The organism is Lyngbya confervoides BDU141951, from assembly GCF_000817775.3.
GTDB classification, from domain to species: Bacteria; Cyanobacteriota; Cyanobacteriia; order Thermosynechococcales; family Thermosynechococcaceae; genus Lyngbya; species Lyngbya confervoides.
Genome location: NZ_JTHE03000038.1, coordinates 1 through 55,493 on the forward strand (window position 1 = coordinate 1; position 55,493 = coordinate 55,493).

58 protein-coding genes and 2 pseudogenes are annotated in these 55,493 nt (G+C 55.6%); 33 read left to right on the forward strand and 27 right to left on the reverse strand.

The genetic code is table 11. The annotated features are described in order from the left end of the window. The 9 genes and pseudogenes from QQ91_RS05785 to QQ91_RS05825 all read left to right on the forward strand — a co-directional run. A pseudogene (locus tag QQ91_RS05785) lies at nt 1-216 on the forward strand (photosystem II q(b) protein); the annotation flags it as partial. A gap of 484 nt (nt 217-700) precedes the next feature. Next, nucleotides 701-1,408: a hypothetical protein gene (locus QQ91_RS05790; protein WP_166280999.1), complete on the forward strand. Its 708-nt coding sequence runs from the start codon at nt 701-703 to the stop codon at nt 1,406-1,408. 489 nt (nt 1,409-1,897) lie between these two features. Beyond that, nucleotides 1,898-2,416: a C-phycocyanin subunit beta gene (cpcB, locus tag QQ91_RS05795; protein ID WP_166281001.1), complete on the forward strand. Its 519-nt coding sequence runs from the start codon at nt 1,898-1,900 to the stop codon at nt 2,414-2,416. A 96-nt stretch (nt 2,417-2,512) separates the two neighbouring features. Continuing rightward, nucleotides 2,513-3,001, forward strand: coding sequence for a C-phycocyanin subunit alpha (cpcA, locus tag QQ91_RS05800; protein ID WP_166281003.1), 489 nt, complete (start codon nt 2,513-2,515; stop codon nt 2,999-3,001). A gap of 157 nt (nt 3,002-3,158) precedes the next feature. Beyond that, on the forward strand, nt 3,159-3,974 hold the full coding sequence (cpcE, locus tag QQ91_RS05805) for a C-phycocyanin alpha-cysteine-84 phycocyanobilin lyase subunit CpcE (RefSeq protein ID WP_250833269.1): 816 nt from the start codon (nt 3,159-3,161) through the stop codon (nt 3,972-3,974). Nucleotides 3,975-4,045: 71 nt separating this feature from the next. Beyond that, nucleotides 4,046-4,915: a C-phycocyanin alpha-cysteine-84 phycocyanobilin lyase subunit CpcF gene (gene cpcF / locus QQ91_RS05810; protein WP_166281005.1), complete on the forward strand. Its 870-nt coding sequence runs from the start codon at nt 4,046-4,048 to the stop codon at nt 4,913-4,915. Then, entirely contained in the window at nt 4,894-6,531 is a 1,638-nt protein-coding gene (locus tag QQ91_RS21605) for a helix-turn-helix domain-containing protein (protein WP_166281007.1), read from the forward strand. Before cpcF ends, QQ91_RS21605 begins: the two co-directional genes overlap by 22 nt. 52 nt (nt 6,532-6,583) lie before the next feature. Beyond that, nucleotides 6,584-7,165: a phycobiliprotein lyase gene (locus QQ91_RS05820; RefSeq protein WP_166281109.1), complete on the forward strand. Its 582-nt coding sequence runs from the start codon at nt 6,584-6,586 to the stop codon at nt 7,163-7,165. A 156-nt stretch (nt 7,166-7,321) separates the two neighbouring features. Continuing rightward, complete coding sequence (locus QQ91_RS05825; protein ID WP_166281009.1) at nt 7,322-8,080, forward strand: phycobilisome rod-core linker polypeptide; 759 nt, start codon at nt 7,322-7,324, stop codon at nt 8,078-8,080. A 43-nt stretch (nt 8,081-8,123) separates the two neighbouring features. On the opposite strand, the gene QQ91_RS05830 is transcribed toward QQ91_RS05825, so the two are convergent. Then, entirely contained in the window at nt 8,124-8,408 is a 285-nt protein-coding gene (locus tag QQ91_RS05830) for a hypothetical protein (RefSeq protein WP_166281011.1), read from the reverse strand. Between the two features lie 114 nt (nt 8,409-8,522). Here QQ91_RS05830 and QQ91_RS05835 point away from each other — a divergent pair, with 114 nt between their 5' ends. From QQ91_RS05835 to QQ91_RS05845, 3 genes are all read left to right on the forward strand, one after another. Further along, nucleotides 8,523-8,957, forward strand: coding sequence for a hypothetical protein (locus QQ91_RS05835; RefSeq protein ID WP_166281013.1), 435 nt, complete (start codon nt 8,523-8,525; stop codon nt 8,955-8,957). A gap of 107 nt (nt 8,958-9,064) precedes the next feature. Continuing rightward, nucleotides 9,065-10,255 carry a PQQ-dependent sugar dehydrogenase gene (locus QQ91_RS05840; RefSeq protein WP_166281015.1) on the forward strand — a complete coding sequence of 397 codons (1,191 nt, stop codon included), beginning with the start codon at nt 9,065-9,067 and terminating at the stop codon, nt 10,253-10,255. 23 nt (nt 10,256-10,278) lie between these two features. Continuing rightward, nucleotides 10,279-10,851, forward strand: a complete 573-nt coding sequence (locus QQ91_RS05845; RefSeq protein WP_166281017.1) for a DUF2808 domain-containing protein — start codon at nt 10,279-10,281, stop codon at nt 10,849-10,851. 46 nt (nt 10,852-10,897) lie between these two features. Here QQ91_RS05845 and QQ91_RS05850 read toward each other — a convergent pair whose 3' ends face one another. Next, nucleotides 10,898-11,731: a metal ABC transporter permease gene (locus QQ91_RS05850; protein ID WP_166281019.1), complete on the reverse strand. Its 834-nt coding sequence runs from the start codon at nt 11,729-11,731 to the stop codon at nt 10,898-10,900. Nucleotides 11,732-11,779: 48 nt separating this feature from the next. After that, nucleotides 11,780-12,523 carry a metal ABC transporter ATP-binding protein gene (locus tag QQ91_RS05855; RefSeq protein WP_166281021.1) on the reverse strand — a complete coding sequence of 248 codons (744 nt, stop codon included), beginning with the start codon at nt 12,521-12,523 and terminating at the stop codon, nt 11,780-11,782. A 58-nt stretch (nt 12,524-12,581) separates the two neighbouring features. Between QQ91_RS05855 and QQ91_RS05860 the strand changes: the two genes are divergently transcribed. Then, nucleotides 12,582-13,709 (forward strand): metal ABC transporter substrate-binding protein, encoded by a 1,128-nt coding sequence (locus QQ91_RS05860; RefSeq protein ID WP_166281023.1) that lies wholly within the window; start codon nt 12,582-12,584, stop codon nt 13,707-13,709. 28 nt (nt 13,710-13,737) lie between these two features. Here the strand turns inward: QQ91_RS05860 and QQ91_RS05865 are convergent, their stop codons facing one another. The 3 genes from QQ91_RS05865 to QQ91_RS05875 all read right to left on the reverse strand — a co-directional run bounded on the left by QQ91_RS05865 (nt 13,738) and on the right by QQ91_RS05875 (nt 15,987). Then, nucleotides 13,738-14,313, reverse strand: coding sequence for a (2Fe-2S) ferredoxin domain-containing protein (locus QQ91_RS05865; RefSeq protein ID WP_166281025.1), 576 nt, complete (start codon nt 14,311-14,313; stop codon nt 13,738-13,740). Between the two features lie 85 nt (nt 14,314-14,398). Further along, a complete protein-coding gene (locus QQ91_RS05870; protein WP_166281027.1) occupies nt 14,399-14,641 on the reverse strand; it encodes a hypothetical protein in 243 nt (80 codons plus the stop codon). A 26-nt stretch (nt 14,642-14,667) separates the two neighbouring features. Next, a complete protein-coding gene (locus QQ91_RS05875) occupies nt 14,668-15,987 on the reverse strand; it encodes a pentapeptide repeat-containing protein (RefSeq protein ID WP_166281043.1) in 1,320 nt (439 codons plus the stop codon). Between the two features lie 110 nt (nt 15,988-16,097). Between QQ91_RS05875 and QQ91_RS05880 the strand changes: the two genes are divergently transcribed. The 6 genes from QQ91_RS05880 to QQ91_RS05905 all read left to right on the forward strand — a co-directional run bounded on the left by QQ91_RS05880 (nt 16,098) and on the right by QQ91_RS05905 (nt 22,678). Continuing rightward, nucleotides 16,098-17,015, forward strand: a complete 918-nt coding sequence (locus tag QQ91_RS05880) for an SWIM zinc finger family protein (protein WP_236096088.1) — start codon at nt 16,098-16,100, stop codon at nt 17,013-17,015. Between the two features lie 99 nt (nt 17,016-17,114). Then, nucleotides 17,115-18,707 carry an NCS2 family permease gene (locus tag QQ91_RS05885; protein WP_166281045.1) on the forward strand — a complete coding sequence of 531 codons (1,593 nt, stop codon included), beginning with the start codon at nt 17,115-17,117 and terminating at the stop codon, nt 18,705-18,707. 42 nt (nt 18,708-18,749) lie between these two features. After that, nucleotides 18,750-20,126, forward strand: a complete 1,377-nt coding sequence (murD, locus tag QQ91_RS05890) for a UDP-N-acetylmuramoyl-L-alanine--D-glutamate ligase (protein WP_166281047.1) — start codon at nt 18,750-18,752, stop codon at nt 20,124-20,126. Nucleotides 20,127-20,469: 343 nt separating this feature from the next. Continuing rightward, on the forward strand, nt 20,470-21,765 hold the full coding sequence (gene thrC / locus QQ91_RS05895; RefSeq protein ID WP_166281049.1) for a threonine synthase: 1,296 nt from the start codon (nt 20,470-20,472) through the stop codon (nt 21,763-21,765). A gap of 150 nt (nt 21,766-21,915) precedes the next feature. Next, nucleotides 21,916-22,191 (forward strand): MoaD/ThiS family protein, encoded by a 276-nt coding sequence (locus QQ91_RS05900; RefSeq protein WP_166281051.1) that lies wholly within the window; start codon nt 21,916-21,918, stop codon nt 22,189-22,191. Between the two features lie 37 nt (nt 22,192-22,228). Beyond that, nucleotides 22,229-22,678, forward strand: a complete 450-nt coding sequence (locus tag QQ91_RS05905) for a DUF2996 domain-containing protein (RefSeq protein WP_166281053.1) — start codon at nt 22,229-22,231, stop codon at nt 22,676-22,678. Between the two features lie 112 nt (nt 22,679-22,790). Here QQ91_RS05905 and QQ91_RS05910 read toward each other — a convergent pair whose 3' ends face one another. After that, entirely contained in the window at nt 22,791-23,159 is a 369-nt protein-coding gene (locus tag QQ91_RS05910; RefSeq protein ID WP_166281055.1) for a YccF domain-containing protein, read from the reverse strand. A 314-nt stretch (nt 23,160-23,473) separates the two neighbouring features. On the opposite strand from QQ91_RS05910, the gene QQ91_RS05915 reads away from it, so the two are divergent. The 3 genes from QQ91_RS05915 (at nt 23,474) to QQ91_RS05925 (ending at nt 25,740) form a co-directional block, all read left to right on the forward strand. Beyond that, on the forward strand, nt 23,474-23,926 hold the full coding sequence (locus tag QQ91_RS05915; protein WP_166281057.1) for a Fur family transcriptional regulator: 453 nt from the start codon (nt 23,474-23,476) through the stop codon (nt 23,924-23,926). A 220-nt stretch (nt 23,927-24,146) separates the two neighbouring features. Further along, a complete protein-coding gene (locus QQ91_RS05920; RefSeq protein WP_166281059.1) occupies nt 24,147-24,623 on the forward strand; it encodes an Hsp20/alpha crystallin family protein in 477 nt (158 codons plus the stop codon). 505 nt (nt 24,624-25,128) lie between these two features. After that, on the forward strand, nt 25,129-25,740 hold the full coding sequence (locus tag QQ91_RS05925) for a cyclic di-GMP-binding domain-containing protein, MshE-related (protein ID WP_166281061.1): 612 nt from the start codon (nt 25,129-25,131) through the stop codon (nt 25,738-25,740). A gap of 144 nt (nt 25,741-25,884) precedes the next feature. Here the strand turns inward: QQ91_RS05925 and aat are convergent, their stop codons facing one another. From aat to QQ91_RS05955, 6 genes are all read right to left on the reverse strand, one after another. Further along, on the reverse strand, nt 25,885-26,475 hold the full coding sequence (aat, locus tag QQ91_RS05930) for a leucyl/phenylalanyl-tRNA--protein transferase (protein ID WP_166281063.1): 591 nt from the start codon (nt 26,473-26,475) through the stop codon (nt 25,885-25,887). A 5-nt stretch (nt 26,476-26,480) separates the two neighbouring features. After that, complete coding sequence (locus tag QQ91_RS05935; protein WP_166281065.1) at nt 26,481-26,810, reverse strand: DUF952 domain-containing protein; 330 nt, start codon at nt 26,808-26,810, stop codon at nt 26,481-26,483. A 71-nt stretch (nt 26,811-26,881) separates the two neighbouring features. Beyond that, a complete protein-coding gene (locus QQ91_RS05940) occupies nt 26,882-28,162 on the reverse strand; it encodes an ABC transporter substrate-binding protein (RefSeq protein ID WP_166281067.1) in 1,281 nt (426 codons plus the stop codon). Between the two features lie 149 nt (nt 28,163-28,311). Next, on the reverse strand, nt 28,312-30,024 hold the full coding sequence (locus QQ91_RS05945) for a potassium channel family protein (protein WP_166281069.1): 1,713 nt from the start codon (nt 30,022-30,024) through the stop codon (nt 28,312-28,314). Between the two features lie 344 nt (nt 30,025-30,368). After that, nucleotides 30,369-32,573 (reverse strand): glutamine synthetase III family protein, encoded by a 2,205-nt coding sequence (locus QQ91_RS05950; RefSeq protein ID WP_250833270.1) that lies wholly within the window; start codon nt 32,571-32,573, stop codon nt 30,369-30,371. Between the two features lie 303 nt (nt 32,574-32,876). Next, entirely contained in the window at nt 32,877-33,395 is a 519-nt protein-coding gene (locus QQ91_RS05955) for a tetratricopeptide repeat protein (protein ID WP_166281073.1), read from the reverse strand. Between the two features lie 185 nt (nt 33,396-33,580). Between QQ91_RS05955 and QQ91_RS05960 the strand changes: the two genes are divergently transcribed. Beyond that, entirely contained in the window at nt 33,581-34,045 is a 465-nt protein-coding gene (locus tag QQ91_RS05960) for a YbhB/YbcL family Raf kinase inhibitor-like protein (RefSeq protein WP_166281075.1), read from the forward strand. 137 nt (nt 34,046-34,182) lie between these two features. Next, nucleotides 34,183-34,518, forward strand: a complete 336-nt coding sequence (locus tag QQ91_RS05965) for a hypothetical protein (RefSeq protein ID WP_166281077.1) — start codon at nt 34,183-34,185, stop codon at nt 34,516-34,518. Nucleotides 34,519-34,730: 212 nt separating this feature from the next. On the opposite strand, the gene QQ91_RS05970 is transcribed toward QQ91_RS05965, so the two are convergent. The 4 genes from QQ91_RS05970 to QQ91_RS05985 form a co-directional block, all read right to left on the reverse strand. After that, nucleotides 34,731-35,138, reverse strand: a complete 408-nt coding sequence (locus tag QQ91_RS05970) for an arsenate reductase/protein-tyrosine-phosphatase family protein (RefSeq protein WP_166281079.1) — start codon at nt 35,136-35,138, stop codon at nt 34,731-34,733. A gap of 30 nt (nt 35,139-35,168) precedes the next feature. Then, complete coding sequence (gene arsB, locus QQ91_RS05975) at nt 35,169-36,314, reverse strand: ACR3 family arsenite efflux transporter (protein ID WP_166281080.1); 1,146 nt, start codon at nt 36,312-36,314, stop codon at nt 35,169-35,171. Nucleotides 36,315-36,422: 108 nt separating this feature from the next. Continuing rightward, on the reverse strand, nt 36,423-36,818 hold the full coding sequence (locus tag QQ91_RS05980) for a heavy metal-responsive transcriptional regulator (RefSeq protein ID WP_166281081.1): 396 nt from the start codon (nt 36,816-36,818) through the stop codon (nt 36,423-36,425). Between the two features lie 193 nt (nt 36,819-37,011). Further along, a complete protein-coding gene (locus QQ91_RS05985; RefSeq protein WP_349306857.1) occupies nt 37,012-37,704 on the reverse strand; it encodes a formylglycine-generating enzyme family protein in 693 nt (230 codons plus the stop codon). A gap of 160 nt (nt 37,705-37,864) precedes the next feature. Here QQ91_RS05985 and QQ91_RS05990 point away from each other — a divergent pair, with 160 nt between their 5' ends. Continuing rightward, nucleotides 37,865-38,587, forward strand: coding sequence for a Uma2 family endonuclease (locus QQ91_RS05990; RefSeq protein ID WP_236096089.1), 723 nt, complete (start codon nt 37,865-37,867; stop codon nt 38,585-38,587). Here QQ91_RS05990 and QQ91_RS05995 read toward each other — a convergent pair. The 8 genes from QQ91_RS05995 to QQ91_RS06030 all read right to left on the reverse strand — a co-directional run bounded on the left by QQ91_RS05995 (nt 38,556) and on the right by QQ91_RS06030 (nt 45,402). Next, complete coding sequence (locus QQ91_RS05995) at nt 38,556-39,470, reverse strand: ABC transporter ATP-binding protein (RefSeq protein WP_166281084.1); 915 nt, start codon at nt 39,468-39,470, stop codon at nt 38,556-38,558. The two genes, QQ91_RS05990 and QQ91_RS05995, sit on opposite strands and share 32 nt — an antisense overlap. After that, nucleotides 39,467-40,117, reverse strand: coding sequence for a molybdate ABC transporter permease subunit (gene modB / locus QQ91_RS06000; RefSeq protein ID WP_250833271.1), 651 nt, complete (start codon nt 40,115-40,117; stop codon nt 39,467-39,469). The genes QQ91_RS05995 and modB overlap by 4 nt, the downstream gene beginning before the upstream one ends. A gap of 20 nt (nt 40,118-40,137) precedes the next feature. After that, on the reverse strand, nt 40,138-40,536 hold the full coding sequence (locus QQ91_RS06005; protein WP_166281086.1) for a TOBE domain-containing protein: 399 nt from the start codon (nt 40,534-40,536) through the stop codon (nt 40,138-40,140). Further along, a complete protein-coding gene (gene modA / locus QQ91_RS06010) occupies nt 40,533-41,303 on the reverse strand; it encodes a molybdate ABC transporter substrate-binding protein (RefSeq protein ID WP_166281087.1) in 771 nt (256 codons plus the stop codon). The genes QQ91_RS06005 and modA overlap by 4 nt, the downstream gene beginning before the upstream one ends. Nucleotides 41,304-41,310: 7 nt before the next feature. Then, a complete protein-coding gene (gene moaB, locus QQ91_RS06015) occupies nt 41,311-41,823 on the reverse strand; it encodes a molybdenum cofactor biosynthesis protein B (RefSeq protein WP_166281088.1) in 513 nt (170 codons plus the stop codon). Between the two features lie 8 nt (nt 41,824-41,831). Further along, complete coding sequence (cobW, locus tag QQ91_RS06020) at nt 41,832-42,866, reverse strand: cobalamin biosynthesis protein CobW (protein ID WP_166281090.1); 1,035 nt, start codon at nt 42,864-42,866, stop codon at nt 41,832-41,834. A gap of 141 nt (nt 42,867-43,007) precedes the next feature. After that, complete coding sequence (locus QQ91_RS06025) at nt 43,008-44,435, reverse strand: O-antigen ligase domain-containing protein (protein WP_166281091.1); 1,428 nt, start codon at nt 44,433-44,435, stop codon at nt 43,008-43,010. 4 nt (nt 44,436-44,439) lie between these two features. Next, nucleotides 44,440-45,402, reverse strand: coding sequence for a glycosyltransferase family 2 protein (locus QQ91_RS06030; protein ID WP_166281092.1), 963 nt, complete (start codon nt 45,400-45,402; stop codon nt 44,440-44,442). Nucleotides 45,403-45,736: 334 nt separating this feature from the next. Here QQ91_RS06030 and QQ91_RS06035 point away from each other — a divergent pair, with 334 nt between their 5' ends. Further along, the gene (locus QQ91_RS06035; RefSeq protein ID WP_166281093.1) at nt 45,737-47,065 is read left to right on the forward strand and encodes a four-carbon acid sugar kinase family protein; all 1,329 of its coding nucleotides are present in this window, start codon (nt 45,737-45,739) and stop codon (nt 47,063-47,065) included. A gap of 62 nt (nt 47,066-47,127) precedes the next feature. Here QQ91_RS06035 and QQ91_RS06040 read toward each other — a convergent pair whose 3' ends face one another. Next, nucleotides 47,128-47,574 (reverse strand): Fur family transcriptional regulator, encoded by a 447-nt coding sequence (locus QQ91_RS06040; protein WP_166281094.1) that lies wholly within the window; start codon nt 47,572-47,574, stop codon nt 47,128-47,130. A 225-nt stretch (nt 47,575-47,799) separates the two neighbouring features. Between QQ91_RS06040 and QQ91_RS06045 the strand changes: the two genes are divergently transcribed. The 3 genes from QQ91_RS06045 (at nt 47,800) to QQ91_RS06055 (ending at nt 50,325) form a co-directional block, all read left to right on the forward strand. Further along, a complete protein-coding gene (locus tag QQ91_RS06045; protein ID WP_166281095.1) occupies nt 47,800-48,372 on the forward strand; it encodes a peroxiredoxin in 573 nt (190 codons plus the stop codon). A gap of 119 nt (nt 48,373-48,491) precedes the next feature. Beyond that, the gene (gene dps, locus QQ91_RS06050; RefSeq protein ID WP_166281096.1) at nt 48,492-48,995 is read left to right on the forward strand and encodes a DNA starvation/stationary phase protection protein Dps; all 504 of its coding nucleotides are present in this window, start codon (nt 48,492-48,494) and stop codon (nt 48,993-48,995) included. A gap of 319 nt (nt 48,996-49,314) precedes the next feature. Next, complete coding sequence (locus QQ91_RS06055) at nt 49,315-50,325, forward strand: NAD(P)/FAD-dependent oxidoreductase (RefSeq protein WP_166281097.1); 1,011 nt, start codon at nt 49,315-49,317, stop codon at nt 50,323-50,325. A 69-nt stretch (nt 50,326-50,394) separates the two neighbouring features. Here QQ91_RS06055 and hemW read toward each other — a convergent pair whose 3' ends face one another. Next, nucleotides 50,395-51,606, reverse strand: a complete 1,212-nt coding sequence (hemW, locus tag QQ91_RS06060) for a radical SAM family heme chaperone HemW (protein ID WP_166281099.1) — start codon at nt 51,604-51,606, stop codon at nt 50,395-50,397. Nucleotides 51,607-51,702: 96 nt separating this feature from the next. Here hemW and QQ91_RS06065 point away from each other — a divergent pair, with 96 nt between their 5' ends. From QQ91_RS06065 to QQ91_RS06080, 4 genes and pseudogenes are all read left to right on the forward strand, one after another. Further along, nucleotides 51,703-52,725, forward strand: coding sequence for a lysylphosphatidylglycerol synthase transmembrane domain-containing protein (locus QQ91_RS06065; protein WP_166281101.1), 1,023 nt, complete (start codon nt 51,703-51,705; stop codon nt 52,723-52,725). 131 nt (nt 52,726-52,856) lie between these two features. Further along, nucleotides 52,857-54,107 carry an MDR family MFS transporter gene (locus QQ91_RS06070; RefSeq protein ID WP_166281103.1) on the forward strand — a complete coding sequence of 417 codons (1,251 nt, stop codon included), beginning with the start codon at nt 52,857-52,859 and terminating at the stop codon, nt 54,105-54,107. Between the two features lie 47 nt (nt 54,108-54,154). Further along, the gene (locus QQ91_RS06075; protein ID WP_166281105.1) at nt 54,155-55,042 is read left to right on the forward strand and encodes a GGDEF domain-containing protein; all 888 of its coding nucleotides are present in this window, start codon (nt 54,155-54,157) and stop codon (nt 55,040-55,042) included. A gap of 256 nt (nt 55,043-55,298) precedes the next feature. Continuing rightward, nucleotides 55,299-55,493 (forward strand): annotated as a pseudogene (locus QQ91_RS06080) (IS256 family transposase); the annotation flags it as partial.

Below are 55,493 nucleotides of genomic sequence, written 5' to 3' on the forward strand. Positions count from 1 at the left end.
ATCAGCACCATGGCGTTCAACCTGAACGGGTTCAACTTCAACCACTCCATCGTGGACAGCCAGGGCAATGTGATCAACACCTGGGCAGATGTACTGAACCGGGCGAACCTGGGATTCGAGGTCATGCACGAGCGCAATGCTCACAACTTCCCGCTTGACTTGGCGGCTGGCGAGTCTGCACCGGTTGCACTGACTGCTCCTGCCATCAACGGTTAATCGAGACTATAAACTCAGCTTTACTGGGTTAAAAAGGGTCGCCTTCCTTGAGGAGGCGACCCTTTTTTAATTGCCCTCAATCTCCTCAAAGGCCAGAATTTCCCACCCCCCCGGCCCTGCTTCCAAGGCTGTTCACACTCAAGTTCTGGCTAACCTCTAACCCGGAATTGCAAACGTCTTCGTGTGGCTTCATCTTCAATCGCGCACCGGGGCGACGGGGGCTCTCTTCCATAATGTCCTGACAAACATCCATCCATCCATCCATGGGCCTCTCTCAGGTACGTCCCATTTTTGGGACGACGCTATTGACACTAATACAGAAGCAAGCGATCGCCCGGCCACCACACCCCAAGCAAACTCTCTCTATTGATACTTTCACAACTCGGCGCAACGCCCTTAAAACAAAAGTAAAACAGTAAGCTGACTTGGGGATTGACGACATCCTCTCTCCCAGACTGCCATCATCGATTGATCATCTATTCCTATGGCAAATTCATCTTGGCCCAACCTTGATGCCCTGACATCCACCTGGATCCAGACCTGCAATGCTCTGCAATCGGCGGCTCAGTCTAGCAGCGAGGCCCTCCAGCAGCAGATTGAACCCTGGGCTGAAACCCTGGGGCAGGTTCTCGTTCCAATCGCTGATTTTCCAATCCTCAAGCCCCTTTCTAAAACCCCAGGTCTCGGCTGGATTGCCGCTGCTCTGGGTCAAGTGAATTTGGCCGCGATCGCCCAGGACATCGACAGCCTGCGCCAGCAAGCTCCCTTGGCCCCCCCGGAAACGATGGCCCAACAGATGATTCAAGAGACGGCCTTCCAGGCGGCTGGGATTGGATTGGCCACAAATTTTCTGCCCCCCTTAGCCATTACCCTGTTTGCCGTGGATATGGCCGCGATCGCGACGCTGCAAGCGGAGCTGATTTATCGGATCGCAGCGATCTATGACTACGATATTCAAGATAAAACTCGACGGGGTGAGATTCTCGCCCTCTACGCGGGCAGCGCAGGCGGCAGCACTCTGCTTAAGTCGGGTCTCTCGTTTCCAGAGGTTATTCCGGTGCTGGGGGCGGTGCTGGGCGCCTCTAGCGATGCGGCCATTGTCTGGAGCATCGGTCAAGCCGCAAACCAGTATTATCGGGCTAAGCGTCATCGGGACAATCGTCCAGAGATGCCCTCGGACAGGAAGCCTTAAGGATGGTTACGTGACGGCTAACACCGGGAACAAACGGGTTGGAGGCGTTCCGTGATGACTTGACCCCGATCGGTTTTGAGTTGATCTGGAACGCCAGCGGTAGACTCCTCCCCACCGATCTCGACAGTAACGTCTCCTTTGTTGCCGTTTATTAAGAAATACAAACTCCCTATAATTTTTAACAAACTCAGGTTCGGCCCCGTTGTATAAAGGGATCTTGAAAGGCAGGCATGGCATCTCGTGAGTTGAGCTTGAGCCTTCACCCTTCAAGATTTCCTGTTTCACCTCGCTTGAGGACCAGGGGTTCGAGATCTGGGGCGAGGTTCAAGGAGGGTGTCCTCGGGGTTTGCTGAATCCTGGGTCACCGGCTCGCGCTTTAACCCTTGTCTTTCTCAGGCTAGGTTTTTAGCCTGCAAGAAAACAAACGTTGTTTCTTAATTTGGTTTTGAAACAAGTTTATCCTCAACCCAGCACAAGGAGATTGAATCTATGCTAGACGCGTTTGCCAAGGTTGTTGCCCAGGCTGATGCGCGCGGCGAATACGTCAGCGCTTCCCAAATTGATGCTCTGAGCGCCATGGTTGCTGATGGCAACAAGCGCCTGGATACGGTGAATCGCATCACCAGCAATTCTTCTACGATCGTTGCCAATGCGGCTCGTGCCTTGTTCGCGGAGCAGCCTCAGCTCATTGCTCCCGGTGGAAATGCTTACACCAACCGTCGGATGGCGGCTTGTCTGCGGGATATGGAAATCATCCTGCGCTATGTGACCTACGCAATCTTTACCGGGGATGCCAGCGTTTTGGACGACCGCTGTCTGAACGGTTTGCGCGAGACTTACCTGGCTCTCGGAACGCCTGGTAGCTCCGTGGCAAACGGCGTGCAAAAGATGAAGGATGCCGCAGTCGCGATCGCCAATGATACCAATGGCATCACTCAGGGTGATTGCAGTGCTCTGATGGCGGAAGTGGCAGGCTACTTTGACCGCGCGGCCCAGGCTGTTGCCTAAGTTAGCTGGCATTTCTTGGCTTCATGGCCCCCTTGCGGGATGTGAGTTGCCATTCTTTGCACATTTTGTTCGTATCACGGGAATTACTAATAAATTATGAAAACCCCTCTTACTGAAGCAGTTGCTTCTGCTGATTCTCAAGGCCGTTTCCTCAGTGCAACTGAGCAGCAAGCTGCGTTTGGTCGTTTCCGTCAGGCTGCGTCCGGCTTAGAGGCAGCGAAGACACTCGGTGCTAAGGCCCAATCCCTGGCTGAGGGTGCGGCGAATGCGGTCTACCAGAAGTTTCCTTACACCACTCAGATGCAGGGACCGAACTATGCATCTACGGCAGAAGGGAAGGCAAAGTGCGTCCGTGACATTGGCTACTACCTGCGCATGGTGACTTACTGTCTGATTGTGGGTGGCACTGGCCCGATGGATGACTATTTGATTTCGGGTTTGGCGGAAATCAACAGCACCTTTGAACTTTCCCCTAGCTGGTATGTTGAGGCGCTGAAGCACATCAAGGCAAACCACGGTCTGTCTGGGGATGCTGCGGTGGAAGCGAATTCCTACCTGGATTACGCGATTAACGCGCTGAGCTAGTCTCACTAGGTTTTTGCTAACCTTGAAGGGCTTCTATACCTCGTGCGAGGTCCCTGGGGGCCTTTTTTGATGGCCCGGATTCATGCCGGGCCATCAAGGATTTGTACGGAAAGGATGGCGAAGGATGGCGAAGGATGGCTGACGCCTTTGGATCGTGATGGATGCGGATGAGTCGTTAAGTGCAATGCCGGAGCGGGGCCTGACGCCCGATCAGGCGATCGCAGATTTAAGGGGATCCGATCCGGGGGCGCGCTACTATGCGGCTTGGTGGCTGGGACGGTTTCGGGTTAAGGATCCGGAGGCCATTGCCTCTCTGGTGGCGGCGTTGCGGGATACGGTGGACCGATCGCCTGATGGCGGCTATCCGCTGCGGCGCAATGCGGCGCGGGCCTTGGGCAAGCTGGAGGAGGTGAGCGCGGTGCCGGCGCTTCTCGACTGCCTGGACTGTGAGGATTTTTATGTGCGGGAGGCGGCGGCCCAGTCCTTGGGGACGCTGGGGGACCGGCGGGCTGTGGCGCCGTTGATGGCTCTGTTGGCGGGGGGGATGGCGGCGGCACAACCGATTCCGGGTTGTCCCCATCTGGCTCAGCCCTATGATGCCACGCTGGAGGCGCTGGGGATGCTGGGGGCGACGGAGGCGGTGCCGCTGATTAAGCCGTTTCTGGCGCATCCTCTGGCGCTGGTGCAGTATGCGGCGGCGCGGGCGCTTTATCAGCTCACGGGTGAGGATGATTATGGCGATCGCTTGGTGGCGGCGCTCGGGGGCGATCAGCTGCAGCTGCGCCGGGCGGCGCTGGCGGATTTGGGGGCGATTGGCTATCTGCCGGCGGCGGCGGCTATTGCTGAGACTCTGGCGGAAAATAGCTTGAAGCTGATTGCGCTCAAGGGGCTGCTGGAGGCGGAGCTGCAGCGACACCCGGGGCTGTCGCCGGCGGCGGTGCAGGTGATGCAGTTGATGGATGGACTGCTGTAGGATCTGATCGCTATCCTAAGGGCAGGGTGCGGTCCTAGGTAGCACGGCCGCTGGAGGATTAGACAAGACATATGGCTGAGCAAACAACGATTGCGGCGCTCATTCAGGCGGTGGACCAGGCGGATTCGTCTCAGGCGTTGGTGAATGCGGTCCGGGCGGTGGCCCAGACGGGGGATGTGCAGGGGCTGCCGACACTGCTGGCGGCGCTGAATTTTAATAATCCGGGGGCGGCGGTGGCGGCGGTGGAGGGCTTTCTTTTGATTGGGGAGCCGGCGGTGATGCCGCTGCTGGGGCTGCTGGAAAATCAAAACTATGGGGCTAGGGCTTGGGCGCTGCGAGCCTTGGCCGGGATTGGGGACCCGCGATCGCTGGCGTTACTCCAACAGACGGCGCGGCATGACCATGCTCTGAGTGTGCGGCGCGCGGCGGCGCGCGGGCTGGGGACGATTCGCTGGCATCTGCTGCCGCCCGATCAGGTGGTGGGGCGGCAACGGGAGGCACTGGAGGCGCTGCTGGCGGTGACGGAGGACCCCGAGTGGGTGGTCCGCTATGGCGCGATCGCGGGACTGCAAGGGCTGGCTGAGTCCATCCTGGCGACGTGGCCGGAGGCGATGGCGAGGATGCGGGCACGGCTGGAGCAGATGGCTCAGACGGATGGGGTCCAGGCGGTTCAGGCGCGGGCACGATTGGCGCTGCAACAGATGGACCGACTCTGTGATTCGATTTTGTTGGGCGAGGACCGGCGCGAGGACCGCGGGCCTACGGATTGGCAGGCGACGCTGGATCAGGTCTATCGTCGTAAGGCGGATGAGCGACGACCTCCCCGTTCGGAGGGGGACCCGCAGCGGTTTCGGGCGGTGGCGGCGGCGCTGGGGGCTCAAAAAAAAACCTGGCCGATGATTCGATCGATGACCCGGCCATGGCCCTGGGCCTACGGCTAAGGGGGCTGCAACCACTTCAGGATCTGATCTTGGTCTATGTGGCAATGGTGTTGAATCACCATCGCTTGGTGCGCATTCATCATCTAAATGCGCCGCTCAATTTGATGGATCTGTTTACGGCTACGGAACAGATTGGGGCGTTTCAGGTGCGGGTGATTCGCGATCTGGCTCGGGTGCTGTTTTCGGAACTACATCAGCCGGCGTTTTGGAGTCGCTGGGGGGGGTGGGTGATCGATCAGGGGCTTCAGTGGCAGCGGCAGGGGGGGCCGCCAGGGGTTTGTCTGACGCCGGGGTTGCTTCCGCTGAAGACGTCGGGGGACTGGCCGGGCTGGCGGGAGCGGGTGCTGATTCAGGCGATGGCGATGGAGGCGGCACTGGCGCTGGTGGCGACGCTGCCGGTGGCGACGCTGGAGTTGGAAAGTTTGGAGGCGCTTTTGGGGCTGCGTGATGCCCTGGTGGGCGATGGATCGGTGGTGGACCCACGGGGGTTTGAGTCGCTTGATTTGGGCTGGCCGATTCTGCCGCGGGCGACGGCGGGGGTGCAGTTGACAAGGGGGGCGATGCGGGAGGAGGGGGTGCTGCGACGGTTGCCCCATCTGAGGCTACGGGTTTGTCCCTATGCTCCCTATGGGGTCCAGGCGGTTCGGGTGTTTAGCACTTGGGTTTGGGCGCTGACGCGAGGCTTTGGGCCACAGGTGGGCTTGATGGGGCTGGCAATGGTTCTGGCTTATCTGCGCCATCCTCAGGGGGCGACGGACCTGGAGGGGGCGGGGGTGATGCCGGGGGCGGATCGGCGCGGCCTGGACCGCTTGGCTCGCTGGCTACCGCGTCTGGCTCAGTCGCAGGTGACTCTCGAGATCTGGGAGTTGGGCGATCGCTTGGTGAACTCGCATCTTGCTCCCCTATGGCGCGTGGACACTTGCACGATGCAACGGACGCGCTACGGGATGCCTCTGGATGAGGTGGCTATGGACCAGGCTCTCATGGATGAGGCGGCGATGGATCTAATCGATGTACGGCTCCGGTTTGCGGTGGGGGACTGGTTGGACAGGGTGATTGCTCTACAGGGGGACTGGACGGGGGCGCTTTTGGATGAGTTTGCGCTCAGGGCGGACCGCGCCTTGCAGTTGATGGCTTTTCCCCTACCGGCTAGGTTGCTTTTGTTTTTCTTGGACCAGTGGGTGAGCGGGGCGGATCTGACCTGGGCGGGGGAGGAGTTACTGGATCTCCTGGAGTTGGGTGATCGGTGGCCACGCCAGCGGTCACGGCAGCGCTATGACTGGGAGCAGGCGGTGGCGCTTTTGCGCGATGCGGGATGGCGGGTGATCGCTCCACAGGGGATGGCCGGACGGGTTTCTGTGCAGTGGACGGGGCTACCATTACGCCCGAGCACGGGGGGGACGGAACCCATGCGGGTCAGGGGGCGGTTTGATGAGATTTCTCGTGGGGCGCTGGCAAGGGCGATGGCGGCACGGGGGATGTCCCAGGCTCGTCTGGCGCGTACGCTCAATCTGGACCGATCCACGATTAGTCGATGGATCAATGGATCTCGATCGATTCATGCTCGCTATCGTCCTCTGCTTTGGCAGGTTTTGGGGGCCGACCTTCGTTCTTAGGGCGCTCTCTTTTATCATGGGGATTAGCGTTTTTGGGGCTGGGTCTATGAGACTGGATGTAATGGAGTTTTTTCAGCGCAGTGCGGGACGATGGCGCTCTCAACGGGCAACTCATCATTTGGCGTTCCGCAGGGCGGAGCTGGGCGATTCTTGCATTGAGGTGCTTTCTTTGATGCCGCACGATTCTCGCATTGTGGCTCTGTGTGAACTGCATGGCATTGACCCGGCTCTCGCGGTGGGCGGTTCGGCGGTCCAGTGGTTGGGCGCTATGGGGTGGGACCGCGAGGGCGAGGGGGGGCACGAGGGACAGACGGCGTTCGCGATTGTTCCGGATGCCCAGGACCCACACCAGGGACGACTGCTCCGCGAACGTGGCTATGCGGAGATTGTTCCGGTGGTGGGGCGATACTCTATGGATTCGGATGAGGGTCTGGTGCTCACGACTGACTATGAGACGATGTCGGCTCAGGAACGATTCTGGTTCGCAGATGACTCGGTCCGCTTCCGAACCAGTACGGTCAAGCGTTTCGGGGGGTTTAGTACGACTTCTTTCTGTGCGGAGGTGCGCATCTCCCAGGACTCCACCAGGACTCATCTACCCCAGGGCTCGGCTCTTTCTCTCTGGGGGTGGTAGATTCTGACCATAGCCCGCTCCCTTCGTTATATTTCGTTGCGTTTGTTGACTCTGTGAATTTATGTAACTTTTCTTCAGCCTTTTGATGGCCTCCTTCGGCTCCTCACGTATCATTGGGGTGGTTTTAAGGTTTTGTTATATTAGGGGGTTCCCGGCGTGCCCATTCCTTTGTTGTCCTATGCTCCGTCTTCTCAAAATCAGCGGGTCGCTGGTTTTGTGGTCCCTGGTGATGACCAGCCTAAGGTTTTCTCGACCGATAATATTCTCTCGCCTTCTGATTTTGATGCCTTGATTGAGGCCGCTTACCGACAAATCTTTTTCCATGCGTTTAAGGCGGACCGTGAGCCTTGTCTCGAGTCCCAGTTACGCAATGGGCAAATTACAGTGCGGGATTTTATTCGCGGGTTGCTCCTCTCTGATACGTTTACACGCAGTTTCTACAATCTCAACAGCAATTATCGCTTCGTTGAGCAGTGTGTTCAGCGCGTCCTTGGGCGCGATGTCTATTCTCAGCAGGAAAAGATTGCTTGGAGTATTGTCGTCGCCACGAAGGGGGTCGAGGGCTTTATTCAACAGCTTCTCGACAGTGATGAGTATCTTGAGGCTTTTGGCTATTCTACTGTTCCTTTCCAGCGCCGACGGTCTTTGCCTGGACGGGCTCAGGGTGAGCGGCCTTTTAATATCCTTTCCCCTCGTTACAATGAATACTATCGCTCTAAGTTGGGATTCCCTCAGCTGATCTGGCAGGACCAGGTTCGCTCTTACAGGTCCCCAGACCGACAGCCCAAGGCTGGAGACCCTGCTCTCTACCTCCGCCTCGCTCGCTCTATTGCTCCCAATCCTGCAACTCCTCCTCGTGTCTCTACTGCAGCCATGAATTATCTCAGTCTTGTCCCTAATCGCAATGCGGGCTGATTCCTAATTTTCTTTGCTCTTTTTCTTTTCCTGGGCACCTCCGCTACAATGGCGCTGTGGTGCTCTCTTTTTTTCTATGCGCTCTTCTTCTATTCTCCCCGCTGAACATCTGCTCGCGCTCGCGGTTAATCTCGGCGCTATCTCTTTCGCGGCTCTCTCTGCTTTTTTCCTTTTTCCTCCCATTCTTCACAACAACGCAAAGCTCAATCTCCTCTCTCTTCAACTTCAACACTCTCATCAGCAAAATCTCTCCCTCTCTCATTCCCTGAAAACAGACCTCTCTCATCCTCAACGACCTCTTCGTGATTTCGCTAACCTCTCTCCTCATTCCCGCATCTCTCTTATTCTTTTGAAATGATATCGCTCACTCCTTAAATGACTCCATTCCTTTAATTCCCTTTAATTTGACAACCGTATTCCTCGTGATCAGTTCGGGTACTTTATGATGAGTTCAGATAATTTCGTTGTACTGGGTCTTGCCCACTGTTTTACCCGCAGTCAGGACAATCAACTAACTCCCATTCAAGTGGTTGAACCCATTCCCTCTTCAACCCTGGAGTCCCTCTTTTTAGATATTCCCTCTTCCTATTCCCTGATTCGCGCCTTTACGGTACAGCAGATCTGCGATGATCAGGGTCATTGCGTCGTTCCGGAGGGATTTCCAGACGAAGTCCAGCTTGCCCCTAATTTCCATGAACGGCTCCTGGCAGCGGCAAGGACATACGATCATAATCCGCAGGCCAAGGATCGCCTCCCGCTAAATCAATCTAAAGTTATTGAGTGTAGCAATCCGCCACAGCGAATCCTCAACGCCACTCATCAGGTTAAGGATTCAGACAACGTTAAACAACACCCGTTAACGCATACCACGCTCTAGCCTTTACCTGATCGGTTTAGGTTGATCCAGGGTGCCTGGACTTGAGTAGGATGTGATCCCCGGAAAGCAATGGTTAGAATTGAACTAATCTATGGAGAAGATTAGTCATGCGAGGATTTGCAATCGCTCAGGCTTTCCTGATTGGGATTGCGCTAACGGGACTGACCACCGGGTGTGGCGAAGGTCTGGAGTTTTTTTCCAGGGCTGAGCTATCATCAGCTACTCAGACTGAAGCGGTTAAGGTTCAAAGGACTACCCTGATTGACGGATTAGATCATCCCTGGGGGATGGTCTGGCTGCCATCGGGGGAAGTTCTGGTGACAGAGCGTTCGGGGCAGATCCAGCTCATCAATCTAGAACAGGCAACAAAACAAGCGGTTTCGGGATTACCCTCTGTATTCGCCGCAGGTCAGGGAGGGCTGCTTGATATTGCCCTCCATCCTCAGTTTGAGGAAAATCAGCTCATTTACTTTACCTATTCCCAGGGCGATCGCGATCAAAATAAAACTCAGGTAGCCCGCGCCCAGTATCGAGAGGGACAGATCAGCAACTGGGAAGTGATCTTTGCCAACCGGGCCGCTAAAAGCAGTACCCAGCATTTCGGGTCTAGACTGCTCTGGCTGCCGGATCAAACTTTGCTTGTGTCGATTGGAGACGGCGGAAATCCCCCCATTCGCTATCAGGGAGACTTAATTCGCCAGCAGGCCCAGGATCCAACGAACCACTTTGGGAAGATTATCCGAATTCAAGAGGATGGATCAGTTCCCCAGGATAATCCAACCCTAAGCGCGGAGGGATCTCAACCGGAAATTTGGAGTCTGGGACATCGAAATATTCAAGGACTCGCCCTGGATCCTGTGACCCAACAGGTATGGGCTACGGAGCATGGATCTCGAGGGGGGGATGAACTCAATCTTATCCAGGCGGGGGAAAACTACGGATGGCCGCTGGTCAGCCATAGTCGAGAATACACCTCAGATCAGCGCGTCGCTCCAGTCTCCTCAAAACCAGGCTACGTGGATCCAAAGCTGGTGTGGACTCCATCTATCGCGCCGTCCGGCCTAGCTCTTTATCGGGGCGATCGCCTCGCGGCCTGGGAGGGAAACCTGTTTGCAGGTGCCCTGGTTAACCAGTCCGTGGTTAGGATTCAGGTCAACCCAGACAACTCCACCCAGGCAGTGGAGGAGATTCCCATCGGACAGCGAGTGCGGGACGTGCGCCAAGGCCCAGACGGACTGCTGTACGTCCTCACAGATAGTTCCAATGGCCAACTCATTCAGCTTGCGCCCCAGTCTTGAGGGGGAACAAGAAGGAGCCAGACATGATTGCAACGCAGAGAATTGCCAGGGCCGGATTAACCCTTATTCTCAGCGGGAGCCTCTGGGGGCTTGCACCTCTAGAAAGCCAGGGCGTTCAACTCCGCGATGGCACCGTCTACTTTGATCACGTTCCACGATTGGGGAAAGTTGCCAGCACCATTAGCCAAACCCACAGTCCCAATGCCATCTACTATTTCCACATTGATCTACCGGCCCATGCAGGTGAATCCCTGAAAACCCTAGAAATTGAGCAAAGGGAAGGCGTTGACTCCATCAGCTTTAACCTGCGCCGCACCCGAGCCTACTTAGGTCGCAGGCGAGGACCAGAGATTTCTGTGCAGGCAACCGCAACGCCAAATTCAGATCAAGTGACGGTGACTTTTCCAGATCCAATTTCGCCAGGACAAACGGTGATCCTGGCCCTGAAGCCTTACTGGAATCCCTCCACCGACGGCATTTATTTATTTGGAGTCAAGGCCATTCCCGACGGCCCCCAGGGACATCCTCAGTTTTTAGGGTATGGTCGACTGCATTTTTACAATCGCCACTTCCCCTTCGGATGGGGTCACTGGTAGCGGGGCCTCTTGACACCGGCCGTCTCCCCTGAGTCCTCCCAACCCCTCAGGGGCGCATCAGGGTGATTTTATCGCGCCACAGCTTCACCAGCAGCAGCAGCAGAAAAAGAAGGGTAGACACCAGCACAATGGCCGGACCCGAGGGCAAATTTAAGCGATAGCTGAGATAGATTCCCAGGGTGGTGGTCACTGTCCCCACCCCCGAGCCCAGGATCATCATGTGATGGAGTTCATCAACAAAAAGATAGGCACTGAGGGCAGGTGCTACCATCAGGGCAATGACCAGCACCACTCCCACGGCCTGCATACTGGCAATAATGGTCAGGGTCGTTGCCGCCATCAAACCGTAGTAGATTGCCGTCACGGGTAGCCCCATCGCCTGTGCGCCCGTGCGGTCAAAGCAGAACAAAAGGAGCTCTTTGTACAGCAGCTTCACCGCAAGCAGAACAATCCCCGCAATCACACCGGTGCGCCCAAGATCAGCCGAGGTAACCCCTAAAATTTCGCCAAACAGCAGCGCATCGAGATCTACCGCATTCTTTAATAGCGAGATGAGCAATACGCCTAGGGCAAAGTAACTGGAAAAGGTGAGGGCCATGGCAGAGTCGGCCTTAATGCGAGACTGATCTCGAATCCAGGAAATGAAAAAGGCTCCGGTAATGCCCGATAGAAACGCGCCTACCATGGGATTTAATCCAGCAAAGACAGAAATAGACAGCCCCGGCAACACACAGTGGGCCACGACGTCCCCCAGCAGCGCCATTTGCTGAACAATTAGAAGACTGCCCAGCACCGGGCATAAAATGCCAACAATAACCCCCATGGCGATCGCATGGCGCATAAACTCATAGTTCAGAGGTTCCAGAATCCAGGTCAGCATCAAACCCCAGCTCCGACATTGATGTACAGCCTCATTTCCAAAGTCCCTCTAGCAAAAAAACGCAGATCGGGGCACCCCACTCCCTGCGCCTCGAGCCGTCACAAAGGTTTTTTGCAAATTTTCCGGGGTCATGACCTGATCCGGGTAACCATCCGCAATCAGCCGTTGATTGAGAAGCATGAGACGATCAAGTTGGGACATTGACTTGCCCCAGTCGTGACTACTCACCATCAGGATTTTCCCCTGCTGTTTCAAGGACCGAAACACCTCCAAAAGGATTTCCTCCGTGGGCTGATCCACCCCCGTAAAGGGCTCGTCAAACAGAAAAATATCCGCATTCTGAGCTAGCGCTCGCGCCAGAAACACCCGCTGCTGCTGTCCACCGGATAGAGCGCCAATGCGACGATGGCGCCAGTCCCAAAGCCCCACCTGCTCTAGAGCAGCGTGCACGCGCTGCTTGGCCTCTCGATGGGGACCACGAAACCAGCCCAGGCTGCGAGTCAGGGCCATCATCACCACGCTCCCCACCGTAACCGGAAAATCCCAGTCAATCTGCGATCGCTGCGGGACATAGGCCACCCGCTCTAGCTGCTGACACAGGGGACAGGTACAAAAGCTGACGCGGCCACTCACCGTAGGGACCAACCCCAGCATGGCCTTCATCATCGTACTTTTGCCCGCCCCATTGGGTCCCATAATTCCCACAAACTGCCCTGGAGCTACCTGGAAGCTTACAGAGTCTAAACAACAACTTCCCTGATACTTGACAGCAAGCTGCTGGACTTCTAGCATACGAAATTACATGAGAATGATATTCATTGTAACATTCTCCCTTTCAAGAATTGCCCCGATGAACCGACTTTTTTCAATGCACCGGCGCGCAGCCGGAGTGCTGGGCTGTATTCTCCTGGGCGCCTGTGGGAATTCGTCCCTATCCTCAGCGCCAGATCCAGCCCAGTCCGGTCAAATTGTCGCCACCCATGCGGTCCTGTGCGATCTAGCCCAGCAGCTGCTTCAAGACCCGAAGCGGCTAACCTGTTTAATGCAGGCCGGCGAGGATGCCCACAGCTACCAGCCCACTCCCCAGGATCGCCAGGCCCTCGAAACCGCCTCACTCATTCTCTACAATGGCTACGACTTCGAAGCTGGCATGGGTAAGCTTCTCCAGAGTACGAAGGTTGCAACGGTTGCGGTGGCCGAGCAGGCAGTTCCCAATCCTAGGGAGGGCCAGAGTCATGATCACGCAGACCCCCACAGCACAGACTCCCACAGCCACAGCGGTTCTCAGGGAGAAGCCGATCCTCACGACCACGGAGATCATGACCTCGATATCTCCGATCAAAACCGTCCAGAATCAGAGGCTTCGCCCCAGACCCAAGGAGACTCAGGATCCCCCCAGGCTGACAATGATGTCCAGGCCGATCCCCACGTTTGGCACAATCCCCAACACGGCATCAAAATGGTGGCGGTGATTGCCACAGCCCTGGGCGATCTCGATCCAGAACGCCGGGCCGATTATCAGCAGCGAGAAGCCGCGATCGCCCAGGATTTACAAGAAATCGACCGATGGATTCAGGCTCAGGTCCAAACCATTCCCACCGACCAGAGGGTGATCTGGTCCACCCATGAATCCCTGGGATACTTCGGCGAAGCCTATGGCCTGAGCGTTGAAGGGATTCTCACGGGCCTCAATCCAGACCAGAAGCCAGCCGCGGCCAAGCTTAAGGCCGTAGTCGATGAACTGCGCCAGACAAAGGCGCCCACGCTATTTGCTGAGTTGGGAGAACCATCTCCCCTGTTGCAAAGCGTTGCGAAGGATGCAGGGAAAACCCTAGCGGCCAATCCCCTCATCACCGATGGACTCAATCAACCCGGTCGCCCTGGCGACACCTACAAAGCAATGCTGGTTTATAACACCCGCAACATCGTCACCGAATTGGGGGGAACCATCCGTGGGGAAATTCAAGATCTAAAATGACGGCGGGCCATTTAGGATCCCCCGATCGCTAGGGGATCTGAATTTGCTCCAGCAAAAGCCGCTCCACCTGTCTGGGCTTGACACTGCTATAGCGTTTTTTACCCGGTAGAACCATCACCACGGGTCCGGCCTTACACCGTCCCAGACATTTAGCAGGCTGAATGCTGACCTGATGATCCCAATCATTCTGGGTCACGGCGCTGCGGAGCGCCTCGGCCACTTCCCTGGCCCCCTTCCGACAGCAGTTGGATTTATGACAAACGGCAACCCGAATGGGAATAGGAGAGTGGGGCCGAGTCGGGCCAACGAGTTCTGGTGGTGCCTCCTCCGCCTCAAGCTGAACCGTTTCCACCCCGGACCAGGGCTGAATCTGAGTCACCTTAATTTTTGATCCCCCGACTTTTTGCAGCCCGCGAATCACCACGCGATCGCCCCGCTGCAACCCCATCCAGCTTGAATCCGGCAGAGATTTAGCAAATTTAGCCACCAGACGCGATCCCGAGGCCTCCAGCACCATTCCGCGATGCTCGCCATTTTTTCGGCACCGGAAATCCACAATGTAGCCGGAGCAGCACACCGAAACCTTCTTTGAAGACGCCCCCATAAACTATTCTCAGGGGCTCTCCCCCTGGCATATCGAATCTGAGGCTACTGTAACAGTCCCCATCATCTATTGCAATTAATTATCATTAAACCAGGGGCATGGCCTCAAAATCAGCGCAGTCTGTAGCCAGTTCAGTGGCCGCAATATCCGGTCGCACCGTACATTTCAAACAGGAGGTCGCCGTAAAGTAAACACAGCGACTACAGGGAATTTGATGCAGCTGCTGAATTTGCTGCGCCCCTGCCAGGAGAAAGCGAAACACCGTGAGCCCGGTCATGAAAACAATCAACCAGGCCAAACCGCTCAATAGACAGGATAGATAGGTCATCGGTCCAACCGTAATGTTCCCCTTGCTCAAGAATCGAGGAGCCTGTTGGGAATGCCCTCGCATCCCCCAGGAATGGAAGCGCGCGTGTGCACTCCCCCCCAAGCACAGCAGTAATAGCGTTGTTCCTCGGATAAATTTTTCACCCCAGTCAAGTCTGCGTTTTCCACCACCGCTCCAGTATAGGCTCCGGTCACATAATTTGGCGGGTGAATCCGATCGCGAGGGAGGGCTTGGGTGGCCGTTCCGTAGAAGAGTCTGACCCTAGACAGATCTGCGCCGCGGAGGCTGGCCCCGTATAGAATGGTGCGGGCCAGATTCGCCCGAGTCAACTCACAGCGATCCAGCTTGGCGTTGACTAAATTGGCATCGGAAAGATCGGTATTGCGCAAATCCGTGTCGGTCAAATCACCACTGGCCAGCATACTCCCCAGGTCAATGACCCGAACCCCATATTCAATATCTTCCTCATAGCCGCCCAGACCATTAAAAATCGGGCGCCCTAAGCGGCGATCGCGCTTGAGTGGGGTTAACAGCTTGGCGCTGGAGAGAAAGCGAATCACCTTAGCCTTACCCTCCGCATTCAGCCCCACCAGAATAGAAGCCGTTCGCCCCTCCGCAATGGCTCGCTCCGGAGGCCAGTCTTCCAGCAAACCTTCATCGTCCAGGACCAAATCAGAAATCCCCTGAAAGTAGGTGTCAATGGTTTGTTGCTGGGTAATGCGATTTTGCTGGGTGGTGAGCTCCTTCGAAATCACGTACTGGCGCCAGGCTACATACAGGGCTAAGAATGCCACCATAATTTGTCCCACCGCGCCGAACAGCTCCGCCAGGGCCCCAAAAGCATCCCAGTTAATCGGTCCCAGGCCAAAATTTCCGGGCAGGGTTAGAGTCAAAAGATAGGCTGCCCCCGCCACGCCCAGCACCAGAATGGCCACCGGAATCAAAAACTGCCGATACCGACGCGGTATCCAGGTCACCAGAATATACTGGGCCGGATTCCACATGGCCCGCAGGGTAACCCCCAGGGATAGGGCAATGGCTGGAAACCCAATCCAGGGATTGTGCAGCAGTATGCCCAGCAGCGCCACTCCCGCGGCCCCCAAGGCCACCCCTTGAAACCCTCCCCAATCGGGAGCCAATCGGGCTTCATCAATCACAGGCGGGGGATCCAAACGAGCGTCCACCGATTGAAAATCCAGGGGTAACGGTCGCGATCGCCGCGAATCCAGGGGTTCAACGATCTGTCCCGGTTCCAAATTCGAGATTTCCTGGGACCCACTCTGACCAGGCACGGCCGCAGAAGAGGTCGAATCAGACTCAGGGACAGAAGCGTGAGGGTCATTCATGCGAAAAATACTGCTCGTCGTGATTTGCCGCTAGGCGATACGATACGAGAAAATCTAGAGGGATGCAAAGCCTAATGCTGCATTCAACAGATCTTTAACCCAACAGACCCATGCCTTCCTCTCATTCTGGCTCCAGTGCCCATCCTCGTTCTCCCCTGATTTCAGTGCAAAAGGGCGGTACAAAGGCCTCCGGATCGCAGTCCCTTGCCGAGGGTCCCCCATCTCCGCGCGAGTGGTGGGCACAGCGCTGGGTGGATGTTCTGGAATCCTTTGGCTGGAGACGTCGCCTAGAGCGGGCACGCAATTACGTCCGGGAGGGCCGCGTATTAGACCTGGAATTTAAAGGAGAAAAGGTACTCGCCCAAGTGCAGGGAACGGCTCCAGATCCCTACAGCGTTTCCCTCAGCTTAGACCGCTTCGATGAAGAACAATGGGGCTATGTGATCGAGGAACTCTCAGGGCGAGCCATTTTTGCCGCCAAACTGCTGGCTGGGGAGATGCCGCAAAACATTGAGGAAGCCTTTACAGCCAGCGGGCTGAGCCTGTTTCCCTTTAGCAAATTTGATATTCACAGCCGCTGTTCTTGCCCAGATCCAGTGAATCCCTGCAAGCATATCGGTGCAGTGTATTACCTGTTGGGAGATTATTTCAGCCAGGATCCCTTTATCCTCTTTCAACTGCGAGGCCGCAGCAAGGCAAGCATTTTAGAAGATCTGCGTCAGCATCGAAGCGACGCCCACGCTCCAGGCCCCGGCGAGGAACGGCCCGATTCCCCCACCGAATCCTTTGACATTACAGCGGAATTTTGGCGCTACGATCAAGAGCTTGACCCCACCCTGGTGGTGATTACCCCACCTGCCAGCCAGGAAACAATTCTCGATGTCCTGGGTCCCCTTCCCATTGACCAGTTAGAGGCAAGCAAGGCGAGTGCCTCACCTTCCCTGAACTCAGCCTTTATGGAATGCTTGAAGGGCGTTTATCAACGGGCCAGTCAGCAGGCAATGTTGACCGCAATGCGCAACGCCTGATTCCTCGGAACGTCCCTGCTCCGCGAACCGGCAGGCGGGCTGCCTTGCTTCTATCGGAGCCTGTCATGCGCCCGTAAATCTTTGCCTGGTAATTTGCCCATGCCCTCTGTTTCCCCAGTTCATCCGCGTTGGTTTGTGCGACGCGATATCGATGGGTTCTTTGGCCTTGCCCTGGATAACCTGATCCAAATTTTGCTGCTGTTGACCCTGTGCCAAACGGTGCTGGGCTTCTCCCAGGAATTAACCTTCGGGAGAATTTTGCCCGGTATCGCCCTGAGCCTGATGGTGGGAAATCTTTACTATAGCTGGCAGGCCTATCAGCAAGGCCGCATCCAGGGACGAGAGGACTTGACGGCCCTCCCCTACGGCATCAATACCGTCAGCCTGATTGCCTACGTGTTTCTGGTGATGCTGCCGGTCAAACTGGCAGCCCTTGCCCAAGGGGTCGAGGCTTCTCAAGCCGCAGAACTGGCCTGGGAAGCTGGACTGGTGGCCTGTCTTGGCTCTGGTCTTTTAGAACTGGCTGGATCCGCCCTTGGCGATCGCCTTCGTCTTTGGGCCCCGCGGGCCGCCATGCTCTCCACCTTGGCGGGCATTGCCATCACGTTTATTGCCATTGATTTTTTATTTCGCACCTTTGCCCATCCCATCGTCGGCTTTGTGCCCCTGGGCGTGATTTTGCTGACCTACTATGGGCGAGTCAACTTTGGGATTCCCGGAGGATTGCTCTCGGTTTTACTGGGGACGGGCCTAGCCTGGCTGACCGGATTTACCCAGTGGGAAAGCAGCACCTTTACCCAGGCCGCTGCCCCCCTCGGACTGTATCTGCCCCGGATCTGGATTATTGAACTCTGGCAGCAGCGGCAGGTGCTCTGGGAATATCTGGGGATTATTCTGCCCATGGGTCTGTTTAATCTGGTGGGCAGTCTCCAGAATTTAGAGAGTGCCGAGGCCGCAGGCGATCGCTACCCAACCGCACCTAGTCTGGCAACCAACGGCATTGGCACCCTAGTTGCTGCGCTGTGCGGGTCGTGCTTTCCCACCACAATTTATATCGGTCATCCCGGCTGGAAGGAAATGGGGGCGCGCATTGGCTATTCCTGGAGTAGCGGCCTGATCATGGGCGGCCTCTGTCTCACCGGCGCCATCAGCCTACTCTCCTATTTCATTCCCATTGAAGCTGGCATGGCCATCGTGCTGTGGATTGGCATTGTCATTGCCTCCCAAAGCTTCACCGCCTCCCCCCGGCACCATGCCCCCGCAGTGGTGGTGGGACTCCTGCCAGGCATTGCGGCCTGGGGGGCCCTAGTGGCGAAAAACAGCCTGCGGGTCGCCGGGTTAGGGACACCCGAATCTCCTTTTCCAGACACCCTAGTGCAGATGTTCGAGCAGTCGGGAGTGGCCATCGGCGGAGCCTTTGCCCTGGAACAGGGCGTCATCCTCTCTGCCATGATTTTGGCCGCCATCACGGTTTATATTATTGAAGGACAATTTGGCAAAGCGGCGCTCTGGTCTATCGGTGCAGCCGGTTTGTCCGGGGTGGGATTGATGCATAGCTACCAAGTGACCAGCGCCGATACGGTGGTGCAATTGGGGTGGGGAACCGGCATTGATTGGGCAATTGGCTATGGATTGCTCGCACTTTTATTCTTGTACGCCGCATGGAAGGGCCATCGTCCCCCAATAGACTAATATTGTCCTGTTTTCCCCATTCAAGCAAAATTCTGATTAATTATGGCTGTTGCACATGTCATTGGGTTAGGGCGATCTGGAATTGCGGCAGCTCGATTGCTACGGCGCCAGGGCTGGCAGGTGAGTCTGAGCGATGCGGGGCATTCCGCCGCCTTAGTCGATCGCCAGCAACAACTTGAGCAGATGGGCATCCAGGTCTATCTGGATACGCGCTTTAGTCTGGACCAACTTGCCGCCTTGGAAAATCCCCTCCCCCAGCGGGTAATCGTCAGTCCAGGGGTGCCCTGGGATCTGCCGTCCTTAGTTGAAGCCCGCCAGCGAGGAATTGAAATGATGGGCGAACTAGAATTTGCCTGGCGAAACCTGAGGCAGTTTCCCTGGATTGGGATCACGGGCACCAACGGCAAAACCACCACCACCGCATTAACAGCAGCAATCCTGCAAAGGGCAGGACTCAAGGCTCCCGCCTGCGGCAATATTGGCTATAGCGCTTGCGAACTGGCCCTCGCCGGCGACCCCCTTGATTGGGTTGTGGCTGAAATCAGCAGCTATCAGATCGAATCCGCCTCAACCCTGGCCCCCAAGATTGGGGTTTGGACCACCTTTTCACCGGATCATTTAGAACGCCACGGAAGCGTGGAGTGCTACCGGGCCATTAAGGCCGCCTTGATTAATCAATCGGAGCATAAGGTGCTCAACGGGGATGATGCGATCTTACAACAGGGGACGGCCTGGCGGTGGCCCGAGGCGGTCTGGACCCTAGCCCAACCCAACGCCTATACGGGAGATCTTCCCTTTGTCCCCCGCGTTGATATTCAAGCGGGCTGGGCCAGGGTTGACCAGCAGCCCATTGTGGAAGTCCATCGGCTCAAGATGCACGGCGTTCATAACCAACAAAATATGCTGCTGGCAATAGCCGCAGCCCATCTAGCAGGGGTGGAACCCGCTGCCATTGCCGAAGGTATCGCCACCTTTCCCGGCGTGCCCCACCGACTAGAGCAGGTGGGCACCTGTGGACAGGTTAACCTCATTAACGATAGCAAGGCGACCAACTACGAGGCAGCCCAGACCGGCCTGGCTGCCGTTCAAGGCCCAACGATTTTAATTGCAGGCGGTGATCCCAAAAAAGGCGACGACCGTACCTGGATCCAAACGATCCACCAGAAGGCGGCCTACGTCCTGCTCATTGGCAATGCGGCCCCAGCCTTTGCGCAACGCCTCCACGACACCCAGTTTTCAAACTACGAGATTGTCGAAACCATGGACCGTGCGGTGACCCGAGCCCTGGAACTGGCGAAGGATAGTCCGGTGCAATCCATTTTGCTCTCCCCAGCCTGTGCCAGCTTTGACCAGTATCCTAATTTTGAAAAGCGCGGCGATCACTTTAAGGCCCTCTGTCAACCCTATCTCACGGAGTAAATCTCCCAGACTCACAGCGACCGCAAAGAACCTCGGCAGCAAGGAGACCGGAGTCGGGAATATTTACAAATCTAAACAAAATTCTTGACTCTGACGATCTCTCATTTTCCCTTGGGCAAAGTCCCAAGGCCCTCAGGTGGCCTCCCATCTAATTGAGCTAGTCCTGATGGGGAGAAGATTTCCAGCCCTACCCCCCAGGGAGGCCGGGGGGTAAAATCAAGATCCTTGAACATACCCGACTTTTTTGGTCGGGTATGTTTGACGACACTTTTTTTAACGTGATAGGGTGCTGCTCAATGTTGAGACTGCGCAAACCCACCGCCGCTGTATAGGACGAAGACCCATGGTTCAATCCGCCATCCAAGAAATCAAAGCCGCCTTTACGGGCCTGAAATGTAAAGAATGTGGCGAAACCTACGAGCCTGCTGCCATTCACGTATGTGAATATTGTTTTGGGCCGTTAGAGGTGTCCTACGATTTCAGTCGGCTCGCCGGAAAAATTACCCGCCAGGACATTCAAGCGGGTCCCCATTCCATTTGGCGCTACCGCAGCTTTCTTCCCGTTGAAACAGATCAGCCCATCGATGTGGGCACCGGCATGACCCCCCTGCTTAAGGCCAATCGGCTCGCGCGGCAGCTCGGTTTAAAGCATCTCTACATTAAAAATGACGCGGTCAATATGCCCACCTTGAGCTTTAAGGACCGGGTAGTTTCGGTAGCCCTCACCCGAGCACAGGAGCTCGGCTTTACCACCGTCTCCTGCGCCAGCACTGGAAACCTGGCCAACTCCACCGCGGCAATCGCCGCCCGCGCCGGGTTGGACTGCTGCGTCTTCATTCCAGCAGACCTGGAGGCGGGCAAGGTTCTTGGCACCTTGATCTACGCTCCGACCCTGATGGCGGTGGAGGGCAACTACGACCAAGTCAATCGGCTCTGCTCGGAAGTCGCCAATACCCACGGCTGGGGCTTTGTGAATATCAATCTGCGGCCCTACTATTCCGAGGGATCTAAAACCCTGGGCTACGAAGTGGCCGAACAGCTCGGCTGGGATCTACCGGACCACATTGTGGCGCCCCTGGCCTCAGGATCGCTATTTACGAAGATATACAAAGGCTTCCGCGAATTTGTGCAGGTGGGCTTAGTCGAGGATAGGGCGGTGCGCTTTAGCGGTGCCCAGGCCGAAGGCTGCTCTCCCATTGCCCAAGCCTACCGAGAAGGTCGAGACTTTATTTCTCCCGTGAAGCCCAATACCGTTGCCAAGTCCATTGCCATCGGTAATCCAGCCGACGGGGTTTACGCTCTGGACATCGCCCGCAAAACCGGCGGCACCATTGAATCTGTGAGCGATGAGGAGATTGTGGCCGGAATGAAGCTCCTGGCAGAAACCGAAGGAATTTTTACAGAAACTGCTGGCGGCACCACCGTGGCGGTGTTGAAAAAGCTGGTGGAAACCGGTCAAATCAATCCGGAGGAAAAAACGGTGGTTTACATCACCGGCAATGGCTTAAAAACTCAGGAAGCCGTTCAGCCCTACGTCGGTGAGCCGTTGACCATTGAAGCCAAACTGGAAAGCTTTGAGCGCGCTTGGGATCGAGCCCAAACCCTTGATCGTCTCGAATGGCAGCCGGTCATGGTCTAAAATGTAGATCCCAAAGATTAGGGTCTGAGGAGCGGAGCCGAAGAGAACGGGCCTAGGGATTAGGCCCGTTCTACCCGCTCTTTAACTTCCCAATGAAGTCTTGACCCACCCTATTCCACCCACCTGATTTAATAGGAGAATCCGATATTCATGGCTGTAAAAGTCCTCATTCCGACTCCGTTGCAAAAGCTCACCCAAAATCAAGCGACGGTGGAGTGCAGCGGTCGTTCGGTTGCTGAACTTCTGGAGTCACTGGAGCAAAACTGCCCTGGGATTAAGAATCGCCTCTGTGATGAAAGCGGGGAATTGCGCCGCTTCGTCAATTTTTATGTCAATAATGAAGACATTCGTTTCCTCAATGGGAAGGACACCGAACTCCAGGACGGAGATGAGGTAAGCATTATTCCTGCGATCGCAGGCGGTTAGTCGATATCATGAGGCATCGATAGCATTAGGCACAGTCATGGCTGAGGACAAAACCCCCAATTCCCCGGATACCTCCGACACCCCAAAAGCGGAAAAGAAACCGGCGGCGGCGAAGACCGCCCCTAAAAAGTCTGCCAAGCAGGAAAAACCACCCGCCGTTGAAGAGAAACCCTTTGATGAGTTCATTGAAGCCCACTTCATTCCCAGCCTGAGAACAGCTTTGGAAAAGCTGTCGGTAAGCGATCTGCAGCTCAGCTTTGACCAAGACCGGGTCACGGGATCCTGGGCGAGCGGTCAGCGGCGCTTTACGGTTTACTTTCTGGAGCAGGACATCAACAAGGCAAAGGCCTTTTCCTGGGCCACCAGTCATGGACAACCGGCTGTCATTGAGTCCTTTCTCATTGACGAGCGTAAGATTACCCTTGATTTATTAGTTTTTGGAGTCATCCAACGACTTAACGCCCAGAAGTGGTTCGGCGCGAATTAAGCGCCAACGCCAAGCATAGTTAACTCGGGCATAGTTAACTCGGGCATAGTTAACTCAGGCATGGTTGACTTGGGCATGGTTGATTGGGGTTGAGCTTTTGCCGATCCTCAGGTCATTTCAGCTCATGACCAAAGGGCAAAAATGAAACCACCAGCAGCTTCAGATGCTGCTTTGCAAAGGGCAACCCAATAATCGTGATGGCCAGCAACGCTGCCGACGTCAAATGGGCGATGGCAATTTCCCAGCCAAAGCACAAAATCCAAATGATGTTAAAGACCAAGCTCAGGACGCTATCCCCACCGGGCTTGGTCACCACATCTTTGCCAAAGGGGGCAAAGGTTGCCCAGCCGATTTTGATCGTTTGCAGGCCGAAGGGAATGCCAACAATGGTCAGGCAAAGTAACAGACCGCTGAGAATGTACAGACAGCCAGCAATCAAGCCCCCAAATACCAACCAGAGTATATTGCCAATCAGACTCATCCATTGACCTCCTGCGCTGAGGTGAGTGTTGCGAACCCGATCTGCTGTCCGCACGCAGCGAAGAGGCGGCAGGTTCTTAATCTATCCTACAGATTCATCCTCCTTCCCTGAGCAGTCCATCTCTCCCCACTCTCCCGATTGAGCCCCACCCGATTGAGCCCTAGGCGTTCGGCCAACATCCCCATCAGACTCTTGGAAAGCCGTGGAGCCCTGCCAGGGGAGGCGTAAAGTTTTTTCTCAATAAGGCAATCTTCTTGCTATCACCCTGGGGATGGGATATTATTCTCAATAAGGCAGCATTACTGAGAAAATCCATGTATACTTCTAACGCCTTAAAAGCAGAGCTGCACGAGCGCGGGTGGCGGCTCACGCCGCAACGGGAAACAATCCTGCAAGTCTTTCAGCAGTTACCCAAGGGCAATCATCTGAGTGCAGAGGAACTGCACGATAAGCTCCAAGATCTCGGTACGCCCATTAGTCTTTCCACTATTTATCGCACCGTTAAGCTCATGGCCCGGATGGGGATTCTCCGGGAGCTGGAGTTTGCCGAAGGTCACAAGCACTATGAAATTAATCAGCCCGCCCCGCACCACCATCATCACCTGATTTGCGTACAGTGCAATAAGGCCATAGAGTTCCGCAGCGATTCGGTCCTCAAGATTGGGGCCAAAACAGCGGAAAAAGAGGGATTCCATCTGCTCGACTGTCAACTTCTCATCCAGGCCATTTGTCCCCAATGTCAGCGGTCCATCGTTCCCAATGCCTGAGAGACTATCTGGCGGTAGGGGCAGGTTCGGGGCACCCACCGGGATAATTCGGGATACCGAACCGGCATTTTTCATGAAAATTGATTCAGATCGGAATTCACCTCTGTTTTTCTCGGTTTTCCGCTCTGTTTGACCAGGGTTTATCCATTGCATATTGGGAATAACCAACGCGGGCAACATACCGCACACCATTCATCCCAATCGTGAGGAAACCCAATCTATGATGATTCGATACTGGAATCCCGCCCAAGACGCCTTGAGCCTGAGTCGTCAAATTGACCGCCTGTTCGAGAGCTTCCCCAATGCTCAAGAATCGGAAGCGCTGACCACTTGGACTCCGGCCATTGAGTTAAAGGAAACCGACGATCACCTGCTGCTCAGCGTTTATCTGCCTGGGGTTGAGGGACAAGATCTCGACATTCAGCTCACACGTGAGTCCATTTTAATTACGGGACAGCGTCAGCGCCCAGACCTGCAAGGAAGCGAAAAACTCCTGCACTCTGATGTACGCTACGGTCAATTCCGCCGCCTGGTTCAACTGCCGGTGGCCATTCAAAACAGCCAAGCCCAGGCCAGCTTTGAGCAGGGCATCCTGGTCCTGACCTTACCCAAGGTGGAGGAAGCAAAGCAGAAGGTCGTCAAGCTCACCCTGGCACAGAACCATCCGGAGCACCAGGCCGAAGCCCCTCAAAGCTAATTGGGGTTCCGATTGGAACTATACCAGGCTGCCCCCTGGCGCTGGGTAAAGATGAATCGACCAGCCATACATCGGCAAGGATGAATCCATCAGGGAATATTCCATCACAAGCGGTCAGCTATGCTGACCGCTTTTCTTCTGCGCCAAAGCTGCGGTTGATATTAGGCTCATGGATATTTTGCACAGCGGCCAGACCCACTGATGGTTGCCCTGTCCCCTCGCAGGGGAATTGACCGGCGATCAAGAGACGCTCTCCGTTTTGAACTAGAGGCGGTTGACCCTGGGATCCTCCCCAGCTAGGGCAGCGGCACGGGGGAAACTGGGATCCGCCCTACCCAACAAGTTCCGTAATTTTACGGTGTTCAAATCTCCACCACCTGTATCTAAGCAGATCAATGCTGTATGATAGGCAAATTATCGCCATCTTTGCCTAGCCCTGGACGGATGGAACCAGCCGATTGCCCCACAGCAGTTGGCTCTGACCATATCGCCGTTGCGATCGCCCATGACTTTAACTGCAACCTCTTGCCCTCCTCCGACTCCACAGCGCCTGGGTGAACTCTTGCGAGAGGCCCATTTGGTCACCGAGGCGCAATTACAGGTGGCCCTCTATGACCAGCAAGAGTACAGCCAATTGCGGCTGGGGGAGATTTTTGTGGCTCGCGGCTGGATTAACCAAAGAACAGCGGACTTCTTTGCCGACGAATGGGGCTGGGTTCGGGGCCAATCCCTCCGCAAACCCCTGGGGGCCTATCTCCACCAGGCTGGATTAATGGACACCACCACGGTGGAGATTATTGTGCAAGAACAGCGCCACAATGGCTTCCGCTTTGGGGCGAACGCAGTGTTATTGGGCTGCATTGATCAACAAACCCTGGACTATTTTTTAGAGCATCTGTTTCCCGAGGAAAAAGATGCCGCTCCCTATGTCTTTAACAGCAAACAAACCCTCATCCAGCCCCAGTCTGAAATCCTAGCAGCCATTCGCCGATCCCAGCCCCCCAAGGATCCCTCAGGGACTGCTCCCTTTGAACTGAGGGAACGCACCGCTCCCAAAGCCTCGGCCCCAAGGCCCACTGCCCCTGCAGAGGACGCCGACATTGCCTGGATTGGATAAAAAAGCAGGCGCCCTAGGGCTTGAGTCTATAATTTGGGCCTCTAAAGCTGGGCGCGCCAGTGGCCTGGATGCGCCATAAATTGGATGCGCCATCAAAAAGAGAGCACAAGGGGTAGAGCGGCAGGCTATGCATCAGGCGATTGATCAGGGCGGCAGGAAGTTGAAGGGAAGCTGCACGCCTAGCTCTAGCAGCCGGAGATATTCAGCTTGGGCAACCTCCACTGCACCAAAGCGAGACAGGTGGGGATTAGGCAGCTGGGCATCGAAAAGGATAAAGTCGCGCGATCGCAGATGTTCCACCAGCTTGACCATGGCCACCTTAGATCCCTCCGGGATCTGGTAAAACATGGATTCGCCAATGAACACCCGCCCAATCACAATGCCCAAAATCCCACCTGCCAGATGAGGGCCCTGCCAGGTTTCAAAACTATAGGCCCACCCCGCCTGATACAGGGCCTGATAGATTTGCTTGAGTTCTGCGGAGATCCAGGTTTCAGGGCGGTTGGCGCAACCCGTCACCACGGCTTGAAAATCACGATTAATGGCGGAGGTAAAGCGATTTTGGTTCAGAATCCGCTGAAGCGATCGCGGATAGCGAAATTGGTGGTCTAAGGGAATGAGGGTGCGCTGGCGGGTCGTATACCAGTGCAAGGGATCCTCGGAACTGTCCGCCATCAGAAAATAGCCCTGGGCGTAGCCACTAATAATGTCTTGGATATCTATCTCAAGGTCCATGGGCACTATTGCCACCTAACAAATGTGCCGTCACCATCGGGTTCCAGCCTCCACACGCGCACCACCGCGTCTAGGTTCAAAGGACCGTACAGATGGGGGAATAGGCCCTGTCCTGGGACTAGGTCCTCACAAAGAGGGGATTGCAGGCGGTCTCTAGCAATTTCCAGCAAAACCAGGTCTCTTTTTCCCGAAAAGAAGCGATTGGCCACCCCAATCACCTGCTGATCCGTGGAAAGATGAATAAACCCCTCCTGATCCAGGGAGGCACATCGATACAAGCCCTGGGCCTGTTCCCAGGCCTGGCGCTCCGTAATATGAAATAATCGAGGGTTCATTGCGGGAGAGTTCGTAAACAAGAGTTGTCAAGTTTGGCTAGCCCCAGAGGAGAGCCGTCGCCCAGCAAACCTCAGGGGTTAGGCCAGCTGCGATCAATGGTTTGCAGAACCGTGTCCAGATCTTCTCCGCCCACGTAGTCCACCATCCCCGTCCAAAAGGTCCCAGTTCCGACCTGGGCTGGCATGAGGTCTGATCCATCAAAGCGAATCGACTCTGCCTGCCTTAGGATCTGTGCCTGCCTTCGCATCAGCGGATTCCCGTAGGCGCTCAGGGGCACCCCCTGATGGGGGGTAATGTAGTTCTGACCGGCCAGGATGCGATGGGGTTGGGCAGAGATCAGGTATTCCATCATCGCCCGCGCCTCGGGCCGATCATTGAGCAAACTAAACACCAGTCCACCCACCAGCAGCGGCTTCCCCCATTGGGGGTTAATGCTGGGCAGCTCAAAAACATTGACATCGGTTTCCAGGTTCACCTTGTTCGGGAGGAAATCGATGATGAAGCTGGCCTGGCGATGCAAATAGCAGCCCGGCGGGTTGTCAAACAGCGGGGCTGGGGAGTCGCCGAAGGGAATGCTAACCACCCCGGTGGTTCCCCCCACCACCTGCCGAGGATCACGGGCAATGGCCCCAAAACGCTCAAAGGCCATTTTCACCGCCGGTGCGGTAAAGGGAATTTGCCGATTCACCCACTGATCGTAAACCTGCGGCCCCGCCGTACGCAGCAAAATACTCTCCACCCAGTCCGTGCCCACCCAGCCCGTGGCATCCCCGCTTTCCATCCCCAAACACCAGGGAACCGCTCCGGCCGCTTGAATTTTTTGGGTCAGGGCCTGGAGATCCGACCAGGTTTCTGGGATTTGATATCCCCTGGCCTGAAAGGCCTTGGGGTTATACCAAACGATGCTTTTAGGATCGGCCCGCATCCAAATGCCGTAGAGCTTACCCTCAACGGTTCCCAGTTTAACCCAGTCATTGCCATAGGCCTGGGCAAGCTGGCCTTGATCCAAAAACTCCAGGGGAACCAGATCTCCTTCCTGGGCTAAATTCGCCATCAGTCCTGGCTGGGGAAAGATGGCAATGTCCGGCTTGTTGCCCGCTTCCACCTTGATGGGCAGCACCGTTGCAAAGGCGTCGCTGCCTTCGTAGATCACCTCAATCCCGGTGGTCTGGGAAAAGGGGGCGATCGCCTGCTTGACAATGTCTCCCCCTTCTCCGGTGAGGGACCCAAAAATTTGGACCGGAGATGATGAGCTAGAGAGGTCAGCAGATCGCCCCTGACAAGATCCCAGCATGAATCCGATACTGAGCAGCCATGCCCAGCGCCCCCAGCCCCCGTGACCGAACTCCATCAACCTTGCCCCCTGAAAAGCAGATCAGGTTCATTGTACGATCCAGGGTCTAGGCTCACCTGAACTTTTATGTCCTGCGTAATCTCGCCGCCCTGTGCCCCCCCAACACCTGGCGGTAGCCCCATTGTCCAGAGGACTGTCGGGGATGATCAAGAGGAACTCCTCTGCACCGAAGCAGGAGCGGGTTGCGAAGCGTTGGTGCGCCAGAGCCGCTCCATATTTTTTGCCGGGATGGTTAAATGCAGCACATCGCCGGGATTGAGGATGGCCTCCAACAGATCCCAGCCGTGGATTTGCTGGTGGGAGGTCTGGAGATAGAGGGGCACCAAGTCGGCTTCAATGGCAATTGTCCGCACCGATTGCCCGCAAAAAGCGTGGGCTGGCGTAATCAGCAGCGACAGGGCAATCCAGAGCATATCGCCCGTCACCCCACTCCCGAGGATTCGCCCCCCCAGGGCTGCCGCAGCAAAGGCAGGAGCCGCTAGCTCAAAGGGGTTGAGAACCGCTGTAAAGTCAAAAACCTGGTTCATGCGGCGGGCCTGGCTGGGATGATTACTGCGCACAATCACCGTGAGCTTCGGGGCAAGCTCCTTCGCCGTCAGCGCAATTTCCAGGTTGCTCATGTCCTCGTTGGTGACCGCAAGCAGGGCGCTGGCCTGGTCAATATTGGTGCTCTTGAGGGTTAGGGGCAGGCTGGCATCGGCCACAACCACCGGAATTTGCTGCGATCGCGCCATGCACAGAAAGCGATTTTCCGCATCTCGCTCCACCACCACAATTTCATGGCCCTGACGACGGAGCTGCTGGGCAATCTCCACACCAACCCCCCCCAACCCGCAGATAATATAGTGATTCTTATAGGGAATCCGGGCCACATCCCAAAAGCTCCGCAGCCGCGTTCCCAACACCAAATCATTGAGCAGAGCATAGAAAACGCCAATCACCCCCGCCCCTAGCAGCATCATCACCACCGTGAAGAACTTCAGCACAGCGGAGGACTTCTCAGCAATATCTTCATTGCCACCTGCCCCGGTAATCATGCCCACGGAAAAATAAAGGGCATCCACAAGGGTTCCCTGCTCCCAGCCGAAATAGGCATAGGTCATGGTGGCCAGGGCAATGGTCACCAGCAGCGAACAGGTCACCACCAGCCCGGAGCGCAAATGCCGTTGAAACTGAGCCACCCAAAGCAAGCCCTTGCGGAACATCTCTCCCAGAGAGGATCGTCGGGTCTCCACCGCCGGTTTAGTGCCAATGATCAGGCGATCGCCCGCCTGCAGCCGACGCTTGAGGTTCATGGCCTCCACCAGGCTAATTTCCTGATCCGAAGTCAGGTAGTGAATTAGCATGCGGTTGCGATCCTCCCACAGATCATGCAGCTGGCGACCGCACCAGGGATGATGGGCATGGATACATTCTTCGTAAATGGGCCAAATTTTCTGAAACAGGCGCAGGTGACCAATGGCCACCTTGTCCATCGCTGCAAAGGCAAAAATCGGTCCCGATAGATCGGCCACGCTCATGGTTGCATGGTCGGGAAGCGTTCGATCCAGGCGATCGCCCAGGCGCTGATTAAACAGGCGGTTAATGACCCGAATGCGCGGATTGAGCAGGCGAACCTGCAGCAGAATTTCTAGATTGCGAGCATCATCGCTGGTGGCAATCACGATGGTCTGTGCCGTTTGAACCTGCGCCCGCTGCAAGGTATCCTCCCGCAGCAGATCCCCCACGATCACCTCCGGATCCTGGGGAAGCGCCGTGTCATGGACCCCCACCACGGCAGCCCCCTGCTGACGGAGCAGACAAAAAATTCGATAGCCGATGGCATCTAGACCGTAAACAATGATTTGGGGCAAGGCCATGGGATTCAACCCGGCAAAAAACAGCGGCGCTAGATAACCAGCGTAAAAAGGGAGTTCACATTGAATCTGTAACCCCGATTACCCTTTGGTCACAAAGCCGGTCAGGCCGCAAAAAGCTTTAGATTTTCTTCGCACTTTCGATTTTCTTTGCAACGAAAGGCCCCAGAAACCAGAGGTGTAAGGCCCCCCAGACAAAACAGGATCGCACTTCGAGTGCGATCCTGAGGCAAGGTACATGAATCAGCCGAGGTGCCGGGCCATCCCAAGGATGAACGAGCCAAGGGCCTAGACCATCGTGGCCTCTTGGCACATCAAACCTGCAATGACCCGGCTGAGGAAAACGGTTACTTAATGAACAGCATTTCCTGATACTTCGGCAGGGGCCAAAATTCATCCCCCACCTCTGCTTCCAGGGCATCCGCAGCCGTCCGCACCTGATTCATCAAGGGCAGAAGGGTTTTGGCACAGTACAGCATGTGATCGGCCGTCGAGGCAAAGCCCTCCTTTTCTAAGGCCTCACAGAGTTGATCCGTAGACTGCTTGAGGTCTGTGGTCAAACCCGCAACCTTTTTAGCGCTCTCTTTTTCAAAGTCAATTCCCAGGCCCGACAGCGTAGCAATGGTGTTCGATAACTTGGACAGGTACTCCACGGAAGCCGGATAAATGAGCGTCTTGGCCATGTCTACCACGAGCTTCGCTTCCACCTCAACCGAGAGAATATACTGCTCCGAATAAACTTCGTAGCGACTCTCTAGCTCTACGGGCGAGAGGACGCCGGTGCGGGTAAACAACTCCTGCACATAGGCCTGCCGGAGATGGGGCAGGGCATCGGCCGTGGTGGGCAGATTGAGTAGGCCCCGATCCTCAACAGCAGTGCGATGCCATTCAGGAGAATAACCGTTGCCGCCAAACACCACCGCGCCGTGCTGGTTCATAATTTCCTTAAGCACCACCAGAATGGCTTGATGTTGGTCTACCCCCTTACCCAGCTCACTCTCCAAGCGATCGGCAACCCAATCCAGGGAATCAGCCAGCATGGTATTGAGGACAATTAAGGGCCCTGATACGGACTGGCTTGACCCCACCGCCCGAAATTCAAAGCGGTTTCCAGTGAAGGCAAAGGGAGAGGTGCGGTTGCGATCGCCGGCATCTTTGGTCAGCTTGGGCAGAATATCGACCCCCAAATCCATCACATCCTTGGCTTTGGAATTGCTCACGGACCCTGTTTTAATTTGCTCAAAGACCTCTTCAAGCTGAGTTCCCAGATACACCGACATAATGGCTGGCGGCGCTTCGTTGGCCCCCAGGCGGTGGTCATTGCTGGCAGTGGCGATGGCAGCCCGCATCAAGGGACCATACTGGTGGACGCCCCGAATCACCGCGCCGCAGAACAGCAAGAACTGGGCGTTTTCGTGGGGAGAATCGCCTGGATCTAGCAAATTCCCCTGGGTCGCATTCCCAATGGACCAGTTCACGTGCTTACCAGATCCGTTAATGCCAGCAAAGGGCTTCTCGTGCAGTAGGCAGACAAAACCATGCTTTTTAGCCGTATGACGCAGCACCGTCATAATCAGCTGCTGGTGATCGCTTGCCACGTTGGCCGCCTCAAAAAAGGGCGCAATTTCAAACTGACCCGGCGCCACTTCATTATGGCGAGTCTTAGCAGGAATCCCCAACTTATAAAGGGTCTCCTCCACATCCTGCATGAAGACCTGCACGCGATTGGGAATAGCCCCAAAATAGTGATCGTCAAATTCCTGGCCCTTGGCAGGCGCCTTCCCAAACAAGGTGCGACCCGCCAGCAATAGATCCGGACGACTCCCAACAAAGTTGGCGTCCACCAGGAAATATTCTTGTTCAGCCCCACAGCTAGAATTCACGCGGGCAATGTCCTGATGGCCCAGCAACTTAAGAACGCGGTTTGCAGCTCGGTCCATGGCATCAATGGATCGCAACAGCGGCACCTTTTTATCCAGCGCTTCTCCGGTCCAAGACACAAACACCGTAGGAATACACAGGGTGGACCCATTGTCCGTTTCCATAATGTAGGCCGGACTGGTCACATCCCAGGCGGTGTAGCCCCGCGCCTCAAAGGTGTCTCGCAGCCCGCCGTTAGGGAAGGAAGACCCATCGGGCTCACCCTGCACCAGAACCTTGCCGGAAAACTCAGAAATTACGTTTCCATCAGACTGCACCGAGATAAAGCCATCATGCTTTTCGGCAGTAGAGTTGGTCATCGGGTAGAACACGTGGGCATAGTAGAGCGCCCCCTTGGAGGTGGCCCAGTCTTTCATGGCAGTGGCCACTGCATCCGCCACCGATGGGTCCAGCGGCTGACCGTTCGTAATGGTCTCTTTCAACGATTTAAAAACCGTTTTAGGCAAGCTAGCCTGCATCTTGGTCAAATTGAAAACATTCGTGGCCCACATATCTTCCAGACGTTGGGGCGCCTTGGCTGGAATCAGGTCACGATTGGTAATTTGATAGATGGCTTGGGAACGAATGCCGTTTTTACTCATGACGATGTAACGAAAAGCAAGTGGATCCACACATACTACTTTAGACAGAGAAAAGAAGCACTAACGTTTAAACCCGGAAATTATTCCGCATCATTGGCTACCGTTTTCCACCTTGATCGATCCATTTTTTGAGTTTTTTTTTGAGTTTTTTTTGACAGACAAAAACCCCAAAAGGGGGCGTTTTCCCAGGTCTCAGCCTCTCCCATGGCATAGAGGAAAAAGCATAACTTATGCCCTAGTGGGAACCCTGCGCCCCATTCTTAAATCTGGCCACCACCAGGTTTGGGAGGCAACCCCTGCGACGCCCAGACACCCTCGATGGCCACGGTATTGTCAATCTGCCTGCAGACCCTGTTGCTGAATCCAATCCTGCATCTGATCCGCGAGACGGGGATCACCCTGAGCCTCAAACAGTTGGGCTGCGGTTTGGGCATCTGCCAGGGCTGCTTGAGAGTTCCCGCTTTCCAAAAAGATGGCGCCGCGATTGGCATAGGCCTGGGCCTTGGCCGGATCCAGTTGCAGGGTCTGATTAAAATCTGCGATCGCTGAGGGGGAGTTTCCCACGGAATAGTAAGCCACGCCGCGATTGTAGTATATTTCCGGGTTTTGGGGAGAAAGCTCGATTGCCTGACTATAATCCGCGATCGCTCCCTGATAGTCCCCTTGAAGCGCCTTCCGAATCCCCGAGGTGTGGAGCGAAAGTGCGCGCTGCTCCCGGACTGAGGATGAGGCGCTAGTTTGCACCGTCGGACCAGCGGGGGTCACCAATCCCGTAGCGAACCCCAGATAGACGAGACCGCCCAGGAGGGAAGCAGTCCCCACAACCCAATAGAATCGCCTGGACGTAGCCATGGCTGATGCTCCTCCGTGCCGCACCAGCACGAGTGTTGAAAGGTGCAGTGCGATAATGCAAGAGAGGTAACCTTTCAACTCTCATTATAGAGTTGAGACAAGGATTGAGCGGCAGCTAAGCCATCCCCAAATCGGCACCGCTCTCCCTTGCATCAAGATCTCCATATTGTCAAGAGGTGCATTGTATGGCGCTGACCCTAACATCCCCAGCCTTTTCTGATCAGGGAGCTATTCCAAAGCGCCATACCTGCCAGGGACCGGATCTGTCCCCTCCCTTGGCCTGGACAGGCGTCTCGGAGGCCACCAAAAGCCTGGTCTTGATCGTGGATGATCCGGATGCCCCCGATCCGGCTGCACCCAAGATGACCTGGGTCCATTGGCTGTTGTTCAATATTCCACCCCAGACCCAGGGCTTGCCGGAAGGCGTACAACGGCTACCCGCCGGTACACAGGTCGGTCTGAACGACTTCAAGACGCTGCGCTATGGGGGGCCGTGCCCACCCATCGGTCGTCACCGATATTTCCACACACTCTATGCCCTCGATACCTGCCTCGCCCTCACTCACCCCAGTCGGGATCAGCTAGAGGCTGCAATGCAGGGACATATCCTGGAACAGGCAGAACTGATGGGAACCTATCAAAAATTCTAGAGGCGGGTCGGGCTCAGAGTTCTCAGAGTTCTCTCTTAGAGTTCTCAGAGAGTTTCTAGGACAAACTCACGGCAGCCTTCTTTATCTCTCAGCCAGCCTCCCTAGAGTGAGAGCATTCAAAGATTGGAGATTCATCCATGAAACGTTCTCAACTCATCACCCGATCTGCCCTCACTACGCTCGCGCTGCTGAATGTGTCCCTTGCCGCGGTGGCTGAGCCCGTTCTCGTCACCCGTGGCCCCAACGGCGCCGCCCATCTGGTGAATGCCAAGCACCTTCCCCGCGAAGCCCAGATCCAGCCCAACAGCGACCCCCATCCTTTTCCAAACTTGATTCAAAAAGGCCCTGGAGGGGCCTTTCACCTTGGAACGGAAAGGGCAAACCTCAGCCCGCCCCCCCTGACGAGTGGGTCTAGACCTCAGCGGCTGATTACGCGGGGACCCAACGGCGCAGGATTTCTGACACATCCCTAGGGCGCAATCCCTGGCTTGTATTTCCCAAGGTTAAGGGCGGGCAGATCCCCAGAGTTAGATCGCGATTGTTCTTCTTGGGTCGCCTTAAGGTCCCCCGCTTTGCGTGGCCGTGATAAATTCACCCTAAATACCGCATCGGCGGGTGCTTCTAGATTGCCCTGCAGGTTCGCACTATTCTACAATCGAATCCTTTTAAGCCTCGTCCGCCTTGATTATGCCAGCACCCGAGGCAGGATCTGCTGGACGCGGCTTTGAATTTGATCGCGAATAGCCCGATAAACCACTAGGGGCTGGTGTGCCGGGTCCGCTAGCTGCCAATCTTCAAACATTTCCACGTGGGTCCATGGATCTGGCAGATGCACCCCGCAGCCACAGAGAGAAATCACGGCTCGAAAATCCGCGGGGTCAAAGTCGGCTAAGCGATCACAGGTATGGGATCGCAGGTCAATACCCACCTCAGCCATGGCTGCAATGGTGAGTGGATCGATGCTGGAGGGATTGAGGCCAGCGCTGTACACCCGCAGGCGATCGCCAGCCCAATGTTTAGCAAAGCCCTCCGCCATCTGGGAACGGCGCGAGTTGTGTTGACAGACAAATAAAAGTCCAGGCTTGCGGTCCATAGAAGAGCACTCCATCAAAGATCGGGGGTTTTACGGGGAATTTCCCGCACATCTGGGGTCTGTGAGGGTAGCCTTTTCCGGCTCACGGGGAAACCAAAAAGCGGTGCGTTTACAGACTTCCACCAGCATCAACATCACCGGCACTTCGATTAAGACTCCTACGACGGTGGCGAGGGCCGCCCCAGAGTTCAGTCCAAACAGAACCACAGCGGTCGCGATCGCCACTTCAAAGTGATTGCTAGCGCCAATCAGGGCAGCCGGAGCCGCATCTTCATAGGAGAATCCTAGCTTGTGCGCCGCAACGTAGGTGAGGCCAAAGATCAGGTTGGTTTGCAAAAACAAGGGGACGGCAATCAACACAATGTGCTGCGGATTTTGCACAATCAGATCTCCCTTGAGGGCAAACAACAAGATGAGCGTTGTCAGCAAGGCTCCCATGGCAACAGGCCCCAGTTTGGGTAGGAACCGCTGCTCGAACCATTGCCGCCCCTGAGTCCGCAAGATCCAGGTTCGAGAGTAGATCCCGGCCAGCAGCGGTAGCCCTACGTAGATGAGCACCGACAGTACAATCGTTTCCCAGGGAACCGTCAACTGATTAGCAGCCAAGAGCCAGCGGCCCAGAGGCGCGTACAGGAACAACATCGCCAGGGAGTTGATCGCCACCATGATCAGGGTATGCCCTTGGTTGCTATAGGACAGATATCCCCACATCAGTACCATGGCGGTGCAGGGGGCAATCCCCAGCAGAATCGCGCCCGCAATGTAGGACTGAGTCATCGACACTTCAGTTCCTCGCAGGATTTCGGTGCCGGTTAACAGGGGGGCAAAGATCTGTCCGAGAAAGAACTGGGCAAACGCCACCATCGTGAAGGGCTTAATCAACCAGTTAACCCCCAGGGTCAGCAGGACAGGTTTGGGGGTGCGAGCCGCCCGCTTGGCCTGGCTAAAGTCAATTTTGACCATGATGGGATACATCATGAAAAATAGACAGACGGCAATGGGAATCGAGATCTGGTAGAGACTGAGGGCATCCAGGGCGATCGCCATGCCGGGAAACAGGCGTCCCAGAGCAATCCCCAGAGCAATACAGAGCAAAACCCAGATCGTTAGATAGCGCTCAAAGAAGCTAAGCTGGCCCCCCGCTTTAATGCGAATTGGAGTAGATGCAGTGTTCATAACGTGATGTGACCCTTTGCAAAGGGCGCGGAGTGAACAGGCAAAATTCAGCCCCTCAAGGGGGCCTCAGTCAGAGATCAAGCAATCAATGCTTGATGAGGTCAAAGACTAGGCGTCAAAGACGTGGCAATCATGGTCGAGCTGCTGATTACCAATGGATAATTCACAGCGATCGACCCAGTGCATCAGTTCGCTTTTCAGCGTCAGCAGTTGCTGAATGTTTTGATCAATTTCGGCTACCTTTGCTCGGAGGCGCTGCTGAATTTCCGGGCAGGTCAGAGACTGATCCTCCCTGAGCGCCAGCACTTCTCGGATATCCTCCAGGCTCAAGCCTAGCTGTTTCGCCCGTGCGATAAAGGTTAATCGCTCCACGTCAACCGCTGAAAACAGGCGATATCCCGATTCATTCCGCCTCGGCGAAGGAATGAGCCCAATCCGCTCATAGAAATAGATCGTTTGCGGATTAATTCCCAGTTGATCAGAAACTTGACTCACCTTCAGCATGATCGTGCCATTGGTAAAACCGATGAGATTTATCCTAAACCTTATACCTAGGTATAAAGTCAAGGGGCATGAGGTCCCCGATAATCCCCCAGCCTCCAATTCATGCGTTCAAGAGTGGGAGTGAATTGGGCAAAAATCTCTCCTGAAAATGGGCTCGTTGGAGATGGCGCGCCTGAGGGCAAAGAGCCAAAGGCTAGGTCCTGGCAACACCGCACACTACCCGCAGGCCAGTGAAGGAGTTCCTGAAGTCGGGCTCATTCTTGACCCGAAACGCCGACCGACACCCCCCTGGATAGTAGTACCAAGAACCGCCCCGCAAGCAGCGATCATGATGATTGCTTTTGTCTAGCCATGCACGTCCATCTATGGGAGCTTGATCATAGCTCTCATGCCAGGGGTCTTGGCACCATTCCCAAACGTTTCCATGCATGTCATACAAACCGAAGGCGTTTGCTACCTTAAAGCTACCGACCTCGGTCGTCTCTGCCCGAAATTCTCCATGGGGACCGGCTCCATAGGCTCCTGAATAGTTGATATGGCTGCCTTCATACTCTAAGTCCGTCCCCCGATAGTTGGCCAGATCTGGGGTAATGGACTCGCCAAAGTGGAAAGGGGTCGTTGTCCCGGCTCGACAAGCATATTCCCATTCCGCTTCTGTGGGAAGTCGATAGGGACGATTGGTTTCTTTGGACAAGCGACGGCAAAATTCCACGGAATCGGTCCAACTCACTTGCTCCACTGGACGATTATCGCCCTTGAAGTTAGAAGGGTCAGGTTCGATCTCACGCTCAACTTTGGACATCTGGGCCACCCGACACCATTGGGCTTGGGTGATGGGAGACTTTCCCATGAAAAAGGGCTGAGCGATCGCCCTAACCTGACGAATTTTGGGAAGCTAGATTGAGTCCTCCCAAGGTTTTGACCTGCTGTGGAAACCGGAATACCTGATGGCCATGCTTGCCGTTGCAGCTGGAATATCCTCCCTCTCACCGGAACAGTTAAAATAAGGGCAATCCTGATTCTGAGAGCGTTCTGCCATGCAAAGCATGGAATCTCAACCCAAGGTCGATCTCGTTTATCCCGTTTCTGATGGAGAGCCCGTGGCGGAAACCTACGACCATCTCTACGCCATTCTCGTCACGCTTGAGGTACTCCGTCAGTATTTAGAAGGCCAAAAGGCAACGGTTTTAGCGAATCAGTTCTTATACTATGCCCAGGGCTTTCCCAAGCTACGGGTTGCTCCAGATGTCATGGTAATTTTTGGCGTAGAGCCGGGGGGACGCGATAGTTACAAAGTGTGGGAAGAGGGTGAAGTGCCCCGAGTTGTCTTTGAGATGACCTCCAAAAGCACCCAGCAAGAGGACCAACTGATCAAGCGACAACTTTATGCACAACTGGGGGTGCAGGAATACTGGCTGTTTGATCCCAAGGGCGAGTGGCTGGAGTCGCCGCTGATGGGATATCGGCTGGGAGGCGATGCGTACCACCCCATTCTCGATCTGCGGAGCGAGGCGTTGGGGCTACAGCTTCAGGTGGAGGGAAAGTTGATCACCTTTACGGTGTTAGCCACTGGAGAACGACTACTCCCCCCAGCAGAACTCGGTCGAGGCCTGGCGCGAGAAAAGCAGCGCGCTGAGCAGGAAAGGCACAGAGCCGAACAGGAAAGGCACAGAGCCGAACAGGAAAGGCACAGAGCCGAGCGGGAAAAGCAGCGGGCCGATCGCCTGCAAGCGCAGCTCAGGGCCTTGGGCGTAGATCCGAGGGAGTAGCGGGGTGGGCAACCAGAGGTCTGATGATGGGATTAAAGGCTTTGGAGGCGACCAGAACGCGATCGCCCACCCTTAAACTGGCGGCTTCCTGGGGATCCGCCACCACCTTCACCAGATCCTGGCCAATCAAAACCGCAACAATAAAAATCACGTCCTGCTGCTCCAGGGAAAGAACTTCGCCAATAAACTGGAACTTGCCGCTGACTGTCTGAGAGCTGTAAACCTCCATGGGCCTTCCCTGCCGCACCACCTTGCCCTGATCCAAGAGAATGACGCGATCCGAGAGCTTCACAATTTCAGCCACATCGTGACTGATCAACAGCGTGGTTAACCCAAAGGTTTGATGCACCAGCCGTAGATAGTCCTGCAGTTTGGTGCGGATGCCCCGATCCAGGGCTGAGAGGGGTTCATCCAGCAGTAAAAGCTTCGGGTTGGGGGCGATCGCTCGGGCCAGGGCAACCCGCTGCTGTTGACCACCAGAAAGCTGGTGGGGCTTGCGCTGCTGCAGCCCTCCTAACTCCATCATCTCCAGCAGATCCGCAACGATGCGAGGATTTTGGCCCTTACGCAGAGCAAAGCGGAGATTCTCAAGAACCGTCATATGGGGAAACAGCGCGTAGTCCTGAAAGACATAGCCAATCTGGCGCTTCTGCGGCGGGAGGTTGAGTTTGCGATCCGTATCCACCCAGGGAATGCCGTTCACCACAATTCTGCCGCGATCGGGCTGGAGCAGTCCCGCCAAAAGTCTAAACAAGGACGTTTTTCCAGCACCAGATTTCCCAGAAAGGGTGATAAAGGTTTGGGGTTCTAGGGCGAGATCCACCTGGAGATGCAGCGGCGCCTGGGCCGATCCCAGGGTTTTGCAGCAGGAAATCTCAATCATTGCCGAATCCCCCTGAGATAGCCGCCATTGATCCCATAAACAATGACCAAAATGGAAAACGAGAGGGTCACCAGAATCAGGGCATAGACATGGGCCGCGCTGTAGTTCAGCGCCTCCACCTCCTCATAGATGGCAATGGAGGCCACCTGAGTTTGACCGGGAATATTGCCCCCAATCATCAACACCACTCCAAATTCACCCACGGTATGGGCAAAGGTCAGAATCATCCCGGTGAGCAGAGAGGCCCTCAAATTTGGAATTAGCACCCGCCAAAGCGTCGTGAGCTTTGACTTACCCAAAATCGCCGCGGCTTCGTGGATCGCCGGGGGAATTCCGGCAAACCCAGCCTGCAGCGGCTGCACCATAAAGGGCAAGCTATGGATCATTGAGGCGATCACCAACCCAGCAAAGGAAAAAACCAGGCGTAAACCTAGGGTGTGCTCTAGCCACTGCCCGAATAGCCCCCTGGGACTGAAGGCAATGAGGAGGTAAAAGCCTAACACCGTGGGCGGAAGCACCAGCGGTAAACTAATCATTGCCTCGAAAAATGGCTTCAGGCGACTGGGACTGTAGGCCAGCCAATAGCTCAGAGGCAGGGCTAAAACCAGCAAAAGTCCGGTGGTGAGGATCGCAAGTCGAAACGTCACCCATAGCGGATCCCAATCTATCATGGGGCTAGCATCACCTCATTGGTTTTAATCATTGCCGTAACGGTGTCGCCCACCTGCAGCTGAAGCTGCTGCACAGCCTGAGCAGTAATCACGGAAACAATGGGACCCAGGGCGGTTTTGACGATCACTCGGCTCAACAGTTTCCCAGATTCCAGAGCCTGGAGGGTGCCAGGAAGCTGATTTTGTAAGCTAATCCGATGATCAATGCCCTTGCCAATAATCACCTCTGTTTCTTTAAAGATGACCTGAATGGGGGAGCCCACCTGAAGATGGGGAGCACTGATGGGCGTATCAATGACGATCGCCGTTAGGGTCATCTCCTGCACAGCAATACGAACCAGCGATAAATTCCCCTGCACGGTCAGTTGTGCAATCGTTCCTGCGATCTGGTTCATGGTCCGGGTTGATAGCCATAGCGACGCAGAATAGTCTGACCGGAGTCCGAAAACAAGAACTCTACAAATTTTTGGGCCTCCAGGGATCGATCGCCCGACCCTGTTGAAGCTGCAGCCTTTAGCACCACCACTGCCTGAGCGATCGCCTCGTAGCTCTGCGGATCTAAATCAACCCATTGCCCTTGCCCCTGAAGTTGGGAAGATAGCACCACCGCCTTGGCAGTGAAGCCCATATCAGCCGCCTGGGACTGGATAAATTGATTGACCTGGGCAATGCTTTCCCCCCTGACCAGCTTTTGTTTCACACCATCATAAATTTTATGGTGGTTTAGAACCGCGAGGGCCGCCGCACCGTAGGGAGCCGTGCGGGGATTGGCAATGGCAATCCGCCGCACCCGATCCTCGGTTAGGGCCACCAGGGAGGGCTGGAGATTGGGCACCGTGGTCCATAGCACCAGCTTCCCGTAAGCATAGACTTGGGGCGGGGCCAGGGTAAACCCATCGCGATCCAGCACCTGGGGAGAGTTCAGGTCCGCCGACACAAACAGGTCAAAGGGAGCCCCCGACTGAATCTGAGCCGTCAGCTTCCCCGAGGATCCCAGAATGGTTTTACAGTTAATTCCGGCGGTTTGGGTAAAAGCCTGGGTTAAATCCGCCATGGCAAACTGCATATTCGCAGCGGTCGCAATGGTGAGAGCGTCCGTCTGCGGGTGCTGACATCCCCAGACCAGGAGCAATCCTGCCAAAAAGAGCCATAGCCTGAACATGGGTTTGCTATTCCCGCAGGCGCGGCATCAGATCCACCAGGTTACAGGGCCGATGCCGCGCATCGAGCTGATCCTGGATCAGATCATCCCAGCCGGTTCGGCAGGCCCCAGAGGATCCCGGCAGACAAAAGAGATAGGTACCATTGGCAACTCCGGCCAAAGCTCGCGATTGCAGGGTGGAAGTTTTAATCTCTGGATATGAAACCCTGCGAAACAGTTCACCAAAGCCTGGGATCTCCTTGTCCAAGAGGGGGTAAATGGCCTCTGGGGTGCCATCGCGCCCGGTGAGGCCCGTGCCTCCGGTGGTGATAATCACCTGGACCGTTTCATCGGCAATCCAGCGAGACACCACCGCTCGAATTTGATAAATATCATCGGGAACGATCACCTTCTCTGCAAGCCAGTGTCCAGCCTCGGTGAGGCGATCGCCCAGCAGTTTGCCGGAGGTGTCGGTGGCCTCAGTGCGGCTATCGGACACGGTGAGCAGGGCAATGCGCACTGGGATAAATTGATCCGCCATCTGCGCTCCTAGGCTGCGATCGCCTGGTGAATCCGATCTGCCTGGAGACCGTTGCCAATGAACACCAGCCGGGTTTTGCGCCGCTCTTCCGGCTGCCAGGGGCGATCGTAGAAGTGATCAAAGCGCTGTCCAACCCCCTGGAGCACTAACCGCATGGCCTTTTCTGGAACCGAAACAAACCCCTTGATCCGGTAAATTTCCTGCTCTTGCACCAGGGTTTTAAGCTGGGTCACCAAAGCCTGGGGATCAAAGGACTGATCTAGCTCCACACAAATCGAGTTAATGGTTTCATCGTGGTCATGATCCTCCTCGTGATCGTGGTGACTCGGACGGCTCTCCAGGTGGTCTTCGACCGCCGCGTTAAAGCCCAGCAGCACCTCCGGGCTGACCTCACCGTGGTGACAGGGCACCACCTTCACGCCGCTAGGCACCTGGGCCTGGAGCCAGGACCGAGTGCGATGGCGGGTTTCTAGATCGAGTACATCGGACTTGGTCAACAAAACCAGATCGGCGCAAGCAAGCTGATCTTCAAAGAGTTCTTCGATGGGAGTTTCGTGCTCTAAACTGTCGTCGGCCTGACGCTGGGCTTCTAAGGCCTCCAGATCCCCCACCATCTGGCCTTGAGCTAGGGCTTCACAATCTACGACGGTGACCACACCATCCACTGTGGCGCCGGTGCGAATTTCCGGCCAGCGAAAGGCCTTCACCAGAGGCTTGGGCAGGGCGAGGCCAGAGGTCTCGATCACAATGCAGTCAATTTCCTCCCGGCGCTTCAGCAGTTCCTGCATCGTTGGCAAAAATTCCTCCTGCACCGTGCAGCAGAGGCAGCCGTTGGCCAGTTCTAAAATATTGCGGTTGGGCGTCTGGTCCTCATCACAAACCTGACAGTCCCGCAGGATTTCCCCGTCAATCCCCACCTCACCAAATTCGTTCACCAACACAGCAATCCGGCGACCCTGGTTATTTTGCAGCAGATGACGGACCAGCGTAGTCTTCCCCGCTCCTAAAAAGCCGGTGACCACGGTAACGGGAATTTTATGCACAGACACACTCCACAGAACTCAAGAAGGTCCTATTCAATTTACCTGATGAGTGGGCTGAGGATGGACCCGGCCCGCAGTTTGCCCAGGCAAGGGGAACAAATTCTGTCGGTAACGCTCCCGGATAAAGGCACAGGCCGGGCATCATTCCTGCTGGGGAATCGATATTTTTCCTAGATAATCTGCATTTTTCTCAAGGTTAAAGTAATATTTGTCCCCCGCAATGCCATAGCTCGTAATCACCCACAGTAAAAATCCATAGACCCCCAAGAACGACACCACCGTGGCAGACTGAATCAAAATACTGAGGGGAATGGAACGGCAGATGATCAGAAACATATCCTGCTGGGCATATTTACTTTGAAACAGGCGCAACAGGGGTAGAAAAAGCCCGCCAAGATAGATTAGCAGCGCAATCCAGCCAAAGTTCAGTAGGGAGTAGAGAATCCCACTGTCATGGAGTAGCCCTCCCAAGCCATTGCCCACAATTTGGCTGAGGGCTGGGGTCAAAAATTCAGCATATTCCTCGCGGCGCACGCGACCGCTCCCATCTTCCTCTAAGCTCAGAAAACTACCAAAGCGGCTGCTAATCACCTCGGAAAAAAGATCCAGGTTCGCGAGAAAAATCACAAAGAGCACCAGCAGCCCCAGGGTAATCAACAGCTTAATCTGTCGTTTAGGCGTGCTGCTGCCCGTAATCGTTAAGATGCCCAGGACCCAGCCCAACCAGGAGGTTCGATGCTGGGAAAGCAAAAAGGCCATAAATCCCAGGCCACTGGCCAGATATTTTTGGGGGCCAGGCACATCCAGTAAAATCAAGAGGCCCGACATCATCACCCCGGCAAAGGGACCGGCGGAATTTAGGGTACTCCAGACTCGAATGGCAAAGGGCTCAGGCTGCCCACCGCTCACGTAGTCCGCATTCACGTACCAGTAGGCATCCCAGGCTGGGGCCGTCAGAAACTGAAACACACCGTATCCCCCCATTACAATCACGGCCCAGACAAATACCCGCCTTAGGTTCTGCTTATACTGGGGATACAGCTGCCAGTTGGTGTAGATGTGAAACCCAAAGGTGAGAGGGATCAGTAAATCGAGAAACTGCTCCGTCGCATCGAGAAAGGAGAAATTAACCAGCCCCAGGGCGTAGGTAAAGCAAATGCTGGACAGGGCCAGCAGGTAGGGAAGCCCACCCAGTTGGTTCATCCGGGGAATGCATTTGAGGAGGGTCAGCCCGCTGATGAGGGAAACGAGAATGGGCGCAAGGAGCACAGGACTCGGCTGGGTAAAGGCAGAACGATAATCGACCAGCCGCCGAACCAGGGGCGAGAGAATCCACAGCCACCAGGTCAAGCCCAGGTAGAGGATGGGGAAGCGAAGATAGAGGAATAAGCCCAGCAGCAGCGCTTCTAGGGGATAGAGCAGGTTGACCAACCTAGGTGCCCCGGCAATGCCGCCCAGGGTGGTTATCCCAAACAGGGCAATCAGGAGCCAGGCAAATTCCTGGGTGGCGATCGCCCTGGCAAAGGGACTAAAGGAGGTTTTTGCATTGACAAAGGGAAACTGATTCACGCCGCTAGCCCTGATAGATGGTTGCACCGGTGGGAGTTTGGGGATCTCGATGCCACGCCCGCCAGGCATCCCACCGCCCCCGCAGGGAGGACTGCAGCCGGGCGATCGCCCATTGCTGCTCCTGGGGCAAAAAGCGCAGGGTTTGCACCACCCCGCGGGCACTGCGAGTCCCAATCAGGACCGCCCACAGCAAAAAGGCAAACCGCTGGGGCATCCAGAGGTGATCGAGGACAGCTAGGGTTTCGTTGTAAACCTGGTTATAGTCGGCCTCAGCAATGAAGGTATGGCGCTGGTCCTCATCGTACCGCTGCGCCCGATAGTGATTGACGGCAATGTTGGGATCGTAAATTATTCGCCACCCCGCCCGCTTTAAGGCCAGGCAAAAGGACATTTCAAAATGCACCTGGGCACCGGTTCCCAACAGTCGCGGGTCAAAGGTCAGATCCCCAATCGCCTGCTTGCGAAAGGACATATTGACTCCCTTGAGAATGTCCACCTCCCGCGCCTCCCCAAAACCCAGGCTGTGGTTACCAATCGGGCGACCAAACCACTGCAGCCTTCCCACCACCGGCTGGGGATTGCCAGGCTGAGGCTCACCGTTGTCGTAGATCCAGTCCTTCCCGCCCACCGCCCCAATGCGCGGATTGGACTGGTAATGCACCTCTAACCTTTGAATCCAATCCGGAAAAGCCTGGGCATCGTCATCAATCATGGCAATAATCTCCCCGCTGGCCCGACTAAATCCACGGTCGAGGGCAGCAATTACCCCCGGAACCTCGACGCAGACCAAATCCAAGGGCAAAGAGCCGCGAGGGTAGCGATCCAAAAAAGCCCAGGTTTCTTGATCCGTCTCTCGAACCGTCACAATGACCTGCTTGGCGGGTTTCAGCTGCTGTTTCAGGGCATCGAGACATTTTTCAAGATAATCTGTCCGCCTGTAGGTCGGAACCACAACAGAAACTTCCATCGGTCAAGTCAATCACCAAAACTTCTAGATTTTAGGGCTGGAATCGCGGTCGTGACCACCCTCGCAAAAAAAATGGCCAGACTCAGGGGCGCCTCACCGCCTTCAGCCCCCGGATCAAGCGCTGATCCTAGCCTGCCCAACTTGGGGAACTAACTCGGCGATCGGTCCCCTCACCCCCTAGGATGGTAAGGTGTGAATCCCTTGAGTTTAGGGAAAAACCATGGCCCCACAAAAGGGACAGCGGGGCCTGCCATAGGTCTGGGCAGACAACGCTCCGGCCAGCAGGCATGGCTTCTTGCCCAAGGGCGAATTTCCTGAGGAGACGATGAGCGCGATGACCAAGGCGACCCCCAAGATTATTGTCCTGGATGATGACCCCACTGGGTCTCAGACGGTCCACAGCTGTCTGCTGCTTACCCAGTGGGATGTGGAGACCCTACGCCTGGGTCTGCGAGATGACGCGCCCATCTTCTTTATTCTGACCAATACGCGATCGCTGCCCGCTGGCGAGGCCGCCCAGGTAACCCGAGAGGTGTGTCAGCATCTCAAGCAGGCCCTGGCGGCGGAGCAGGTGGCGGAATATCTAGTGGTCAGCCGATCGGATTCCACCCTGCGCGGCCATTACCCGGTGGAAACCGACGTTATTGCCCAGGAATTAGGTCCCTTCGATGCCCATTTCCTCACCCCCGCTTTTTTTGAGGGGGGACGATTCACCCGCGATAGCATTCACTATCTGATGGTGGATGGAATTCCCACCCCCGTGCATGAAACCGAGTTTGCCCAGGACTCCGTGTTTGGCTATCGGTTTAGCTATTTGCCGGACTACGTGGCTCAGAAAACCCAGGGCCGAATTGCGCCGGATCAGGTGGAGCGTTTTTTACTCAGTGAGATTCGCCAAGGCTGCCTGGATCGGTTGATGCAGCTGCAGGGCAACCCCTGTGCCGCCGTCGATGCCGAAACCCAGAGCGACCTAGACCGCTTTGCCCAGGATTTATTAACCGCTGCCGGGCGAGGGAAAAAGTTTTTATTTCGCAGCGCCGCCAGCCTGCTCACAGCCCTGGCCCAACTCCCGCCACAGCCCGTGGCTCCAGAAAAAATGGCCACCTACGTCCGCCAGGGCAAGCCGGGGGCTTTTATTGTGGGATCGCATGTGCGCAAAACGACAGAACAACTCCGGGCGCTTCTGGCCGTGGCGGGGGTGAGGGGGATCGAACTCGATCTTGAACAGATGCGGGCAGACTCCACCGCCACGGCGAAACTGCGCGAGGCCGCGATCGCCCAGGTCCAGCAGGTCTTTGAGGCAGGCCAGACCCCCGTGGTCTACACCTCTCGGCAGGAGTTAAGCTTTGCAGACGAAGAAACCCGACTGGCCTTTGGATCGCAGGTGTCGGCACTGCTGATGGACATTGTGCGCGCCCTCCCCAGCGAGATTGGCTATTTAGTTAGCAAGGGAGGCATCACCTCTAACGATGTCCTGAGTCAGGGACTGGCCCTCCCCACGGCTCGCCTTCTGGGACAGATTATTCCTGGCTGTTCTGTGGTGCGCACACCCACCAATCACCCCCAGTTTCCAAACCTGCCCGTCGTCCTGTTCCCTGGAAATGTTGGCTCAGTGGATTCCCTGGTGACGGTCTTGCAGCGGTTTTCCAATCCCCCCGGCTAAGGGCGCTGGCCACGACCGAGGCCCAGCCCTATTTAGCTCGGCCATGCTTAGCTCAGCCCTATTTAAGCGTGCGTGGAGCCCACCCTCCTGTGTTCCTGGCAGTCATCGCACAGACCATGCACCGTCAGCTCGTACTCATCCACCAATAGCCCTGGCCGCAGCTGCTGAAATGAAACGCCGCTAACCTGGCTCCAGGCAATATCTTCAATGGCACCACAGGCCTTGCAGCGAAAATGGTGGTGCATCTCCACATTGGCATCGTAGCGACAGACCCCTTCTTCTAGCAGCACCTCGCGCACCAGCCCAACATCTCGCAGGGCCTGCAAGGAACTGTAAACCGTGGCCTGGGAAGACACGGGGCCAGCAGCATTGAGCCCCTGCAAAATTTGCTCCGCCGTGGGATGGTCAGAGCGCGTCAGCAAATTTGCATAGACCGCAAAGCGCTGCGGAGTCACTCGCAAGCCCTTCGCTTTCAATTTTTTGATAATTTGCTCAGCTTGCTCTTGCATGACAAACACCCACGTTGCCCCCACCTGCCTCAAGGAAGGGAGACAGCAGGACTCAAAACTGTCTACAGTATAACGCTCCCATTTTAAGAATCAAATAAAAATTTGACCTAGAATAAAAGATAAGTAATTTTAGCCATTGATTTATTCTTAAGTTAGAATTATTCTGAAATGAATGGACCCCGTCAGTCTTTTCATTTTTCCGTCCTTTAAAACCATGAGGTAACTATGACTGTGATCGAACGCGTCCCCGACGTCACCTTTAAAACCCGAGTCCGGGATGAGTCTGTCCCTGGTCCCAACCCCTATCGCTGGCAGGACAAAACCAGTGAAGAGATTTTTGGTGGCAAGAAGGTAGTGGTTTTCTCTTTGCCTGGGGCCTTTACCCCCACCTGTTCTTCCAATCATCTCCCTCGTTACGAGGAGCTATACGAGGAATTTAAAGCCCAGGGCGTAGACGAAATCATCTGCATCTCAGTCAATGACGCCTTTGTCATGTTTCAGTGGGGTAAGCAGATTGGTGCCCAGAACGTTTTCTTGCTGCCCGATGGAAACGGTGAATTTACCCGCAAAATGGGGATGCTGGTGGACAAGTCAAATCTAGGGTTTGGCATGCGATCCTGGCGCTATTCCATGCTGGTCGAGGATGGCAAAATTTCAAAAATCTTTGTTGAGCCAGATTTCGGCGACAATTGTCCCATTGACCCCTTCGAAGTTTCGGATGCAGACACGATGCTGGCCTACCTGAAGGGCACAGAAGCCGCTGGCGTTTCGGAACCCCGTCTGGAATTTGTGGGTTAATCATTCAAGATAGAACGGTTCAAGCTGGAGGCGTCCTCCTTCTGGAGGATGCTCCCCTCCTCCTTTTTTGAAAAGATTTTCCCTGAGAGTCTCAGTCCACCTAACCATGAGGTACCCCCATGAGTAGCAAAACCTTAACCAAGCCAGTCCTGTACGATACTCGGCTAGATTTGAGCGAAGAAACACGCCAAAACGTGATTACGATCTTAAACCAAACTCTGGCCACGACCCTGGACTTACAAACCCATACCAAGCAGGCCCATTGGAACGTGAAGGGGCTCGACTTTTTGCAACTCCATGAACTCTTTGATGACATGGCCACAGAATTAACGGCCTTTGTCGATATGGTGGCAGAGCGAGTTACAGCCCTCGGGGGCCGGGCCTTGGGAACAGCTAAAGTGGCCGCAAGCGAAACGATTTTGCCAGCCTATCCCCTCGATGCCGTCACTGGCGTTGAGCATTTGACCGCCATCGCCGATCGTTTAGCTCTCTACGCCAAGCATGTACGCGAAAATATTGGGCAATCGAGCGACTTTGGCGACGAAGATACCGCCGATCTTTACACCGAAATTTCCCGAGCCATGGATAAGCGCCTTTGGTTCATTGAGGCGCACCTGCACTAACGGGAGGGTCCCAGATCGGCTTCGCACGGCTGCTCTCCTTCCTGGTCCGCAGCCGTTTTCCCCCTGGCTCTGCCCTGCCTCGCAATGATCCAGCGGCTCGCGCTTAGACCTCCGTTCCGGTTTGGGTTGACCGATTGCCTGGGCACTGGGATAACCTGCTGGAGTGAGACCACAAGGGGGGAGGACACAAGGGGGGAGGACATGAGGGTGAGTTAGGCGATCCCCTACCCTGAAGACTGTCTTTTAAATCCTGTAAGCTGTCGATATTCACTGCGATCGCATTGATTGATTCGGACCATCCCTAGCGAGTAGTAATGCCATGAAACTCAACAGCAAAAACCTCTCTGACCATGTCGATACCCTCTATGACGCTATTGTGGTGGGGGGCGGTATGGGCGGCCTGTCGGCAGCCATCTATCTGGCACGCTACGGGCTGAAATGCCTGATTGTGGAAAAGGGGCGAGGCCGATCAGTCTGGATGCAGGATCTGCGCAACTATGTGGGGCTGGACCCGAACACAAAGGGCAGTGCCGTGATTAACCACGGGACCAAGCAGGCGGTTGACTGGGGCGCGGATCATCTTCGTGGCTTTGTGGAGGAGGTGATTGATGAGGGTGAAACCCTGGCCGTGCGCGTCAAGGTGGGCAAAAAGGACAGTGTTTATCCCGTGTTTCGGAGTAAATATCTCATCGCAGCCTCCGGAGTTATTGACGTGCTGCCCGAGCTAGAGGACATGCAGAATGTCTATGACTATGCAGGCTACACCCTCCACGTGTGCATGATTTGCGACGGCTTTGACATGTGGGATCAAAGAGCCGTGCTCATTGCCGGAACCGAAGGCCAGATCAATGCGGCCTTTGTGCTTAATTGGTTCACCCCCTACATTACGGTTTTGACCCACGGTCTGGTGCAGGTCAGCGATGAAATGAAGCAAAAGTTGGCAGACCATGGCTATCCTCTCTACGAAAACAAAATTGTTCGATTTTTAGGTGAAAACCATCAGCTTTCCGGTGTGGAGCTGGACGATGGCACGGTCATTGATGCCACCACAGGCCTGGTCAATATGGGGTCGATTTATCACAATCGATATTTAAAGGGCATTCAAGGACTTGAGTGGGAAGGCGAGAATTTGGTAACCCACGGCTTAGCCCAAACCAGCCATGAGCGGATCTTTGCCCTGGGAGATCTTAAACAGGGCCTGAATCAGGTGTCCATTGCGGTGGCCGATGGCACCATGGCAGCCACCCAGATTTGGCGCAACATTCGTCGCGCTAGCCCCCCTCGCAAATGGGAGGAGAATCTGAAGCAAACGCCGGTTGCGCTTTCGTGAAGAACGCTCCAATGGCAGCATCTCATGCCAGGACGGGTTGACCCCGCCCTGAGCCGATCGTCCAAGGCCCTACCCCGACGTGGGAAGGGGGGGGGCCTCTAAGGTTTCTAGGATGGAAACTAAAACCTGGTTTGAATAGAGCAGTCCCTCGGGGTCCGTGAGTCGCAGACGGCGAACCTGGCCCCCCTCGGCGTCGAGAACAACCCAGCCCTGGGCCACAAAGGAGCGGAGTTGATGAACCACCGGGGCAAGGGCCGATTCCCCAAATTCCTGGGCCAAGGCAGTGATATCAATACCGGCGGTGAGCCGCAGCCCCACCATGAGGGTTTCAAACAGGCGATCGCGCCAGGAGAGGGGCGGAACGGTCTGAAAATAGGTGGCAGGCTGCTGCTCCAGCCCTTCGACCCAGGCGTAGTAGTCAACCCGACGGTTGGGGCGGGCAACCCGACGCTGATCGTGGTAGCTGGAAGCCCCCATGCCAAACCCGTAGAAGCTTTGATTGCGCCAATAGGTCAAATTATGGCGGCACTGGTATCCAGATCGCGCGTAGTTGGAAATTTCATAATGCTGGAAGCCAGCGGCCGGCAGTTGATCACAGGCAAGCCGATACATCATTGCCGTCTCCTCCTGGGGGGGCAACTTCAGTTGGCCGGCGGCTTCCCGCTTGGCGAACACCGTGGGCGGTTCCAGGACCAAATCGTAGCAGGAAAGATGGGTTGGCCCCAGGGCGATCGCGCAATTCAGGGACTCTTCCCATTGGGCAAGGGTTTGCCCCGGTAGCCCGGAGATTAAATCCAGGCTCCAGTTTGCCACCTGGGCTTGGGAGATCCAGGTCGCGGCGGCCTCAATGTCAGACCGGCGGTGGGATCGACCGCAGGCAGCCAGTAGATCCTCTTGAAAGGCCTGCACCCCCAGACTGACACGATTAATCCCGGCAGCCTGCAGCGATCGCAGCTGGGCCAGGGTAAAGGTGCCGGGGTCCATTTCCATGGAAATTTCTGCGCCAGACGCAATCCCCATACGTTGATCCAGGGTGATCAAAATCCGCTCCACCTGATCCGGTGAGAGCAAGGAGGGGGTGCCCCCTCCCAGGAAAACACTGTGTAAGGAGGCGCCATCGTGGGGCGTGGCCTGAATTTCCCGGCACAGCCAATGCACATAGTCTGTGATGGTGCCAGAGGTTTCGCCGCGGGCGCGATCGCCCACCACCGAAATGGGGAAATCGCAGTAAAAACAGCGACGTCGACAAAAGGGAAGGTGCAAATAGGCGGCTTGGCGCATGGGGATCGGCGACGGCTTCAGCGGGGCCGGGGAAGTCTGCGGGCAGATCCTCCAGCCGGTGATTGATTCAATGATAGATTGATCGGATGTTGTTGCGTGGGACTCCCCCCTGAAATGCGTCGACGCCTTTCCCTCGCGATCGCCCTGGGCATTTCCGTGGCGCTGCTGATCTGGACCTGGCACGATGTGCAATGGCATCAGGTCGGTCAAATTCTGCAAGGACTCCAGCCAAGCTGGGTGGGCTTAGCCTGGGGATTGTTTATCTTGGCCTTTTATCTGCGGGCCAATCGCTGGGGTCTGCTCCTCAGTGTGCGCCAGGTTCGGGCGCCTCTGGGACTGCGCCAAGCGGCGGTATTCATTGGGTTTGGAAGCAACTGTTTGTTTCCCTTTAACGCCGGAGAGCTGATCCGCGCCAAGGTTCTGCAAACCTTTGCCCAGGTTCCCCTGGGATTGGCCCTGGGAACCCTGGTGTCGGCTCGGCTTTTAGATGCAGCCACGGCCTTTGCCTACCTGATCTTGGGACTCCACACCCTGGCACAACCCACGCGGGATCTAGGCCAACCCCTGGGAATTTTAGGCGCCATTCTAATCGGACTGGGGGTTTTTCTTTACGGCGCGGCCGTCCTCCAGCGACGGATTCTCCAGCAGGTCAGCCACGCCCTGAGCGCTCTCAAGATCCCCCCCGAACCCATGATCACCGGCCTGGCGGGGCTGATCCAGGGGCTAGAAATCTTTAAATCGCCCCGGTTACTGCTGCTCGCCCTGATGCAGAGTTTTGGGATCTGGGGGCTGATCGGCCTCTCCTTTTGGGCCATGCTAGGGGCCTTTCAATTGCCGCAGCCGGGGCTGGGGGGAGCCTACTTTATTCTAGGAATACAGGCGATCGCCGCGATTATTCCCGCATCACCAGGTCACCTCGGCACCTTTGAGGCCGCCATGCGCTTTGCCCTGGATCAATGCCAGGTGCCCACGGAAGCGGCGATCGCCTATACCCTGGTAATGCGCTTAATGATGTATGGCACCTTAATTGGGCTGGGGTTGATCTACGCCATGAAGCTAGGCCTTAGCACCACGCTGATCTCAGAGACGGTCCAGGCAGACAAAGGCATGTCCTCTTAGATAGGCTTTTAAGGGTTCACCTGTCAGAATTCACTGTTCAGGGTTCACTGTTCAGGGTTCACGTTCCATCCATTCCGCTGGCCTCTGCTGAACAGGCAGAGGGCTGGCCCCACCGCCATGTTCAAACTTTCATGTTCAAACGTTTCCGCCCCATCCCTGCCCTTGGCCTGAATCAATATTCCCGCGAAATTTGGATTCTAGCCCTAGGGCGGCTTCTTTCTGCCATTGGCACCGGGTTCACCCTATTTTATCTGCCCATCTTCTTTGTGAATAAAGTGGGGCTCAGCGCCACAACCGTTGGCTTTGGGGTGTCCAGTGCCGCCCTCACCGGCGTAGCCGGACGCTTTTTAGGGGGGCTATGGGTAGATTCCGAAGGCTGGGGACGTCGACGGACGCTGTTTCTGTCCCTCTTTATCGCCGGGTTGGGCGCTTTAGTGCTGGGCATAAGCCAGAACCGTTGGGGCTTATTTGGAGGCAATATGCTCTTGGGCTTTGGGACCGGCCTTTACTGGCCCGCCACTGAAACCATGGTGGCAGACCTGAGCAAACCAGATCAGCGGCGGCAGGCCTACGCCCTGACCCGGCTAGCCGATAGCGTGGGGCAGGGCCTCGGCGTCATTGTGGGCGGACTGCTCATCTCGCTGGCGGAGGTCTATCGCTGGCTCTTTATTGGAGATGGGATTAGCTTTTGGATCTTTCTGGGTCTGGTGTATGTGCTGCTGCCAGAAACTGCCGCGCCCGGCGCTACGGGCAAGCCGGGCTGGGGCGCCTGGAAACAAGCGATCACGGATCGCCGCCTGCTCCTCTATGCCTTAGTCAACTGCCAGATCACCGGCTACATTGCCCTCATGATCAACACTCTCCCGCTTTATCTGAAAAACTTTGCAGACCAGGGCCAGGGAATATCTGAGCTGCAAATCAGCATTTTCTTTACCCTCAACCTGATTTTTTCGGTTCTCTTGCAAATTCCCACCGCCAAGTTCTTGCAGCGCTATCGCTATGCCCAGGCCCTGGGAATTTCCCTGCTGTTTTGGGGACTGGGATTTGCGGGGGTGGCTACCGCTAGCAGGCTTCCTGGCCTGACCTATCCGGGCACAGGGTTAGCCATGCTGCTGCTGGCGATCGCCACGGTGAGCTATACTCCCGTCGCCTCTGCCCTGGTGGTAGAACTGGCGCCCCACAATCTGCGCGGGGTTTATCTTTCCATCAATTCCCAATGTTGGGCCGTTGGATACTTTGTGGGGCCAGCCATTGGGGGCATCGCCATGGATTTAAACCAGCCTTGGGTGGATGGATTTTGGCTAATCATGGTCACCTCAATTGGGCTGGGGTTCGTGCTGTTACGGTGGCTCGATCGCTGGATGAAATCCGGTCCCCGGTGAGAGGGCTGCAGCGTTGGTTTAGGGAACAATCCAGGGAAGGGACCCTGATGATCGCCCTGAACATTGCACCCTACATGATTTCTGTTCGCACTATCTTGGAGGCACTAGATCGCCAATCTCGCGTCACGCTTTGGAGCCTGACCCTGGGGTTAATCATTGGCCTAACGCTGCTGGATTATGGGAGCGGCTATGAGCTGTCCTTTGCCGTCTTTTATCTACTGCCCATCTCCCTGGTGGCCTGGTCCATTAGCCAGCGCGGGGCCTATGCCATCTCTCTCCTCTGCGCGATCCTCTGGCTAATTGCCAATAAACTGGCCGGGGAATCTCTGCCCTCGCTCGCCTACGAGGGGTGGAACACGCTGACCCGATTCATTTTTTTCTCAATCGTCTCCGCCCTCACCGCCGAGGTTAAACATTTATTGGTTCAAGAAAAGCAGCTAGCGCGCCTGGACACCCTCACTGGCGCCTTTAATCGGCGGGCTTTTTACGAATCGCTGGCCCTCGTTAAGGCCCAGTCTGACCGCAACCCGCTCACGGTCATGTACCTTGACCTGGACAATTTTAAGCAGATCAATGATCAATTCGGCCATCAAATAGGGGACGCCGTTCTAACAACCGTGGTCACTGAGCTATTAGGGAGCGTGAGAAGTTGCGATCGCGTGATTCGCATGGGGGGAGACGAGTTTATCGTGCTGCTGATGAACACCGACGCAGCCAGGGCGGAGGTGGTGGTGCCCCGTATTCAGGCAAGCTTGTTGCAAGCAATGCAGTTGCAGAACTGGACCATCACCTTTAGTATCGGCGTGATGAGCTATCTTACGTTGGACGATTCCATTGAGACACTGCTCCAGCGGTCTGATGCCTTAATGTATGCCGTGAAGCGCAACGGCAAAAATGCCATTCTCTATGCCGTTCAGCAAACTGAGGATCTGTGATCCAGACTCCAGGAAATTCCGGGGTCCCCACAGACTGAACAACTCACTGTTGCCTTACCGCCATCGGCTCGGAAAACGGCTCATTGCCTGACAACTTCATGGTTGCAAAGCAGGAAAAGCTAGAAAAACAAATAAAGTTAAGAATAGGTCAAGTTAAACAGGAGAATAGATCCTCCAAATCGAGTCATTCCAAATGGAGACTGATCAGAATTTTGTGTAAGGGAAGTAGAATCCAGTTAACAAAGGAGATTCCCTTATGCCTCGTAAAAAACAACAGCCTAATCGAGTTGATGAACTGCTAGACCAACTCCTGGCAGAAGACTACAGCCCGGAAGCAATTTTGGGTGAGTCAGGATTGCTCAAGCAGTTGACCAAACGCTTGGTCGAGCGGGCACTCGATGGTGAACTCAACCATCACCTCCAACAGGACTCCTCTGACTCCAGGAAGAAT

Excerpts from the sequence above, each read along its gene's own strand:
- QQ91_RS05910 (WP_166281055.1), bottom strand. The coding sequence starts at position 23,159 with ATGAGTCTGATTGGCAATATACTCTGGTTGGTATTTGGGGGCTTGATT.
- QQ91_RS05920 (WP_166281059.1), top strand. The coding sequence starts at position 24,147 with ATGATGATTCGATACTGGAATCCCGCCCAAGACGCCTTGAGCCTGAGT.
- QQ91_RS05990 (WP_236096089.1), top strand. The coding sequence starts at position 37,865 with ATGGAATCTCAACCCAAGGTCGATCTCGTTTATCCCGTTTCTGATGGA.
- cpcE (WP_250833269.1), top strand. The coding sequence starts at position 3,159 with ATGGATGCGGATGAGTCGTTAAGTGCAATGCCGGAGCGGGGCCTGACG.
- QQ91_RS05885 (WP_166281045.1), top strand. The coding sequence starts at position 17,115 with ATGCCCTCTGTTTCCCCAGTTCATCCGCGTTGGTTTGTGCGACGCGAT.
- QQ91_RS05860 (WP_166281023.1), top strand. The coding sequence starts at position 12,582 with ATGAACCGACTTTTTTCAATGCACCGGCGCGCAGCCGGAGTGCTGGGC.
- QQ91_RS05905 (WP_166281053.1), top strand. The coding sequence starts at position 22,229 with ATGGCTGAGGACAAAACCCCCAATTCCCCGGATACCTCCGACACCCCA.
- QQ91_RS05925 (WP_166281061.1), top strand. The coding sequence starts at position 25,129 with ATGACTTTAACTGCAACCTCTTGCCCTCCTCCGACTCCACAGCGCCTG.
- QQ91_RS06035 (WP_166281093.1), top strand. The coding sequence starts at position 45,737 with ATGACCAAGGCGACCCCCAAGATTATTGTCCTGGATGATGACCCCACT.
- QQ91_RS05980 (WP_166281081.1), bottom strand. The coding sequence starts at position 36,818 with ATGCTGAAGGTGAGTCAAGTTTCTGATCAACTGGGAATTAATCCGCAA.
- QQ91_RS05955 (WP_166281073.1), bottom strand. The coding sequence starts at position 33,395 with ATGGCTACGTCCAGGCGATTCTATTGGGTTGTGGGGACTGCTTCCCTC.
- QQ91_RS05915 (WP_166281057.1), top strand. The coding sequence starts at position 23,474 with ATGTATACTTCTAACGCCTTAAAAGCAGAGCTGCACGAGCGCGGGTGG.
- QQ91_RS05995 (WP_166281084.1), bottom strand. The coding sequence starts at position 39,470 with ATGATTGAGATTTCCTGCTGCAAAACCCTGGGATCGGCCCAGGCGCCG.
- QQ91_RS05855 (WP_166281021.1), bottom strand. The coding sequence starts at position 12,523 with ATGCTAGAAGTCCAGCAGCTTGCTGTCAAGTATCAGGGAAGTTGTTGT.
- QQ91_RS05880 (WP_236096088.1), top strand. The coding sequence starts at position 16,098 with ATGCCTTCCTCTCATTCTGGCTCCAGTGCCCATCCTCGTTCTCCCCTG.
- dps (WP_166281096.1), top strand. The coding sequence starts at position 48,492 with ATGAGTAGCAAAACCTTAACCAAGCCAGTCCTGTACGATACTCGGCTA.
- QQ91_RS05945 (WP_166281069.1), bottom strand. The coding sequence starts at position 30,024 with ATGGCCTTGCCCCAAATCATTGTTTACGGTCTAGATGCCATCGGCTAT.
- QQ91_RS06070 (WP_166281103.1), top strand. The coding sequence starts at position 52,857 with ATGTTCAAACGTTTCCGCCCCATCCCTGCCCTTGGCCTGAATCAATAT.
- moaB (WP_166281088.1), bottom strand. The coding sequence starts at position 41,823 with ATGGCGGATCAATTTATCCCAGTGCGCATTGCCCTGCTCACCGTGTCC.
- thrC (WP_166281049.1), top strand. The coding sequence starts at position 20,470 with ATGGTTCAATCCGCCATCCAAGAAATCAAAGCCGCCTTTACGGGCCTG.
- QQ91_RS05830 (WP_166281011.1), bottom strand. The coding sequence starts at position 8,408 with ATGAGGAGAGAGGTTAGCGAAATCACGAAGAGGTCGTTGAGGATGAGA.
- QQ91_RS05845 (WP_166281017.1), top strand. The coding sequence starts at position 10,279 with ATGATTGCAACGCAGAGAATTGCCAGGGCCGGATTAACCCTTATTCTC.
- QQ91_RS06040 (WP_166281094.1), bottom strand. The coding sequence starts at position 47,574 with ATGCAAGAGCAAGCTGAGCAAATTATCAAAAAATTGAAAGCGAAGGGC.
- QQ91_RS05935 (WP_166281065.1), bottom strand. The coding sequence starts at position 26,810 with ATGAACCCTCGATTATTTCATATTACGGAGCGCCAGGCCTGGGAACAG.
- modA (WP_166281087.1), bottom strand. The coding sequence starts at position 41,303 with ATGTTCAGGCTATGGCTCTTTTTGGCAGGATTGCTCCTGGTCTGGGGA.
- QQ91_RS06045 (WP_166281095.1), top strand. The coding sequence starts at position 47,800 with ATGACTGTGATCGAACGCGTCCCCGACGTCACCTTTAAAACCCGAGTC.
- QQ91_RS05875 (WP_166281043.1), bottom strand. The coding sequence starts at position 15,987 with ATGAATGACCCTCACGCTTCTGTCCCTGAGTCTGATTCGACCTCTTCT.
- cpcB (WP_166281001.1), top strand. The coding sequence starts at position 1,898 with ATGCTAGACGCGTTTGCCAAGGTTGTTGCCCAGGCTGATGCGCGCGGC.
- arsB (WP_166281080.1), bottom strand. The coding sequence starts at position 36,314 with ATGAACACTGCATCTACTCCAATTCGCATTAAAGCGGGGGGCCAGCTT.
- QQ91_RS05850 (WP_166281019.1), bottom strand. The coding sequence starts at position 11,731 with ATGCTGACCTGGATTCTGGAACCTCTGAACTATGAGTTTATGCGCCAT.
- QQ91_RS06005 (WP_166281086.1), bottom strand. The coding sequence starts at position 40,536 with ATGAACCAGATCGCAGGAACGATTGCACAACTGACCGTGCAGGGGAAT.
- QQ91_RS05870 (WP_166281027.1), bottom strand. The coding sequence starts at position 14,641 with ATGACCTATCTATCCTGTCTATTGAGCGGTTTGGCCTGGTTGATTGTT.
- hemW (WP_166281099.1), bottom strand. The coding sequence starts at position 51,606 with ATGCGCCAAGCCGCCTATTTGCACCTTCCCTTTTGTCGACGTCGCTGT.
- QQ91_RS05790 (WP_166280999.1), top strand. The coding sequence starts at position 701 with ATGGCAAATTCATCTTGGCCCAACCTTGATGCCCTGACATCCACCTGG.
- QQ91_RS05970 (WP_166281079.1), bottom strand. The coding sequence starts at position 35,138 with ATGGACCGCAAGCCTGGACTTTTATTTGTCTGTCAACACAACTCGCGC.
- aat (WP_166281063.1), bottom strand. The coding sequence starts at position 26,475 with ATGGACCTTGAGATAGATATCCAAGACATTATTAGTGGCTACGCCCAG.
- QQ91_RS06055 (WP_166281097.1), top strand. The coding sequence starts at position 49,315 with ATGAAACTCAACAGCAAAAACCTCTCTGACCATGTCGATACCCTCTAT.
- QQ91_RS05865 (WP_166281025.1), bottom strand. The coding sequence starts at position 14,313 with ATGGGGGCGTCTTCAAAGAAGGTTTCGGTGTGCTGCTCCGGCTACATT.
- cpcA (WP_166281003.1), top strand. The coding sequence starts at position 2,513 with ATGAAAACCCCTCTTACTGAAGCAGTTGCTTCTGCTGATTCTCAAGGC.
- QQ91_RS05965 (WP_166281077.1), top strand. The coding sequence starts at position 34,183 with ATGAAACGTTCTCAACTCATCACCCGATCTGCCCTCACTACGCTCGCG.
- QQ91_RS05940 (WP_166281067.1), bottom strand. The coding sequence starts at position 28,162 with ATGGAGTTCGGTCACGGGGGCTGGGGGCGCTGGGCATGGCTGCTCAGT.
- murD (WP_166281047.1), top strand. The coding sequence starts at position 18,750 with ATGGCTGTTGCACATGTCATTGGGTTAGGGCGATCTGGAATTGCGGCA.
- QQ91_RS21605 (WP_166281007.1), top strand. The coding sequence starts at position 4,894 with ATGGCCCTGGGCCTACGGCTAAGGGGGCTGCAACCACTTCAGGATCTG.
- QQ91_RS05835 (WP_166281013.1), top strand. The coding sequence starts at position 8,523 with ATGATGAGTTCAGATAATTTCGTTGTACTGGGTCTTGCCCACTGTTTT.
- QQ91_RS05960 (WP_166281075.1), top strand. The coding sequence starts at position 33,581 with ATGGCGCTGACCCTAACATCCCCAGCCTTTTCTGATCAGGGAGCTATT.
- QQ91_RS06030 (WP_166281092.1), bottom strand. The coding sequence starts at position 45,402 with ATGGAAGTTTCTGTTGTGGTTCCGACCTACAGGCGGACAGATTATCTT.
- cpcF (WP_166281005.1), top strand. The coding sequence starts at position 4,046 with ATGGCTGAGCAAACAACGATTGCGGCGCTCATTCAGGCGGTGGACCAG.
- QQ91_RS06075 (WP_166281105.1), top strand. The coding sequence starts at position 54,155 with ATGATCGCCCTGAACATTGCACCCTACATGATTTCTGTTCGCACTATC.
- QQ91_RS05840 (WP_166281015.1), top strand. The coding sequence starts at position 9,065 with ATGCGAGGATTTGCAATCGCTCAGGCTTTCCTGATTGGGATTGCGCTA.
- QQ91_RS05900 (WP_166281051.1), top strand. The coding sequence starts at position 21,916 with ATGGCTGTAAAAGTCCTCATTCCGACTCCGTTGCAAAAGCTCACCCAA.